Annotated in this window: 30 protein-coding genes and 1 pseudogene; 8 read left to right on the top strand and 23 right to left on the bottom strand. The window is 49.4% G+C overall.

Annotated elements, in window-relative coordinates; all coding sequences use genetic code 11:
• On the bottom strand, nucleotides 1-2555 hold a 2555-nt coding region (locus ACKFKH_RS27350), incomplete at its 3' end, for a PA14 domain-containing protein (protein ID WP_446861514.1).
• A gap of 811 nt (nucleotides 2556-3366) precedes the next feature.
• Here ACKFKH_RS27350 and ACKFKH_RS27345 point away from each other — a divergent pair.
• Together ACKFKH_RS27345 and ACKFKH_RS27340 are read left to right on the top strand one after the other, a co-directional pair.
• Nucleotides 3367-4356 (top strand): glycosyltransferase family 2 protein, encoded by a 990-nt coding sequence (locus ACKFKH_RS27345; RefSeq protein ID WP_446861513.1) that lies wholly within the window; start codon nucleotides 3367-3369, stop codon nucleotides 4354-4356.
• A 149-nt stretch (nucleotides 4357-4505) separates the two neighbouring features.
• Nucleotides 4506-5753 (top strand): glycosyltransferase family 4 protein, encoded by a 1248-nt coding sequence (locus ACKFKH_RS27340; protein ID WP_446861512.1) that lies wholly within the window; start codon nucleotides 4506-4508, stop codon nucleotides 5751-5753.
• A 296-nt stretch (nucleotides 5754-6049) separates the two neighbouring features.
• Here ACKFKH_RS27340 and ACKFKH_RS27335 read toward each other — a convergent pair whose 3' ends face one another.
• The 16 genes from ACKFKH_RS27335 to ACKFKH_RS27260 all read right to left on the bottom strand — a co-directional run bounded on the left by ACKFKH_RS27335 (nucleotide 6050) and on the right by ACKFKH_RS27260 (nucleotide 37145).
• The gene (locus ACKFKH_RS27335) at nucleotides 6050-7087 is read right to left on the bottom strand and encodes a glycosyltransferase family 4 protein (protein WP_446861511.1); all 1038 of its coding nucleotides are present in this window, start codon (nucleotides 7085-7087) and stop codon (nucleotides 6050-6052) included.
• Nucleotides 7088-7289: 202 nt separating this feature from the next.
• Complete coding sequence (locus ACKFKH_RS27330) at nucleotides 7290-7805, bottom strand: serine O-acetyltransferase (protein ID WP_446861510.1); 516 nt, start codon at nucleotides 7803-7805, stop codon at nucleotides 7290-7292.
• A 218-nt stretch (nucleotides 7806-8023) separates the two neighbouring features.
• Nucleotides 8024-9007 carry a glycosyltransferase family 2 protein gene (locus ACKFKH_RS27325; RefSeq protein ID WP_446861509.1) on the bottom strand — a complete coding sequence of 328 codons (984 nt, stop codon included), beginning with the start codon at nucleotides 9005-9007 and terminating at the stop codon, nucleotides 8024-8026.
• Nucleotides 9008-9029: 22 nt separating this feature from the next.
• Nucleotides 9030-10013 carry an exostosin domain-containing protein gene (locus tag ACKFKH_RS27320; protein WP_446861508.1) on the bottom strand — a complete coding sequence of 328 codons (984 nt, stop codon included), beginning with the start codon at nucleotides 10011-10013 and terminating at the stop codon, nucleotides 9030-9032.
• 104 nt (nucleotides 10014-10117) lie between these two features.
• Nucleotides 10118-11542 (bottom strand): O-antigen ligase domain-containing protein, encoded by a 1425-nt coding sequence (locus ACKFKH_RS27315; protein ID WP_446861507.1) that lies wholly within the window; start codon nucleotides 11540-11542, stop codon nucleotides 10118-10120.
• Nucleotides 11543-11569: 27 nt separating this feature from the next.
• A complete protein-coding gene (locus ACKFKH_RS27310) occupies nucleotides 11570-12391 on the bottom strand; it encodes a 2OG-Fe(II) oxygenase (RefSeq protein ID WP_446861506.1) in 822 nt (273 codons plus the stop codon).
• Between the two features lie 65 nt (nucleotides 12392-12456).
• Nucleotides 12457-13449, bottom strand: coding sequence for a class I SAM-dependent methyltransferase (locus ACKFKH_RS27305; RefSeq protein WP_446861505.1), 993 nt, complete (start codon nucleotides 13447-13449; stop codon nucleotides 12457-12459).
• 58 nt (nucleotides 13450-13507) lie between these two features.
• On the bottom strand, nucleotides 13508-14902 hold the full coding sequence (locus ACKFKH_RS27300) for an oligosaccharide flippase family protein (protein ID WP_446861504.1): 1395 nt from the start codon (nucleotides 14900-14902) through the stop codon (nucleotides 13508-13510).
• A complete protein-coding gene (locus ACKFKH_RS27295) occupies nucleotides 14899-16167 on the bottom strand; it encodes a glycosyltransferase (RefSeq protein ID WP_446861503.1) in 1269 nt (422 codons plus the stop codon). Before ACKFKH_RS27295 ends, ACKFKH_RS27300 begins: the two co-directional genes overlap by 4 nt.
• A gap of 36 nt (nucleotides 16168-16203) precedes the next feature.
• On the bottom strand, nucleotides 16204-17400 hold the full coding sequence (locus tag ACKFKH_RS27290) for a glycosyltransferase family 2 protein (RefSeq protein WP_446861502.1): 1197 nt from the start codon (nucleotides 17398-17400) through the stop codon (nucleotides 16204-16206).
• Nucleotides 17401-17523: 123 nt separating this feature from the next.
• A complete protein-coding gene (locus ACKFKH_RS27285; protein ID WP_446861501.1) occupies nucleotides 17524-19866 on the bottom strand; it encodes a GumC family protein in 2343 nt (780 codons plus the stop codon).
• Nucleotides 19867-20000: 134 nt separating this feature from the next.
• Entirely contained in the window at nucleotides 20001-21077 is a 1077-nt protein-coding gene (locus ACKFKH_RS27280; protein WP_446861500.1) for an SLBB domain-containing protein, read from the bottom strand.
• Nucleotides 21078-21267: 190 nt separating this feature from the next.
• Nucleotides 21268-25326, bottom strand: a complete 4059-nt coding sequence (locus ACKFKH_RS27275; protein WP_446861499.1) for a condensation domain-containing protein — start codon at nucleotides 25324-25326, stop codon at nucleotides 21268-21270.
• Nucleotides 25323-28559, bottom strand: a complete 3237-nt coding sequence (locus ACKFKH_RS27270; protein ID WP_446861498.1) for a non-ribosomal peptide synthetase — start codon at nucleotides 28557-28559, stop codon at nucleotides 25323-25325. Before ACKFKH_RS27270 ends, ACKFKH_RS27275 begins: the two co-directional genes overlap by 4 nt.
• Nucleotides 28560-28716: 157 nt before the next feature.
• Nucleotides 28717-29586 (bottom strand): TIGR04325 family methyltransferase, encoded by an 870-nt coding sequence (locus ACKFKH_RS27265; RefSeq protein WP_446861497.1) that lies wholly within the window; start codon nucleotides 29584-29586, stop codon nucleotides 28717-28719.
• A 53-nt stretch (nucleotides 29587-29639) separates the two neighbouring features.
• Nucleotides 29640-37145, bottom strand: coding sequence for an amino acid adenylation domain-containing protein (locus ACKFKH_RS27260; protein ID WP_446861496.1), 7506 nt, complete (start codon nucleotides 37143-37145; stop codon nucleotides 29640-29642).
• Nucleotides 37146-38178: 1033 nt separating this feature from the next.
• Here ACKFKH_RS27260 and ACKFKH_RS27255 point away from each other — a divergent pair.
• Nucleotides 38179-38649, top strand: a complete 471-nt coding sequence (locus ACKFKH_RS27255; RefSeq protein ID WP_446861495.1) for a DUF3574 domain-containing protein — start codon at nucleotides 38179-38181, stop codon at nucleotides 38647-38649.
• A gap of 45 nt (nucleotides 38650-38694) precedes the next feature.
• On the opposite strand, the gene cysE is transcribed toward ACKFKH_RS27255, so the two are convergent.
• A complete protein-coding gene (gene cysE, locus ACKFKH_RS27250; RefSeq protein WP_446861494.1) occupies nucleotides 38695-39507 on the bottom strand; it encodes a serine O-acetyltransferase in 813 nt (270 codons plus the stop codon).
• A gap of 151 nt (nucleotides 39508-39658) precedes the next feature.
• On the opposite strand from cysE, the gene ACKFKH_RS27245 reads away from it, so the two are divergent.
• Both ACKFKH_RS27245 and ACKFKH_RS27240 read left to right on the top strand, forming a co-directional pair.
• The gene (locus tag ACKFKH_RS27245; RefSeq protein WP_446861493.1) at nucleotides 39659-39871 is read left to right on the top strand and encodes a hypothetical protein; all 213 of its coding nucleotides are present in this window, start codon (nucleotides 39659-39661) and stop codon (nucleotides 39869-39871) included.
• Nucleotides 39872-40272: 401 nt separating this feature from the next.
• On the top strand, nucleotides 40273-40530 hold the full coding sequence (locus ACKFKH_RS27240) for an RNA recognition motif domain-containing protein (protein WP_446861492.1): 258 nt from the start codon (nucleotides 40273-40275) through the stop codon (nucleotides 40528-40530).
• Nucleotides 40531-40749: 219 nt separating this feature from the next.
• On the opposite strand, the gene ACKFKH_RS27235 is transcribed toward ACKFKH_RS27240, so the two are convergent.
• Entirely contained in the window at nucleotides 40750-41019 is a 270-nt protein-coding gene (locus tag ACKFKH_RS27235; RefSeq protein WP_446861491.1) for a GlsB/YeaQ/YmgE family stress response membrane protein, read from the bottom strand.
• Nucleotides 41020-41793: 774 nt separating this feature from the next.
• On the opposite strand from ACKFKH_RS27235, the gene ACKFKH_RS27230 reads away from it, so the two are divergent.
• Both ACKFKH_RS27230 and ACKFKH_RS27225 read left to right on the top strand, forming a co-directional pair.
• A complete protein-coding gene (locus ACKFKH_RS27230) occupies nucleotides 41794-43188 on the top strand; it encodes a DUF3084 domain-containing protein (RefSeq protein ID WP_446861490.1) in 1395 nt (464 codons plus the stop codon).
• A gap of 178 nt (nucleotides 43189-43366) precedes the next feature.
• Nucleotides 43367-43801: a resolvase gene (locus tag ACKFKH_RS27225; RefSeq protein WP_446861489.1), complete on the top strand. Its 435-nt coding sequence runs from the start codon at nucleotides 43367-43369 to the stop codon at nucleotides 43799-43801.
• Nucleotides 43802-43857: 56 nt separating this feature from the next.
• Here ACKFKH_RS27225 and ACKFKH_RS27220 read toward each other — a convergent pair whose 3' ends face one another.
• From ACKFKH_RS27220 to ACKFKH_RS27210, 3 genes are read right to left on the bottom strand one after another with little or no spacing between them, the layout of a single operon-like run.
• Nucleotides 43858-44118, bottom strand: a complete 261-nt coding sequence (locus ACKFKH_RS27220) for a DUF3146 family protein (RefSeq protein ID WP_446861488.1) — start codon at nucleotides 44116-44118, stop codon at nucleotides 43858-43860.
• A gap of 6 nt (nucleotides 44119-44124) precedes the next feature.
• Nucleotides 44125-44754: an aminoacyl-tRNA hydrolase gene (gene pth / locus ACKFKH_RS27215; RefSeq protein ID WP_446861487.1), complete on the bottom strand. Its 630-nt coding sequence runs from the start codon at nucleotides 44752-44754 to the stop codon at nucleotides 44125-44127.
• Nucleotides 44755-44773: 19 nt separating this feature from the next.
• Complete coding sequence (locus ACKFKH_RS27210) at nucleotides 44774-45106, bottom strand: TatA/E family twin arginine-targeting protein translocase (RefSeq protein WP_446861486.1); 333 nt, start codon at nucleotides 45104-45106, stop codon at nucleotides 44774-44776.
• Nucleotides 45107-45184: 78 nt separating this feature from the next.
• Between ACKFKH_RS27210 and ACKFKH_RS27205 the strand changes: the two genes are divergently transcribed.
• Nucleotides 45185-45358, top strand: a complete 174-nt coding sequence (locus ACKFKH_RS27205; protein WP_446861485.1) for a hypothetical protein — start codon at nucleotides 45185-45187, stop codon at nucleotides 45356-45358.
• A 39-nt stretch (nucleotides 45359-45397) separates the two neighbouring features.
• Here the strand turns inward: ACKFKH_RS27205 and ACKFKH_RS27200 are convergent.
• Nucleotides 45398-46061, bottom strand: a pseudogene (locus ACKFKH_RS27200) (IS5 family transposase); the annotation flags it as partial.
• Nucleotides 46062-46263: the final 202 nt, after the last annotated feature.

The following is a 46263-nucleotide window of genomic DNA, read 5'->3' as shown; positions in this document are numbered from 1 at the left end:
CCATCTCCATTAAAGTCACCTGGGGTTTGAGTCCAGTCAGCAGGCACGATGTAGGTCAACATGGTTGCAGTCGGCACTTTTGCGCCCTCCATTAGCCAGATGCCCACTTCGCCCGTATCTTTGCGCCAGAAGAGGTCAGTCTTGCCATCTCCATTAAAGTCACCTGGGGTTTGAGTCCAGTCAGCAGGCACGATGTAGGGGAACATGGTCGCAGTCGGCAGTGCGCCATCGAATAGCCAAATGCCCACTTCGCCTGTATCTTTGCGCCAGAAGAGGTCGCTTTTGCCGTCTCCATTCAAGTCGCCGATCGTCGAACTCCAATCAGCAGGCACCAGATAGGGCAGCGTTACTTTCTCGATCGAACTGAACCCATCCAAAAACCAAATCTCAACTTCGCCTGTTTTTTTACGCCACACCAGATCGCTTTTACCATCGCCATTAAAGTCGCCAATCTGTTCGATTGAGGCGTTGTTCGTGCCGACAATTTTAGTTCCGGGCGGTTCTACTCCATTGATCAGCCACAGTTCTACGTTGCGGGTGTCAGGGTTGTACCACAGCACATCGGCTTTACCGTCTCCGTTGAAATCATCACCCGGCAAGCTGACCCGTAGTGTATTCAGAAGGCTCGTGGGTGCAAAATTGCCGCTCAAATCGCTGACCTGATTGGCTTGTAGCGTGATTCTATAGTCTCCCGTGTCGGCTGAATCCCATGCGCCAGTCGCTTCGATTTCATAAGTAGCCAGAACCGTACGATCGCCATCACCTTTAACACTGACTAATTTCGCCAGTTGACTGAAGTTTTTGGGGCCGTTGACGAGAATATCTTGATTGTCGATCGTCGATCGTCCCACGGCAACATCATCTTGATAAGTCACCTCAAAACGGTAGCGGTTACTGCCTCTAATTACAGGAGTTAAGACCGCTAGTTGGGCCGTTGGTGCCACAAAATCGACTTGGAGCGTGCCCAAAACACCAGCGGAGGTGAAGTTGCTATTGAGATCGCTAATCTGGTTTGCTTGAAGTGCGAGGGAGTAAGTGCCAGCATCGGTTGATTTCCAAACACCATCGGGGGCATCAATGCTGTAGGTTGCGATCAGGGGGCGACCTGGTTCGAGCGTGGTGCTAACTAACTTTGCCAGTTGACTAAAGTTCTTAGGGCCGTTGACGAGAATATCTTGATTGTCGATCGTCGATCGGCTCACACCTTTTTCGTCTCGATACACGACACTGAAGGTATAGCGGCTACTTCCCTCAGTGATAGGTGTCGCGCTTAAGGTTGCTGTCGGTGGAGTCAAATCAACCTGAAAGCTGCCTAACACTTCAGCAGGCATAAAATTGCTATTAGCATCGCTGACCTGATTGGGCTGTAGGGTGATGGTGTAAGTGCCCGTATCGGCTGAATCCCAAATGCCGCCTGGTGCGTTGGTGCCATAAAGGACAGTGAGTGAGCGACCATCTCGATCGCTGTTGACGCTATTAAACTGTGCAATCTGACGAAAGTTATTGGGGCCGCTAATCACGATGTTGGGATTGTCGATCGTTCTGCGAGAAACGGCTGTGTCATCACTGTAGACAATGGTAAAACGATAATCAGTTCCACCCACGATCGCAGTCGTCCCCCTAAACGTTGCTGTGGGCGGAGCCAGATCGACCCGAAAAGTGCCCAAAGTCCCTGCTGGGATGAAGTTGTTATCTGTATCGCTGACCTGATTTGCTTGAAGTACAACGGTGTAACTGCCTGTGTCGATCGCATCCCACGCACCCCCCGGAACGTCAATGCTGTAGGTCGCTGTCACCAGACCGCCCCCGCCGCTAACACTGACTAACTGTGCAGGTTGACTAAAGCGATTGGGCCCACTCACTAGAATGTCTTGACGATCAATTGTGGCGAGTTTGATAGCTTGAGTGTCTTTGTAGGTGACCGTAAAGCGGTAGCTCGTCCCGCCACTGTTGAAGACATCTGGTGCAGTTAGGTCGGCGGTGGGCAGGGTCAAATCTGGCTCATAGAGGCGAGCTTGCGGAATGGTTTCTTTGGGCTGATTGGGGCTAGACCAGCTTAGTTTGGAGATGGCTCCCCCAGTGCCCTCGTAGTATTCAAGCCTGATGTCGTACTTTTGACCAGCAATCAGGGTGATAGCGTTGCTGTCCTCAATCGGGGGGTGGTCTGTCCAATTGTTAATAATTTGTTGCCCATTAATCCATAGTCTGACTCCATCATCTGAGAGCGTGTAGAAGGTGTAAGTTTCGGAGTAGGCAGGCTGTATTTTTCCAGTCCAGCGCACTGAGAACTGATCGATCGGAACAGTAGAATCAGGCGATCCGCCTCCCCAGTTAAAATCGATCGCTGCATCAGTGCGGGTTAGTTTGAGACGGTTGAATTTGCTGTCGTAATATTGGCCTAATAGTCCCTTCCCACTAGAGGGCGGCGTGATCGCTGGATCACTGGAGGCGCTGATCCCATTTTCTAATAGCGGCGATTGTAGGGCGGCTACTCCGTTGCTATTCACATTAACCGAACTCAAATCAGTCAGAGAACCAAACTCAGGATTGAACATACCTAACTTTTCTAAATGGAGGATAGTATGAACACTCCGCTAACATTTTTCTTGAGAACAACCATTTAAAATCCGCCCCAAAGCCGTAGATCGAAGTTGCTAAAACAATCTACTCTGAGGTTGAAATTGAGGTTAGAAGAACAGATCTCTGGTAAATAGCTGGATTCTTCGGACAAGAGACACCAGACACAGGACATTAGACAAGAAACTAAACCTGCTTCGCTGTCCAAAGGCTAGAGTCCAAAGTCTCTACAAACTCTGTAGTATTCACAACGTGAATAAGTGTTCAAAGAACGATCGCTTTTACTTGTTTTAGCGACTGCACCATCATCAGTATCCAGGAAATTACAGAGAGAACTCACTGCTTCATATAATCTTCACCAAGAAATAAATTTGAGTTGAGTGCCTTTTTGAGAAGATCAGAGTTTTTGACCCAGTGCACCCCTGTAAGGACTTGAAAAAGACCAAAGCTGTCCTATTGCTATTTTCTTTCTATCATGATTTAACAGTAAAAACACTGGAAAATTAAGTTTGCTAATTATTAAGTTTGCTAATTATTGTGTAGGAGGCGATCGAGCAAAAACACTTTTGAAAGGATGGCAAAGTTAGTGCGATGAGTGGTCGGCAAGCTGTTTTGTTACCATTACCGATGTTATTTGAGGCAGTGAGTTGGGCGACTTCTGCTTAGTTGAATGATGAATAACCGCATCAAGCAAAGTCATTAATCACACAGGTTTCTAGTTAGAATTGTCAGCCTGGTTGATAAGTCAGAACTAGCCTGAGACGGACTTTCTACCTTTAGGTACTCATTTTGAATCAAATTGGATTAGTTGCGATCGGGCGCAATGAAGGTCAGCGATTACACCAATGCTTATTGTCGGCAATTGGTAAGGCAGCTTGGATTGTCTATGTCGATTCGGGATCAACCGATGGCAGTGTAGAACTGGCCCGATCGCTCGGAGTTGCGGTTGTCAACTTGGATCTTTCGATTCCCTTTACGGCAGCGCGCGCTAGAAACGCAGGATTTGAGCATTTGTTGGTGATTGCTCCGACGATCGAGGTTGTGCAATTTGTCGATGGCGACTGTGAAATGGTTGAAGGCTGGCTAGAACTGGCCCAAACAGAATTGTCTACTAATCATCAAGCAGCGATCGTCTGTGGTCGAGTGCGGGAGCGCTTTCCAGACTTATCAATCTATAACCGACTGTGTGACATGGAGTGGGATACGCCCGTTGGCGAGGTAAAAGAATGCGGCGGGATTGCGATGATGCGAGTACAGGCATTTCAACAAGTGGCGGGCTTTAATCCGACGTTGATTGCGGGAGAAGAACCAGAGCTTTGTGTTCGATTGCGTCAAGCGGGGTGGCAGATTTGGCGACTGGATGCCGAAATGACCCTGCACGATGCTCAAATGACCCATCTCAGACAATGGTGGAAGCGAACTCTGCGATCGGGCTATGCTTACGCAGAAGGGGCCTGGCTACATGGGCAGACTTCTGATCGACACTGGCTACGCGAAACTCAAAGTATTGTTTTTTGGGGGTTGGGCTTACCGATAGCTGCCCTTGGGATGGTTGGGGTGACTCAAGGTTTCAGCCTACTTCTGCTAATAGGTTACCTAGTGTTATTTAGTCGAATTTTTGTCCACCAGCGTCAGAAGAATGTCTGTAGTAGACATGCCCTGCTCTATGCTAGTTTCTGTGTGTTGGGCAAGTTTGCACAGGCCGGGGGCGCAATCAAGTTTTTGGGCAGTCGATGGTTGGGCGCTCCAACAAAGCTCATTGAGTACAGGCAGGAATGACGTGTTTGAATCAAAATACCCTGGCGATTAATGTTAGCTTCGCAAGAGCCTTCGGAGGGCATCTATGATTCGTGCAGAAAGTCTAATGTTCGGTGCTTTGAGCTTGTCCCAAAGAAGTTGACCTGGAAGAGCTGTATTAAAAAACGTTTATGAAAGTTGTGATTGTTGCTGAACATGCCTCTGCCAAGTTTGGAGGGGAAGCCTTTTTGCCTCTACACTACTTTCGTCTGCTGCGATCGCGCAATATCGACACCTGGCTAGTTGCTCATTCCCGGACTCAAGCTGAACTGCAAACGTTGCTTCCCGAAGCGGTTGATCACATGCACTTCGTCGCGGATACCTGGATACATCGATCGCTCTATCAGCTAGGAAAACTGTTGCCAGGGCAGATAGCAGGCGCAACGACAGGACTTTTGATGCACCTATACACTCAAATGATTCAGCATCGAATTGTGTGTCAATTAGTGCGAGAACACCAGATCGATGTCGTTCATGAGCCAATTCCCGTATCTCCCAAGCAGCCGTCGCTCATGTTTGCGATCGGAGCGCCTGTCGTCATCGGGCCCATGAATGGAGGAATGGAGTATCCGCCTGCTTTTCGATCGCGCCAAAGTCACTGGGTAGAACGGGCAGTCTCACTGGGGCGATCAGTCTCCAATGGGTGCAATCACCTTTTACCTGGCAAACTGAAGGCACAGACGCTCCTGGTTGCTAATCAGCGTACAAAACAAGCACTCCCAGCCGGGATTCGTGGAACGGTAATCGAACTGGTAGAAAATGGAGTGGATTTGTCTGTGTGGCGATCGTCCACTCCCCAGCCCAAAGATCCCTACGGCTGCGTTCAGTTTGTCTATATTGGTCGTCTGGTCGATTGGAAAGCGGTCGATTTGTTGTTAGATGCTTTTCAGCCTGTTGCGGCTCAGACGGGAGCGATTTTAGAAATCATTGGCGATGGGGTACTGCGGCAACAACTAGAAGCCCAATCTGCCAGCCTCAAGCTGTCTGATCACGTTAAATTTACGGGCTTTCTTTCACAATCAGACTGTGCGAGTAGGCTACAGGCGGCGGATGGATTGGTACTCACCAGCTTACTCGAATGTGGGGGAGCCGTGGTCTTAGAAGCAATGGCAATGGGACTCCCGGTGATTGCGACTAACTGGGGTGGGCCGATGGACTATGTAAATGCAGACTGCGGATTTTTGATCGATCCAACTTCTAGAGAGGCTTTGGTGAAGGGGTTTACGGATGCGATGTTGAAGTTGGCTGAGTCCCCAGCGCTACGATCGCAGATGGGACAAGCCGGACAAGCGCGAGTCGCCCAACACTTTGACTGGGAACGCAAGATTGATCGCATGATTGAAATCTACCAGCAGACGATCGTCCGTTGGCAGCCGTAGAATTTTTTTAACGCCAATTCGACGGAATCTTTCGCTGCGGTCGTCAATCCGGGCAGCCCCCTAGATCCCCCACAAGTGAGGGACTTTGATTTGAAAATCTTGCTCTAACGTCAGTTCGATGAACGCTTCGCTTCGCTTTTAGATCCAGGAACGCCCCCTAAATCCCCCACGAGTGAGGGACTTTGAACCAGAATTCCTCTCTGAAAGTCCGCCAAAATTGGCAGCTTGGGGGGCAGAAGCCGTGAACAACGAAGCAAAAAAACTTCATCGAATGCACATTCTTTAAGATCTTTGTCTCACGTCGGTTGATACAGACCTCGCTCTGCTAAAAGCTGTCGAAAGTCGGACAAAGTAGATTCTTCAGAACAATGCTTTTCGACAAAGCCCAGCGCATTCTGACTCAGACGCTGACACTTTTGGGGGTCATTCCAGAGGGATGCGATCGCATTCGCTAAACCATCCGGATCAAACGGATCGCACAAAATTGCATTGTTCTCATGGTGTGCATAGTCACTCACCCCGTGAGAATCTGTCACAATAAACGTCTTTCCTAAGTGCATCGCAGCAACCAGCGTCACATGACCACAGGGAACCTCAGAGCCTTTGAGCGGCAGCACCATAAAGCGTGAATGCTTCAAAATCGCCATTGCTTTAGGAAAAGGGATATTCACAAAGGCTTTGACGTGAGAAGGCAGTTTTAGCTTCTCCAGATTGTCGGGTCTAACCACCAGTATTGTAGGAATGTTGGGTAACGTTTCTAACGCTTGTATCAGCGTAGGATAGTCCCGTGAGTTGCCGCCAATGGCACAAATATAGTCCTCTCGATCGCCCTCATCAGAGAGAAACTGAGGTTTGCTGGCTCCAAAAAAGACGACTTTGATTCGCTCGATCGCCAGCCCAAAATAGTCTCGATAAAGCGTTTGCTCAAAGGTGGAGTAAACCATAAACTGACTGATGTTAGCAAACGCCCACTTCATACAGTGATACTTAAGTCCGCGTGGCAGGGCAGGAAAGTTAAAAGAATGGGCAATGTGATCAGTGTTGACCTGGAGCAGCGACACAAAGACGGCACACCAAAAAGAAACTCTCGGATCGTGGGTGACTAATAGTTGAACCTGATGTTTTTTTACATAGACGACAGCCTGCCAACAAGCCCGAATCATGGATAAGTTGGGGCGACGAATCGCAGTTTCAATCGCTCCCTGGGGACGATCGTTAAAAAATGTCCAGCGAAACTGCTGTCGATCGAATTCTTCTGAAAACCAGCGCCAGTTTTCTTCAAAAAAGGGAGTACAGCAGACAATCTCGATCGGTCGTGTCCTATTCAGTGTCATAGTCATCAGCAATCACAGCAACAGTTTTCTCTAAAAAACATGGTTAGGGTTAGTGGGAACAATCACGCTCAGAAGACAACGACTAAACGTATCTCGTGTCTACTGTGCTACTGAAGTTACTAAGGCTACACTCGGTTAGTTATGGGAAGCTCTGATCTGGTAACATTCATTGATTAATCTGCTGAATTAGATGTTCTTTTAGCTACTTGGCATCAAGCAGCAGGTCAGAACTTTTATCCCGAATGATTTTTGCTGGAATGCCGACGGCAGTCGCTCCGGGTGGCACATCACACAGCACGACAGCATTTGCCCCAATCTGAGCATGATCCCCAATTTTGACCGCCCGAATAATCTTGGCACCTGCTCCGATGTCTACATGTCCGCCAATTTCTACGCCACCTACGATCGTCACCTGCTGAAGAATCAGACAGTTTGGCCCGATCAACACTGACGGATGAATCACCACGCCATTGGGATGCGGTAAAAGCAATCCGCCTTCAATTTGACAGTTTAAGGGAATGTCAGACCCCGTTACCACACTCCAAAATCGATGTTGAAGAATTGCTAAAGCAGCCAGCGATCGACCAATCATTCCACCGCGCGGCCGCCAATATTGATAGCCTCGGATTGCTTTGATCAACTGACGGCTCGGCTCCCACCAGCCACTACATTTTTCGCGTAACCAATCTGGCTCTGTAGCAGAAACTTGTGATGCCATCGCTAATTCAAAAGTTGCTGGGGGACGGTGAGAGACTGGAAGCGTTGGACATTATAACGTTCGCTCCTAAACTTGCTCTGTCAAAAGCCCTTTGTCCGATCCGCTGTGTGCTTGTCTAAAACGAACATTGCTTTATTAAATCACAATGGTATATTTTGCAATTCCAGTAGAGGACAGTTGTCTAAACGGACAGCTTCAAGTGGCGAATTTTACTTGACTCAGGCTTGTTTGCCTTTAAAGAACACACTGTTTGTCCAAAAATCTTGGAGTAGCCTGGGTGGGGTTTGTTCTGGCTTGCCCTGGAGAAACTGTCTGAACTTGCGTAGAACAAAGGCAACTAGCCAGACAGCATCCGCGATCGCAGCATACCACCAGCCATGATTTTTGAGAAAGTAGTAGCGTCTCGAATCAAACCAGTATTGAGGAAGGCGTTTGATCGTGTTTGTATTCATACCAGAGCTTTGTCCGACCAGGTGAATGACTCGACTCTGGGGCACATACCAGCAAGACCAGCCCGATCGCTGCGTTTGGCGACAAAAATCTAGTTCCTCAAAGTACATAAAATACTGCTCATCCAGTAAGCCTCCTGTCTCAAAGACTTCACGACGCACCATCATACTGGCTCCCGATAGCCAATCCGTTTGACAGACTGCTTTGGAGATTGGCGGAATGACCGCCCACCTGGACAGCAATTTGGACACCAACCCCAAACTCAGGCCAAAATCTAACTCACTAAAAATACTCGGAAACCGAAAGGCTGAATGTTGACAGGTGCCATCCGGATTTTCCAAACGACTACCCACAATTCCCACATCGAAGCGATCGCTGATAAATTCAACCAATGCCTTTAATGCACCGGGATGCACGATCGTATCTGGATTGAGTAACCAAAAGTAGGCAGGCGGATCAGGTGAATCGAGGGCAGTGCGGATGACTGCATTATTGCCAAACGCAAATCCCCCATTGCGATCCAGCGGCATCAGAGACACCCACGCTCCCCAGCCTTCAGTCTCAATTGCTGCTCCAATTTTTTCAACAGAGCCATCTTGAGAATCGTTGTCTGAAACAACAACTTGTGTATTAGGTACAGACTGCACCTCATGGAGTAAGGATCGTAGGCAGTCGATCGTCAAATCGGGAGTACGATAGTTCAAGATCACGACTAGCAGATGTGGTTTGTTTAGTTGACTTAGACCAAGCATGTTAGTTAGGTGCTCCTTTCGCTCAGGTCAGTGCAAAAATTTGTTCGGTAATCTCATGTAGCCAGTTTTTCTCTCTCAACTCCTTCATGAGTGCCAGACTTCTAGATTGCCTTTCGATAAAGGCGGCTTCTGAGGTTGTTTCATAGTCCTTGCGAATTATCGTTTCTAGTTGATCCAGTTTGCTATAAGGAACTCTAATACAGACTTCATCCCAATCGACGTGAGGAGGCAACATCATATCTGTGTCGATTAGCACAGGCACTCTGCCCCATGACAGTGTTTCATAAAATCTGAAGCTATAGTTTTCGACCCCTCTTGGACAAAGCACATAAGTATTGTTGAGTAGATGGTTTCTATAAATCTCAGCATCTTTTGGGTCGGGTACAAAAGCCCCTTTTCTGACAATATCTAGTGGTAGATTCGACGCTTCTAAGTTTCTTAGAGCCTCAATTCTGGCGATGCAGGGAAAGAAGAGAACAGGCAGTCTCATCCCTTTGGGGCCAAGTAGAAATTCGAGATACCTGAGAGGCCATCCCTGGACAAACTTCTCCTTCAAAAATGTGGGGAGGTAGGCGGCTAACTTTGCTCCTCCCGAATGCTCATAAGAGTTGCCCATAAATCCGATAGACAAGGCAGGCTTGTGCTTCCACTGTAAAGCTTCTATGTCTGCGGTGCCTGAGTTAGGAGTCCAAATATGCGGAATGATTTTTAGGCGAGTAGCGTCACACCAGGAGCGATAACCAGAGAACATAATACTCAAGTCCGGCTCTTTCAAATACAACTCGGTGGTGTCAGGGATGAATACTATGACCTCATTTTCCTCTTTTCTAAATGACTGCTTCAGGTGCTTTAAGTTAATTGAATTGCAGCGAGTAATCTCAAATCCCGCTACTTTTTGAATCGTGCAGTCTACTCCTTTTTCAGAGAGCGCTCGTTGAATGTCTTTGTAATAGTCATAGTGAATAAACTCGAAGTCTAAAATAACAAACCTAACTTTCTTTCTCATCTTTACCACTCATTTTCAATGCAGAGGGCTGTCTAACATTTGGCTTTCTGTTGGATTAGGAATAGTCAATTGGGTGGTATGGGCAGTGCAGAAGGTTATGTGAATTACAGCGATCGCCCCCGATCGACTTCTTCTTGAGCAGGTGATAGCTGAAGCTGTTTCACGACCAAACGCTCTGCTAGTGATAGATCAATGCCGTCAACGCCAAGCTGATCAGACTCTAGATGCCGGGCCATCAAACCAGATAGACCCCCAATTCCCAACACAAATACAGGCATTGCCATTGCATTCACTAAGTTGTCTACCATATAAAAGACTAAAACGAGAGAGATAGCAGCAGATGGCGCAACTTTGGGGTGCAACCAGGTTCTGGCTGGGTAATAACCGACAAACATCAACACAGGCAACAAGACGACCGTTGTACCGCAGGCCAGTCCCAAGGCTCCGTTGACACCAAAGGTAATCACCCACCAACTATCCGTCACCGAAGCATCCTGTCCCCATTCATCAACGATGCGCGATCGCCCCCACCCTGCCCAACCGACAATCATCCGTTCACGAGCTTTGACGACCAGCGCTTTCTCCTGGTTTAGCCTAAACTGTAGGGAGTCGGCCCGATCTGGATTGACAGCACTCGAAAAGAATTGGGTAATTTGATCTCCATTAAAGCTTCCGGTCGCCGCCACGTAGAGATAAAACGGAATCACCACAACCAGTAAGACGACTAAAATCGAGGTACGCAGCCACTTGACAGTAGACAGGACGGCGATCGACAGCAACACATAAAGCAGCGCCCCCGTCGATTGGATCAAAACCATCAGACCGAATAACGTCCCCACTAGCCACCCCATTGAGATATTCCAAAAGCGCTTGATCGCCCCCGATTGCCACAGCCAGATCGCAATGATGGTGACGGCTGACATCCAGAGCGCAACGGACAACCCATGAACATTAAATAGATAAGGGCGATAGCCTCCCTTGCGGATGGATTGCACAAATGCATAGCTATTGACATCAATGCCGTACAGCTTTCTGTGGAGTTGGGGACTCATCTTAAACTCAAACAGACAAAGCGGCGCATAGACCAACCCACCTGCAAAAATGCCGACTGCTAACGCTCGCAGACCCACCAAACTATTGAGATAGACCCGCCCAAAAAAGTAAGGGACTCCCCAAACTGCAAACCGCTCAGATGCCGCCCGAAAGCCATCATAGAGACTGAGACCATTGTTCAACGAGGAGGCAACATGGCACAGACACCACAGCGCGATCGGAATATCCACCAAACTAAATCGAAAGGACTTGAAGCGATCGATATCGAAGAAAAGTACCGCAATCACAACGGCGTAACAGGTCGCTGACATCTTGCCATAGGAAGGCAGTCCTGGAATCAGATAGTCATAGACGGGCAGAAACAAGTAGGCCGTAATGAAGCTGATGATCAAAGCTCTCTGAGGCGGCAGATGCTTAAACAAAAAGAGAACGATCGGTATCCAGCCAAACAAAACGAGGGGGATCAAAGCAAACATGGGCTTTTGGCATCCTATTGATGAATCCTACTTGCGTAGCGCGTTTTTTAGGTCAATCAAAATCGGGGGAACTAGCTTTTTGGCCCACGCTTTGGGACTGAGTGGCGGTTGAGAGTGCAGCGACTCTAGACCGGGACGATCGCGAAAAATCGTTGTATGAGCATCCGAAATTTCTGCGGCGGGTCTGCCATTGCTGTAGTAGTAGAGTGCCAACGACTTGCGAGTTTCTCCATCAGGGCAAGTTAGTGGTTCGGGGTGTCCGTGGTAAGAAAAATCAGTGGTGCTGAAGATGACGCAGCGGTTAAAAATCGGCAAAATTTTCTTTTGGCATTGAGTCATATTTTGATCCCAAAGTTCCAGATGTCCGCCGTAGTCTTCTTGCCAATTTTGGTTGAGATAGATTAGTAAATTGAGGCGGCGATCGAGGCGCAGTCTTTCATATTGATTAAAATCGACGTGCATTTTGAGGTAGCCTCCTCTTTCGATCTGGTGCAGCCCACCGCCGACAAAATGAGGATCAGGAATGAGTCCTTCAATGCCTGTGAGTTGTTCTAAAAAGTTGAGGAAGGTCGATGAATTTAATTGGTAAAGCAGAAAACGGGTCATGTCTCCCATCTGTCGTTCGTGGGTGGATGCCAGCTTTTTTTCGGCTGTGTTGTCAAATTTTTTCCACTCGATCGAGCTGACTTTTGGAAACTCATTCAGCACGTCGTTGAGCACAGAGGTTGGCAAAAAATCGTCAATCACGACATGAGGAAAGGGATTCGCTTGAGCGTAGATGTCTCGATATCTGAGAACTAAACTTTCTAAATAATTTGAGTCGAGCCGAAACATCAGTGTGGAATTCATTTGATTGCCTCAAAGGTTATTTTTTGACGTAAATTGACGATTGAAGTGAGAAAGTTTCATCGAATTCACGTTAGGTTAGGTTTGTATAAATAAAAGCCGGCCGCATCCCCTTCGCCTGTTTGATTGAGTGAGATAGACTGAGCCGTAAAGTCTGCCATTTCTTGTTGAGAAAAGATCGATGCTTTGGGATTGACAGCGTGAGACTGGCTTTCTCTAACCGCAATGTCTTTGAGAATTTGTTCGCTTGCCCAAAACTGATAGGCGTGAGAGTCAAAAAACAGTTGCTTTAGCTCAAAACCCGCCTGCTTTGCTAGTTGTTGAATACTTTTTGGGGTGTGGATGTAGAGGTGGCGCGGGGCATCGATCGCGACCCAGTTCACACCATATTTTCGCCAGGCAAAAGAGTCCGCGACGGGGGTTCTGATCAGGGCGTAGCGATCGGGTTTGAGCAGTCGATAAAGCTCTTTTAGGACGGTGAGGGGTTGAGGCATATGTTCAAACGAATGGTTGAGCATCACAAAATCAAAGGTTCCTTCGAGTTCGTGAACCGTCTTTTTGAGCACTTTTACACCATTTTGATAAACGATATCATGGTCAATAAAGGGATCGATTCCTGTCAAATCTGTAAACCCTTCTAGCTGCATGTTTAAGAGCAGATTGCCCGACCCGCAGCCCACGTCCAGAATTTTTGCATCAGCCGATAAGTAGATTCTTTGGAACCAATCGTGATAGTAATACTCAGGAATTTCAATGCCAAATGTTTTTCTCAGAATCTTTGAAAGCAACATGCCTAAAGTTTGGTTGCCCTTTAGCAAAAGTTGCATTCGCTGTCGTCTTAAAAAAGTTTCTATCGGATGTGCTTTTGGCTCTGATAGGGCTTGAAAAGAATAGAAATCTTGGGGATAGTAACGCGCCAGATCGCCGGGAATTTCACTGATTTGTAAACATCCACAAGCGCCACATTCCAGGTATTGAAACTGTTCTCTCAGCCCAAACATCATCTCTGAAACAAGGTGATATTGGTTGTCGATCGCATTCCCACAAATATGACAAGTCATCATTTTCTTCCCAATTTTTGCATCTTTAGCGGTTACTTTAACCATTACTGTGATCGGTTCACGAGGTCAGCAGTCCCTGAATAGGTAGCCCAAAGCCCAGCCCGTAGCGAAGCGCCAAAATTCCAATCAGTAGCCCTACAAACAAACCTGTCATTAACAAGTCTTGCTTGAGACAACTCAACCCTTCTCGCTGAAGCCCAAACGCCATCACGCCATACAGCGGCAGATCATTGAGCGCAACGGCAATAATCACCCCAGCCACGCCCAAAAATGAGAACCCAACTAGAATGCCAACCCCTGTAAAGATGAGTTTGAACAAGTTGCCCCAGGTTTGATAGTTGGGTTTGCCGATCGCAATCAAAATCGGATAGAGCGTCTGAAACAAGATATTGGGCCAGATGCCGATCGCAAGTAACGGCAGCATCCAGGTCGCGTCGCTGTATCGTTTGTCGTACATGATAGTAATTGGAACATCGCCAAAACTAACCAGAATAGCCAGCCCTAGAGCCAATACCGCTAGAACAGGTTTGCGATTGTGCAACAATTTAGCGCGCAGCGTTTCTCTTGGTAGCTCGATCAACTGAGAAACAGCCGGAAAAATCACTTTATCTGAAACCACCGCAATAACGTTACGGGGCATATCAGAAATTGCCAGCGCGACTCCGTAAACGCCCAGAAATTGCCACGATAGCAGCCGACCCGATAGCAGTCGATCGACCTGTCCCGCGAGAAAGGTCAGCATGGTAGACAACAATATCCACTGACCAAACGAGAACATTTCCTTAATTAATTTCCAATCCCAGGCCAGCCGATTGCGGTAGTTGGGGATTAGAAAATGGCTACGAACTACCTGAATCAATTCGGCTAGGAGTGCGCCGATTACCAGCGACCAGATACTTTGATTAAACCAGGCAAGGGCAATCAGGATGGCTGTCGAAAGAACTTGATTTTCTAGTTCAAATCGTGACCATCGCCCCGACTCCATGCGTCGAGTCAGCGTAAAAACACTCGTAGAATGAAAGCCGCCAATGACGCAGCTAATTCCCACGATCGGCAGTAGCCAAATCAGTCTGGGTTCGTTGTAAATCTGAGTGGCGGGCCAGGCTAGAACTAAACAGCCTAACCACAGTAGCACCCCTCGAATCACTTGGATCGTCCAAACATTGTTCAGGAGTTCTGGGTCATCGCCTCGCTCACTGCGGATAATGATTGGAGCCGAGCCAACATCCGAAAAAAGATGCAGTCCGACAATAAAAATAAACACCAGATTCATTAAGCCAAACAGTTCGGGAAAGAGCAGCCGCGTCATGATTAGACTGCTTCCCAGGCGCACGATCGTACTTAATCCATAGACAGAAACACTCCAAAATACGCCGCGCAAGGCCATTTTTTTGAGCGATGATTGTCCTTGAAAGCGCGATCGTAGCTTTGAGATCGAATTCGATACCTTCATCTGGCTCCCTCCGGGTAAGGCTGAACCGATGGACTGACCGACTGTAGAGGAGCCTTCTCTAGACTGGACTGAAAGAGGGCGACGAGTTTGGTGGCTTCGATCGCGACATCATGCTGTTGGGCGACTCGCTGTGAGCCTGCCTGTCCCATTTGTTGTAGCTGGTCTACGGGAGCTTTTAGCACCTCTTGCAGGGCGGCAGTCAACGCTTCGACCGATCCGGCGGGGACAAGCCAACCACACCGCCCTGATTCGACCAGTTCAGGAATGCCCGCAATGTAGGTACTGATCACAGGTCGTCCTAATGCCAGAGACTCCATGATTACCACGGGTAGCCCTTCAGCAAAACTAGGAAGTACCATTGCTCGCGCCGATAAGAGATGTTGACGCACGATCGCGCTACTTGTCCAGCCTGTAATTTCAACATGATTTTGTACCTTTAGCTGTGTGATCAAGGCTTCTAGTTTGGGACGCTGATCTCCATCTCCGACCAGTTGCAGTTTGATCGGAATGCCGTCTGAGACAAGCTGACTGACTGCCTGAACTAACAGCATTTGCCCCTTGGCTTCGCACAGTCGCCCAACACAGACTAAACGAGGCTCTGCTGAAATCTTGGTTGGTAATTGATGGAGGAAGTCGCGATCGAGTCCACACCGCACGACGTGAATTTTTGACCACTGAGCCGGGTCACACCAGCGATAAAGTTGACTGCGACTAAAGGAACTCACCGTCGCCACAAACTTTGCCCGCTTGACTTTTTCGGCTAATCCCAGTCCTTGAGCTTGATCAAACTCATCAGGGCCGTGAACCGTGAAGCTATAAGTCGGGCCGCCCAACGCTTGAGACAAAGCAGCCACAGCGGTCGAATTAGAGCCAAAGTGAGCGTGAACATGGCTGACTTCTGCCTGGGCAAACCATCGGAGTAACACACAAGCCTCGGCGAGATAAGCAAAGTGGCGCAACAGTCCGCGATCGGATCTCCAGCCTAGCTTACAGGTCAGATTCAAAGCGCGTCCAAACTTCACAGGATGGGTCAACGCCACTCGCACCAATGCTTTAACCAGACCTGCTAACCCCACATCTAGAACAATGCGAGTTTTCTTTAGCTCTGCTTTGTCGGCTTCATCGACTAGCTCGGACGCACAAGATCGCACCGAAAATCGGACAACTTTTACGCCACAGGCTTCGACAGCCGCAATTTCACGCCGAATAAAGCTATGACTGACTTTGGGATATTGGTTGATGAGATAAGCGATCGTAAAAGACATGCAGCCTGCCTATTGTATGACTGAAGAACTAAAACCCTACTTCTCTAGTAGGTCAACGACATCGCGCTCTGTCCGCACCCACTGCGTTTGAGGACGAATCAGGAACGCCAAGTAAACGGGAATTTTCCACAAAATGTAGAGCGGCACTGCTAGTAAGGTTTGGATGGGCAAGCGGTCTCGCCCAAATCGCACCCACGCCGATAGAATTGATCCCGCCATCAACAGTCCTGCGATCGCCAGCAGTTTTGCCGGAAACCACGACGTTCCTAAAACACCAGCCAGAGTTGCGATCGCCGTCACACTCCCCCACAGCAGAATCAGCAATGACAAAGGCGGCACACTCAAATGTAAAGACAGCGCCAGGAGATCGACCCGTTTTTGGCGAATGGCTTCTTGAAGTAGGCGAGGCACCTGGGTTAGTAGTGTTTGTAGATGTCCATGTTCCCAACGGGTTCTTTGGCTGCGGGTGGCTTGCTGTTGTTGGGGGAGCTGTCCGGTGATCTGTCCGTCCGGGCAAAACTGAGGGGGATAGCCCAAAATCGCTAAGTCCAGCCCAAACTGCATATCTTCAACCAGGTTGCCATTGTTGAGAGAGGCTTGATTGATCACCGCCCACGGAAAAGCCATTCCAGTGCCCGTTAGCAGACAAGGGAATCCTAAGCGATCGAGTCCTCTAGGACGCACCAGATTTTTGACCAGAAAGGCCAGGGCTGAAATCGCTGCTTTGGGGTGAGGATGGCTCGACTGTTGGAGTAAATAAAGCGCCTGAACGGGTCGCTGAGTCGCTATCGATCGCCGTGAAATCTGATCGATTGTTCCACCCTGCACCCAACAATCAGCATCGACTAAAACCACAACTTGAGGGGGATCTGAGGCAATAAATTCAAGTCCGTGAGCCAGCGCATAGCCTTTTCCGCGTCGATCGACATCCGTTCGCTCAGTCACCTCAGCCCCGATCGTGCGGACGATTTCAGCCGTTTGATCGTCACAATTGTCAGCAATTACAACTAACCGATCGCCCGCTACCAGTTGAGGTAACAAGGTTTCTAACGTTGCAGCAATGCCGATCGCTTCATTATGAGCGGGCACCAAAACACAGATTTGAGGACGAGTTGGCAGCGTTTGTAAGCTGTTTGAGCGAGGCAACAGAGCCGCAAAACATTCAACCCCCAGCACAACAATGGGAACCAGCAGCAGCAGCGCGATCGCCGTCAACAACAGAGTAATCAGCACAATTTATTTTTCCAGCGACACAACATGGTCAACGGCGACTAATCTGTCAACAACAAAGCCAGCAACACCTGAACCAACCGCAGTTCTTTCATTCTTCATTCTTCATTCTTCATTCTTCGTCCCTCATCCTTCATCCCTCATCCCTCCTTTAGCCCCCGCTGGCAACAATCGTCGCGGCTTGAGCAATTGGCTGGGTTGATAATCTGTCTGCCGATAGCCGTAAGAAGCTCCCCCTACTTTTTCGACATGGTTTGTCACCACGCCTAACACAGGCAACTGGAAGTTTTTCAAACTAGTTAGAGACTGCATGATCACAGACCGCTTTGCTTTGCGGATGCCCACAACGAGTAGCAGTCCATCGGTGTAGGCCGTCAAAAAGCTTGTGTCTGCCAACCCCAATAGAGGTGGCGTGTCATAAATGACCAGATCAAACTCAGACTGAAACTGCTCAACCAATTGCTGCATGTGGTTGGTGGCAAGCTGCCGAGGCGAATCAGTCCCCAGGTTGCCTGCTGTCAAGACGAATAGATTGTCCGCGATCGCCGAGGGTTGTACCGATGCCATTGGCTCTAGTTTTTTGTCTAAAATGTCGGCCAGTCCAGTTTGATTAGACAGTCCCAGGCAAGAATGGAGTTGAGGATTACGAAAGTCAGCATCGACCAGCAAAACTTTTTGACCTGTGGCCGCTGCGACTTGCGCGAGATGAAGCGCGATCGTGGTTTTGCCTTCACCGGGGCCAGCCGAGCCGACCACTAGAGAACGAATCGATCGTGAAGATTCTAAAAAGCGCAGACTGGCAAACAACGCACTAAACGCTTCTTGAAATAAGGACGATTCCATTAAGGCGTTTATTTCTGGAAGTAGTCCAACGAGCTTGCCGCTGGGTGTGAGAGTCGCTCGATCGCTGTAGGGAATCACCGACAACACAGGCAGCTTGATGGCATCTTGCACATCTTCGGTACAAAAGAACACGTTGCGTATCTTCTCCAGCAGCACAGCAGCGAGAATCCCTACTAGCAAGCCAGCCACGACTCCAACGGGTAGTTTCTTTTTGATGCCGCGATCGGTGGCGATCGGGTTGCCCTTATCATCCACCGGAACTTTAGGTTCAGACACGAGTTGCCAGGGCACTTCTTTTTGGGCGGCATCCACCCGCAGCGTATCGCGTTGAATCGTGAGTTGATTGAGGGTTTTGGTGGCAATTTCTAGCTGTCGTTGAATCTCAGTGTATTGGCGAATAATTGCTGGAAACTGGCCCACTTGACTGGCGGTTAAGGCTTCGGCTTGGGTGATTGCCTGATTGCGTATCGACAACACCTGAATCTGATTGGCTGCGTCTGCAAGCTGCTTGATCAAATCTAACCGCACCGTGTTCTGAAAGGTCAAAACCTGGGGATTTATGTCTGATGGAATGCTTTGCCCCAAAATGCGGGAAGTTTCTTGCCCCAAAAGCGCCGTTAGATTTTTTTGCTGGTCTATTAGCGCCTGTAGTACCGGACTTTCTTCACTAAATCGCACGCCCTTGACGGCAATTTCACTTTCTACTTTTTTAAGCTGGGTTAGTAGCTCCTGATAGCGAGGATCTTGGCTGAGGACTGAGGCAGCGATCGCTTCATTAGGAGACAGTGCCAGTTGCTTTTGTAGTCCCGCATAAAGAATCTGTTGTTCTTGAATGGCGCGACGAGCCTCTAGTTTCTGGTTCTCGATCGCTTGGGCTTGTTTGACTAACTCTGCCCCTTGGGTGTTGGGGTCGGTGAGATTGTACTGTTGTTGTAGAATTTGTAGCTGTTGCTGCAAGGTTTCGACTCGTTGCAAAAGTTTGGGAAGTTGTCCTTCAATAAACTCAACCCCGCCGCTAATCCGAGACTTGCGTGCGTCTAAACTGTAGTTGAGATACTCTTTTGAGAAGGCCTCTAAAACCGCCTGCACTTTGCCCACATCGCCCGCCGTATAGCTCACATCGATCAGCTTAGTGTTGTCTAGCAAATTGGTGCCGATGCGCTGAATCACCAATCGTTTGAGGGCTAAGTCTGCTAACAGAGAATCACGGGTCACATCGCCATAGCTGGGGTGAACTCGTTTGGCAACTTTGGCTAACATTCCAGGGCTTTGCAAGACTTGCAGCAGCGTCGGATAGTCCACTGTGAAAGATGAAACTTCGCCCCCACGAGAAAGCACGGATGGATCAGTCATCTTGGCTTCACTGGTAATCGGTTCGACTAGCAGCCGAAATCCCCCCGAATAGCTGTAGGGCGTTCTCAAAGAATGTAAGGTGTTGGCAACGGCGATCGTGACTGCCAGACCTGACACTAGCAAAGCATTCCGCCAAACGGTTCTAATTAAGGGCCGCAGGTTGAGTCCTTTTTGCAGCCGCTTAAAGTCGGGCGTAGGATCTAGTTCTGCGGGCGATTCTAGTGGCTCGTCACCTGGATGCAGGGATGCTTGAGCCGTGTTTCCTCGTTTCATGCGCTGACCTCTATCCATCTATTGCAGTTGAATTGAATCGAAGCCGGACTGTCGTTGCCAATGTTTTTCACCAATGTTCTTCGCCAATGTTCTTGACCAATCTTCTTCGCCAATGTTCTTGACCAAACCTCGCGTCAAAATCCCAAAAGCTTCAGCACTCCCAGCGTTCCGGTAATGGGACTAAATAGAACACTTAAAAAGTCTGAAGTTCTAGCCAGGGCAGTGGGCTTGACCACCACAATGTCGTTGTTGCGAAGGGCAGGATTGTTGGCGGCATCTAAGTTTTGAGAAAAATCGACGGAGATATTGCGACGAGTAACGGTGCCGTTGGGATTGAGGCGAATCAGTTCTACATCGCGGCGCGATCGTCCACTCTTAAATCCTCCTGCTGCTAAGACTGCTTGGTTGAGCGACGTATTGGGGGGAATAGAAACCGATCCGGGGGTGACGACTTCTCCAACAATGCCGACTTTGATGATTTCGGGGGAAAAGTTGCTCGTGGCGATTTCGGTGGCTTCTGCGGGGTCAAGATTGGTGGCTTCTGGAATGATAATCGAGTCTCCATCGCGTAGCGCCAGATCTTCACGCTGCTCCCCGGCCTGCAAAAATTTCCAGAGGTCGATGTCAAAGACTTGCTCAGGGCCGCTTCTTTGAGGACGGCGCACCTGAATTTTGCGAACGTTGGCTAGTTGTGTGATGCCTCCAGCAGTTTGGATGGCTTTGGTCACAGTCGGCCATTGGCTCCCGGTATCGACGGTTGATCGTTCACTCAGGTTCGATCGCGAGGTTTCATTTCCGATCGGGCTGATGATATAGGAACCGGGACGATTCACCTGCCCCAAAACAGCAATTTTGAGCGGTCGCGGTGAGATCGAGCTAAGGGTAATCAGCGGCTTGCGAATAAATCGGGCATAGCTTTGTGACAGGGCCTTAGCGGCTTCTTCTAGCGTCAATCCTTGAACAAACACTGTCCCCACCCAGGGCAAATTGAGCGATCCATCGACTAAAACGGTGTACCGGGGTTCTAATTTTAGATCGGGGGCATCAAACATATCTACGCGAACGAGATCGCCCGGCCCAAGCGTGTAGGCATTTTCGGATGGGGCGACCCCTAAAGTTGCAGAACCGAGTTGATGGTAGGGCGTGACCGGAGGAAGGGCCGTCTGACTATCAGCAGGCAGGCAGACCGCCGCCCCAAGTGTCACAGTCACAGTCAAGGCGATAGATGAAAACCTTTTGATGCGGACGATTTGATCAGGCATTGTGACGCTGGATGGCATTAGTGAAGTAAGGAGTGAAGAAAAGCCGTCCCGATATTTTTTGTCTTGAGATATTTATGAGATTAGTCTTACCAGATTATGTTGTTGTCTGGGGGATGACCATGAGACAGTTTGGCAAGCATCACGTTTGACGAAGGCTGCGATCGCCAATCTGCGTGCGATCAATGCAGGTTCTTAAATCTTTTGCCAAAATTTGGACGTTGGGTTCTTGCAAGATTCCCAGGTGGTCGCCGGGAATGTCGTACAGTTCGACTCCATCCAGGGCGATCGCATCCCAGCCAAAGGTCGGGTCGATGGTAATTGATTCAAAGGGGCTGCGCTGCATGGCTCTAAATAGAGTGACCTTGCCGGAGTAAGGCTGTGGAACATAGTGGATGCCAACTTGACGACGAAACTGTGAGCGACGATCGCTCGTCTGGGGTAGATAAGACTTGAGCTTAGGTTTGAGCTTGTGAATGAGATAGCTGGGCCCTTTGTTCAATAGTTCAGAAAAGTGGAGGAACGATCGTTGATACCAGGGCAGTCTCAGGGTGTTGTTGGGCACTTGCGTATCTAATAGAGCGAGTAGAGACACTTGTTCTCCTTGGGCTTGTAGCTGTTGGGCCATTTCATAAGCGACAACTCCTCCAAAGGATTCACCCGCCAGCAAGTAGGGGCCCACGGGCTGAATGGTGCGAATCTTTTCTAAGTACAAGCTGGCAATCTGGGGAACATTCTTGAGCGGTGACGCAGTTTCATCGTTGAGTAAAAGATCGACTTCTTCTTGCAGGTAGACTCCGTAAACAGTTTGGTCACCCAGATGACGCGCCAGAGTGTAGTAGAGCAAGATGCCATAGATGCAGAATAGCGGCGGTGTGTTAGCAGTTCCCTGGTGAAGCGGAACAAGCCACTGTGCGGGTGGTGCAAACCCCTGATCGCGGATGAGTTGGCACTGAGTCTCGATCGTCGGAGCCTGTAGAATCGTTGAGAGTGAAAGCTTTTTGTTGAGAACGTCTTCAATTTTTGCAAACAGGCGAACGGCTAACAAAGAATGTCCCCCCAGTTCAAAAAAGTTATCTCGAATCCCGATCGCTCCCACGCCCAACACATCCTCCCAAATCTTAGTAAGCTGAAGTTCCAGGTCGTCTCGCGAGGTGACAAAGGTGGCTTGGAGGTGTTGAGCAAGTTGGCGATCGTTCACGCTGGGTAGTTGGGAGCGATCGAGCGTACCTCTGTCTGTAAGCGGCAGCGTCGTTAAATACACAAAGGCAGAAGGTAGTCTGTAGGTCGGCAATGTCTGTTTGAGAAAGCGATAAAGTTCGTGGCTAGTGAGTTCTGATACTGAATGAGGCACTACATACGCAACTAAGTGATCGTTTCCAGCCAGATCTTTTTGAGACAACACGGCGACTTCTTGGACTTGGGGATGGGTGTCGATCGCAGCTTCCACCTCATTTAACTGAACTCGAAAGCCTTGAATTGTAGCCAGTGTTCCTATCTGCTCAAGTGTGCCGTCTGGTAAGTAGCAAGCCCATTCCCCCGTTGGATACAGCAGTTGATTTGTGGATGGATGGACAACTTCTGCCATCGAGTCAGAACAATCAGGCAGCAACCCCGCACTGTAGATTTCACCCGGAACGCCGATCACAGGCGGTTGTAAATTGGCATCTAGTAGACATAGGGTGGATGCGATCGGGTGTCCAATCGGTGTGGGAATTGTGGATTTTGTAATCGGATGGTGGGCAGCGATCGGCGAAGATTCAGAAGGTTGATAGACGTTGATCAGTTGACAGGTGGGAAAGCTTTGTTGGAGTTTTTGAAGGTGGAAAGCCGATAAAACATCACCTCCCGTTAACACTTGACGCACCGATGTAAAGGCTTTGATCTGCTGATCGATCAGACGATTTAACAAGCGAGGAGCCAGCCAGAGCGTCGTGATCTGAGACTGCTGAAGGAATTGACCCAATTGGTCTACAAGGTGAGGCGGAGCGATGACAAGCTGTGCGCCATTTAGTAAACAACTCCAGATCTCAAAGGCTGCAATCCCAGAGGTGAGCGGCGCAAATTGCAGGACAACATCCTGACAACTCAAGACGAAGTGGTTGGTAGCCGATTTAACGACCTGTGAATGCGAAATGCCGAATCCCTGAAATCGATCGTCGGCAGCATTCGCAATATAGGCCGCCCGATCGCTCGAATACCCAATTAAGTTTTCTAGACTATGCTGGCTGAGTTTGTCCCAGTCGTCCAGATAGACTGTTGGCGTTTGGTCTGATGTCGATCGCTTTGAGTGATCCGCAGGTTTCTTTGTCAGCAACAATGATAGTTCTGATTGGCTTTGACCAGGAGCCAGAGGCAAATAAGCGCCCCCTGCTTTGAGAATTGCTAACAGTCCTACAATGGTTTCTAGCGATCGATCTGAATCAATGCCGACCCGATCGCCTGATTGTAATCCCCAGCTTTGTAGGTAGTGGGCGAGTTGATTGGCGCGATGGTTGAGTTGTCGATAGGTGAGAGTCTGATGTCCAAACGTCACTGCAACGGCATTGGGAGTTCGGTCTACTTGAGCTTGAAAGACTTCATGAATACAGGGAGGTTGAGTGGTTGTGTCAATGGTTGTGTCAATGGCTACCAAAAACTGCTGTTCTGTCGGAGTCAAAAGCGGCAAGGTTGCAATAGCCTGATCTGGGTTAGCAACAATGCCTTCTAGTAGGATTTGAAACTGGTCGAGCATCCGAGCGATCGTACTTGCGTCAAACAATTCAGCATTGTAGTCAAACACCATGCCAAACCCTTCATCTTGTTCGCGCATGACCAGCATCAAATCGTACTTTGTTTCTCCGTGGTAGATGTAGCCAAACAGAGAGGTCATCGTCAGATCGGGAAGGGTGACAGCAGCCATGCCTCGACCATTTGACCAGGGCGGATTGAGCGTAAACTTCACCTGAAATAGCGGTAGTAGACTTTGTTGCTGTAGTTCATCAATGAGTCTTTCAAAGGGTAAGTCCTGATGAGCATAGGCTGCGATCGAGCCGTCACGCACTCGATTCAGGAGTTCTCGAAACGTGGGATTGCCTGCCAGACTGGTTCTTAGAATCAATGTATTTGAGAAGAATCCTATCAATCGCTCTGTTTCGATCTGTCCTCGTCCAGCGCTGGCAAAACTAACTAGCAAATCTTCCTGGTTAGAGTAGCGGTAAAGCAACACTTCAAATGCAGCCAACAGCGTCATAAAGAGAGTGGTTCCTAACCGTTGGCTCAGTGCATTCAACGCCTCATTGAGCGACTTGGGCAGCATTTTGGCACTACGATCGCCGCGCCCCGTTTGAATGGTGAGAGGACGAGGACGATCGTAAGGTAGTTGGATCAGCGGTAAGTTGCCTTCTAGCTTGCGCTTCCAGTAGTTAACCTGGGTTTCTAATACGTCCCCTTGTAGCCATTGTCTCTGCCAGTGAGCAAAGTCACCATACTGAATCGGTAGATTTTCTAAAGGAGAAGGGTCACCCACCGAGAACGCTGCATAGAGAGCCGTCAGATCTTGATAAAACACATCCGAAGAAGACCCATCACAAATCATGCAGTGCATATTCCACACCAGCAGATGATCTTGGGCACTCAATCGCAGTAGGAGCAAGCGCAAAATTGGCCCATTCAGCAAGTCAAACGGACGGCGGGCTTCCTCTGTTGCAAGTCGATACGCTTCTGCGTCACGCTGGTCTGACGGAAGGTTTTGGAGATCGACGATTGGTAGAGCAATGACAGCATCCGGGCTAATCACTTGAGTCGGTTGTCCTTCTACTTCTGGAAACGTTGTTCTCAGAACTTCATGCCGCCGCACGACTTCTTGAAGGCTTCGCTCTAAAACCACAACATCCAGTCGCCCCGTCAAGCGCACCACCACAGGCATGTTATTGGACGAACTATCAGGCTCAAATTGGTGCAAAAACCAGAAGCGCTGTTGAGCAAAAGAAAGAGGGCGAGGTTGATCTGGATCGAGGGGCACGATCGCCGGGAGTTGAGTGTTCGCAGTGGCTGCCTGACGCAAAAATTCGATGATTTCAGGCTTGTGTGCTTTCATCTGAGCCAGCAAGTCTGGACTTAAGACATCTTTGGCGGCCCGATAGCGAAGCCGATCGCCTTCCATCCACAGGTTGACATCGAGGTGACGGAGTTGAGTGAGCAGGCTGTCGAGTGTTCTCATAGCTCTCCTTCCTCATCGTCGGCTGCTGCGATTTGTGTCCCTTGTCTCGCCCACCGCAGGGCTTCTACTCGCTCTGACAAAGCCGCGATCGTCGGCAACTCAAACAAGCTGGGTAAAGGGATTTCGACTTGCAAAACGGGATGCAGCCGCGAAACAATCTGAATCGCTAACAGCGAGTAGCCGCCCAGTTCAAAAAAGTTGTCGTGAATGCCAATGCGATCGAGCTTGAGAACTTGCTGCCAAATCTCCGCCATCTGCTGCTCAACCTGCGATCGAGGGGCAATGTATTGCTCTAGAAGCGATCGCGCTGTCGAGTCAATTTGAGGAAGGGCCTTGCGATCGATCTTGCCGTTTGGAGTCAGGGGCAGACTTTCCAGCGTCATGAAAGCCGTTGGCAGCATGTGTTCGGGGAGCTTGCTCTTGAGGAACTGTCGCAGGTTGGGAATGAGATCCGCTGACGGGGAACTCACGGGGACAAGATAGCCCACTAGCGTCTTTTCTCCCGAAGCTTCGTTGCGAACTGAGACAACCGCTTCCTGAATGCTGGAATGCTGCAATAGGGTGGCTTCAATTTCACCCAACTCGATGCGAAAGCCCCGAACTTTGACCTGTTGATCAATGCGCCGAAGGTATTCAAGATTGCCGTCTGGGAGATAGCGAACGAGATCGCCTGTTCGATACAGTCTGGCTTGTGGATCAGTGCTAAATGGGTCAGGTAAGAACCGTTCTGCGGTCAAATCAGGACGATCGAGATAGCCTCGAACAACCCCCGCCCCCCCGATGTAAAGCTCACCTGGAACACCAATCGGAACTGGTTGCTGGTAATCATCTAGTAGGTAAAGTTGAGTGTTGGCGATCGGGCGACCAATGAGCGGTTTGGCAGCCTCTTTGATCAGATAGCAAGTAGACCAAATTGTGGTTTCGGTCGGCCCATATAGATTCCAGACTTCCTTAGCGCGACTAACTAGCTCACCTGCCAGATCAGAGGGTAACGCTTCACCCCCACAAAAAATCTTCAGGTTTGGTGTGTTCTTCCAGCCGACCGCTAACAAGAGCCTCCAAGTAGCGGGCGTTGCCTGCATGATGGTTGCGCCTGACTGCTCGATCGCGTTGAGCAAGGCTTCTCCATTCATCGCGACTTGCCGACTCACTAAGCGCAGCGTGGCTCCGATCGTCAACGGCAACAAAAGTTCTAAAACTGCGATATCAAAGGAAAGCGTCGTCACCGAAAGTAGGATGTCTGTCTGAACAATGCCAGGACGCTGCTGCATGGCTGTCAAGAAGTTGACCACGCCTCGATGCGGCACTTCGACTCCTTTGGGCGTACCTGTCGAACCAGACGTATAAATAACGTAGGCTAAGGAATCAGGTGAACTTGCACAAGTCGGCGGATCAGTCGATTGTTGAGCGATCGCAGCCTCTCGATCCAAATAAACAATCTGAGCTTGAGAAGTCGGTAAATCGACGAGATTGCTCTGCGTGATCAGCAGCGGGACTTGAGAATCCTGCAACATCAATGCCAGCCGCTCTTGGGGATAAGTGGGATCTAACGGAACATACGCGCCACCCGCCTTTAACACGCCCAATAGCGCGGTCAGCATTTCTGATGTGCGTTCTAAACTGATGCCAACAAGTGTTTCTAACCCAACGCCCCGTTGTTGTAGATAGTGAGCAAGCTGATTGGCGCGATGGTCTAGTTCTTGATATGTGAGGGAGCGATCGTCCGAGATGAGTGCGATCGCATTAGGAGTCCGGTTAACCTGAGCCTCAAATAGTTGGTGAATGCTTTGGTCTGGAAAGTCAGCCTGAGTTTGATTCCAGTTTTCTAGTAGCTGGCGATCGGTGTCTGGTAATAGCGGAAGATGGCAAATAGGTCGATCGGGATGGGCGACAATGCCCGCTAATAGCGTTTCAAACGCTGCCATGCGCCGACGAATGGTGTTAGCATCAAACAAGTTGCGGTTGTACTGGCATTCTAATGTGAGCGTTCCTTTGAGTTCGGTCGCATTGACAAATAGCTCAAAGTTTTCATAAGCGCGAGGATTAGAGAAGAATTCCACCGCTAACCCATCAAAGGGCAATTGCTCGCCATCCATGCCCTGATCAATGTTGAGCAAAACCGGAACAAGCGGAATCCGACTCGAATCACGGGGAATCTTGAGCTTTTGTACCAGACTGCCGTAAGTGAACTGCTGATGATCGTAGGCATCCAGAATGGTCGATCGCCGCCCTTGTAAGTAGCTACTAAAAGACTGTTGGCTATCAATGTGACCCCGCATTGGCAATAGATTGACACAGTGACCGACGAGGTTATACAGTCCCGTAGCGGCTTGTCCTGCGGCTAACACACCAACTACCACATCAGACTGTCCCGTAAGGCGATGTAACCACACCTCAAACCCTGTCAGCAAGGTAGACATAAAGCTACAGCCAAGTTGAGTGCCGAGTTGTTTGAGACCAGACACCACTTGAGGAGAGAGTTGCCAGTCTGCTCGATCGGACTCAAATGTTCTCAAAGCGGGACGAGGGCGATCGGTCGGCAGATCCAACACGGGCACTGAGTCAGAGAACTGTTTGAGCCAGTAGTTTTGCGATTCAATGACATCGGGACTGTTCGCTTCTGCCTCTAGCGTCAAGGCGTAGTGGCTCAACGAATCGGCAGGGTCTAAATCAGGGGCAATTCCTTGTTTGAGGGCAGAATACAGCTTACCCAGATCAGGCATCAACACCGCCCAAGACCAACCATCGCAAATAATATGATGAGCCGTGACTAAAATTAAATGCTCCTGTGATTGCAGCTTGAGAATCTGTGCCCGAAACAGGGGCCCGTGTTCTAGATCAAAAGGCTGCTCGACACATTGTTTTTGTAGACTTGCGACCTGACAATCGCGCTCCACTACAGAAAGCCCAGACAAATCAAGATAGGGAATTTCAAGGTTCAGATGATCTGTAAGACATAAATTATTACCATCGGGACTCAACGTGGTTCGTAGTGCTTCGTGACGCTGAGTTAATGCTTGGAGAGCATTCCGAAACGCATCAACATCTAGTTCTCCTAGTAGCCGCAGCGATTGAGACTCATTGTAAGCACAGTTTGCCTCATTCCCCATTCGCACAGATGCCCAAATTTCTCGTTGAGCCTCGGTTGCGGGAGCAGTCAGCAACAGTTCCCCATTTGCAAAGGGGTCAAAGTCTACGGCAGTCGGGATAATGTTGGCAGAGGATAGATTCATGGGAGGCAGGTGAACAAAATATGAATAACGAATGGCTCGGACTCTACACCAGATTGTGAGAAAACATAAACGAGGAGCGATTGAACTGTTCCTTAAAGCTTTGCGCTTGCTGGATGTGAGACTGCGATCGAGTTCGTGATAAGTGAGGTGCTGACATTCAAAAACTCCGGTGGGTAGACGCTGGCTGGCGAAAGTAAAACCCATGATAGGCATCGACAAATCGTTCAGGATGAAAAGGGATTGAGCAAGTACGATCGATTGTCCAGTGATCTACTAACTCATAGTTCAGAGCTTCGATCGACGCTACAAACTGCTCATGATTTTGAATCTTATAAGGCGTGTAAGATCCCCAAAGATTTTGCACCGTAATATATGATTCACCCTGATAAAACGGAACGTGATGCACTATCACATGGCGCGGCTTGGCGGATTGTTGGTTGATTAACTCTGCGAGAGAAGGCTCTAAATATTGCAGCGCTCCACAAGTCAGGAGAATGTCAGCCGCTTTCATGTCTTCAAGGTTGGTCGTGTAAGACAATCCTGGACTATCGATTCGCGCTAATAGTTGATTGCCGACATTGACCGCTTCGGGGACATCACAAATGATCCACTGCAAGTTTGTGGGATAAGGAATGTACTTGCGGTAAGCATAGTAGCTATATCCTGTACTGCCCCCCAAATCAAAGACGACTGAATTTTCTGCAAACGCCTCTCTCAACCAAACCAGCACCGGATAGTCGATCGCCTTGAATCTACCAATGTCGGCTTCATTAAGATTGTGTTGTAGAGAAGCATTGTGCAAGTCGGTGTGATTGTAGCCAACAGAGATTGTTTTGGGAACGGATTCAGAGGCTTGAGTAAAGGTTGAAAAGACTCCCCGGTAAAGGTTTGGAGTCCGAGGAAACAATCGATGATAAGCGTAGTAGTCTGACAGAATGGGTGTGTGTTCTAACCCCTGTCTGAGTCTACGTTTCAAAAAGTCAATGGGGAATAAAGTACGAGCGGGCTGAATGGCGTTGGCAGACATATCTCCTCGATTTTGCCTCTGGGCTAAAACACGCTAAAAACATGAGCACCCTGTTATGAAATTGCCTTCACCTGTAAATATTTTCCAGGGCGATCGGGGTCAGCAATAAACCAGGCCGGATTACCTTCTGGATCACGACCGAGACGGGCACCGGGCTGAGGGGGCTGATTGCGGCTGACGTTGCCTAGTAGCGTTGGGCTACCAAGATTTGGGAAGAATCCGATCGCTTGCAGTTCGGCAACACTGTCTTTGAAGGCTTGAATTACAAAATCGATGTCTCGATCGGAGTGGGCCAGTGTAAAGAAACAAGGACGATATTCCCAGATATGAACGCCCTTCTCGCGCAGCAAGTAGAACAACAACCCACCATAGGCATAGTCATGGGAATACGTGACGTAAAAGAATGAGCTAAAGTGATTGATCTTAAGGGGGGCCTGGACTCGCTCAAAGTGTTGATTCAGGTGTGTGACACAGCGATCGACTTTCTCAGCCAGGGCATTTTGTAAGTTGGGGCCGGCTGCTTTTAACCGTTTGAGAACGACTTCGGCTGCTGCCAGAGCGAGCGGATGCCGCACAAAAGTTCCTGCAAAAAAGGTAACTCCGACTTCTGGGAAAGACTCGTCACCAAACTGCCAAAAGCCACCATCTAGCGCATCCAGATATTCTGACTTGCCCGCCACAACCCCGATCGGCAATCCACCCCCAATCACTTTGCCATAGGTTACTAAGTCTGCCTGAATGCCAAAGTAGGCTTGAGCGCCACCCGGATGAACCCGAAACCCAGTCACCACCTCATCGAAAATTAAAGCACTGCCCGATCGCTCAGTCAGTTGACGAATCTCTTGTAAGAAAGCTTTGGGTTGCAACTCAGGGCGACGACTTTGTACAGGCTCAACCATAATGGCGGCTAACTCATCGGCACGATCGCGCAAGATTTCCAGCGATTCAGGTGTGCCATACTCCAAGACTAGAATGTTTTCAAACATAGACGGCATGATGCCCGGAGCGGCAGGCAGCGATCGCAGCTTAGAACCACTCCGCACAATCACTTCGTCAAAAGTGCCATGATAGCCCCCCGCAAAAATCGCGATCGTGCTGCGTCCTGTCACAGTTCTCGCCAATCTCATGGCAGCCATGACCGCCTCAGATCCGGTATTACAAAAGGCAACCCGTTCTACTCCGGTCATCTCGGTGATCATCTGGGCGACTCTGCCTGCTAAGGGCGTTTGAGGGCCAATTTCAACCCCTTTTTCTAACTGTGCTTTGACGGCTTCTGTCACAAAATCAGGCGACCAGCCAAAAAAGTTTAGTCCAAAGCCATTGGTCAGATCGACGTACTCATTGCCATCGACATCCCAGAGCTTAGAGCCAGCAGATCGCTCAATCACGATCGGGTAGATTATTTCTTTGAGCAATGGTGAAAAGCCAGACACTGTGCGCGGATCAGCGAGATAGCGACGATGTTGTTGAGTTTGCTGTTTGGAGGTTGGGGTGCGTTGAATGTATCGAGCAATCAGGCGATCGAGGTCGGCTTGCTGTTTGGCAGTTAGTGTGGTGCTATTAGACTTCTCGATCTTGGCACCTGGGCCAAAAGACTTTGGTTTCGGTTCATTCAGGGCGGCAGGCGGCGCGATCGTGGGTTCTATCGAAGGTTCTGATGGCGCAGTTTGGGGCACAGATGCACTCGTCTGACTCAACAATTGAAGCTGCTGGGTCATGATTTGTAGCTGTTGGGCAACTAATGCCTCGATCGCGCTGGCTTTCTCAGAACTAATCGAAGTAGAAACTGGTTTGTGACCATTCGATCCATTGGTTGAACTGTTCGTCGATCCATTCGTTGAACCGTTTGTTGAACCGTTGGTAGAGGGGGCGATCGCTGGAGAAGTAACTACCGTCGGAGCAGAAAGCACGTCTGCGGGCAGGGAGCGATCCAAAAACTCAGCCAGCGTACTCAGGTTGGAATAGTCCTCCAACAGATTTCGGAAGGTGATTTTGACCTTAAATTGTTTCTTGAGCGCCAACGCAATTTGAGTCAGCGATAGCGAGTCTAAGCCAATTTCTAGAAAGGTCGTCGCCTCATCGACGCTGGTCAGATCTAGTCCAGAGTTCGCTTCGAGAACGTCTTTGAGCAAGGGAATCAAGCGTTGTTTCCGGGAGTCTGTCATAGGGTTGGCAAGTTCTGGATTGGCAAATTTTGAGGGAGAAGTCAGTTCAGATTGAGACGGTGAAACAGTGAGCGAAACAGTGATAGGCTGCAATTCAACCGATGTAGCAGGTAAATCTGGAGAGACAGCCGTAGAAATTGCAGGCTTCGGATCAATCCAGTAGCGCTGCCGCTCAAATGGATAAGTTGGCAAGGGCAACCGATGACGATATTCGTCGCTGTAAAAAGCGCTCCAGTCGATCGCCACTCCTGCTAACCACAACTGCCCGATCGCACTCAGCAGACTCGTCCACTCGGCATCGATTTCGCTGGTGTTGCCCAACGATGAAATAGCGATTTGTCGCTTGGGATCTTTTGCTTGTTGTCTTGCCAATGTCGTCGCAGTGGTGCGCGGGCCAACTTCTAACAACACCCGTTCTGGATGCTGCCATAGTGTCTGGACTCCTTCTGCAAAGCGCACTGTGGCTCGAAGATGATTTGCCCAATAGAGGGGATCTGTTGCTTGAGCATCTGTGATCCAATCCGCTGTCACAGTAGAAACAAACGGAATCTGAGGCACTGACAAAGGAACTGTGCGGACGACTTCGGCAAAAGGTTCGACGATCGGCTCCATCATCGGGGAGTGGAATGCATGAGAGGTGTGTAGCGGGCGACAGCCAATCCCGTCTGCTTCTAAGGCGGTTTGCAGTGCTGATACGGCTTCTGGTTTACCCGATACGACACATAAAGACGGGCCATTGATGGCGGCGATCGCCAGATCTGGAGTCAATCGCTTCTCAATCACCTCAGCGGGCAACAGCACAGAAAGCATCGATCCGGGTGGCAGTTCCCACATCAGTCGTCCCCGTGTCGCCACTAGCTTTAGTGCATCTTCTAACGAGAACACCCCCGCCAGACAAGCCGCCACAAACTCACCAATACTGTGCCCAATCAAGCCGACTAGCCGAATTCCCCAACTAATCCAGAGTTGAGCCAGCGCATATTCAATCACAAACAAAGCAGGCTGCGTGTAGATCGTCTGACGGAGCACGATCGCCGCCTCTTCGCGGTTGCCATTGGGATAGATTACTTCTCGCAAATCTCGACCCAACCAGGGCTGCAAAATCTCAGCACAGCGATCGACCGTCTCTCGAAACACAGATTCTCGTTGATAAAGGCTCAGACCCATGTCGATCGACTGTGACCCCTGCCCCGGAAACATTAAGATCACATCGGGGTTATGAATCTCAGTCTGTGCCTGAATTGGATTGTTTTCTAGAAGGTGGGTTGCTTCCTGAATATCGCGACAAACGACAAAGCGACGATGGTTAAATCCTTTACGTCCGACTTGCAGCGTGTAGGCGACATCTGCCAGGTTGACTTGAGAATTCTGTTGCAGATAAGTCTTCAGATTCACCGTTGCCTGCTCTAATGCGGTGCTATTTTTGGCAGACAGTAGCAACAATTGTTGAGGACGAGACGGACTGGACGGCGGCACAACGGGCGCTTCTTCTAGCACAACGTGGGCATTCGTTCCTCCCACCCCAAACGAACTCACCCCCGCTCGACGCGGACTGGCTTGCCATTCAGTCAGTTGAGTATTGACGTAAAACGGACTGTGGTCAAACTCAATCTGGGGGTTGGGGGACGCAAAATTAAGGCTGGCGGGAAGCTGTTTGTAATAGAGCGATAAAGCCGTTTTGATCAGTCCCGCTACGCCTGCCGCCGCAACTACGTGACCAATGTTGCTCTTGATCGAGCCGATCGCACAATACTGAATCCCTTCTGATCTGACACCCGGCTGGCTCTGAAAGGCTTGGGTCAGCGCTTCGATCTCGATCGGATCACCCAAAGGAGTCGCGGTGCCATGCGTTTCAACATAGGTAATGGTTTCTGGGGCAAATCCGGCTGAAGTGTGGGCCATTGCGATCGCCGCTGCCTGTCCCTGGATGCTGGGGGCGGTGAAGCTGACTTTTTCGGCCCCATCATTGTTGAGTCCAACGCCTTTGATCACGGCATAAATGCGATCGCCTGCTTCTAGCGCATCGGTGAGCCGTTTTAGCACCACAATTCCCGCTCCGCTGTTGAATAAAGTACCCTGAGCATTCGCATCAAACGGGTGACAGCGCCCATCCGGAGAAAGCATCCCGCCCTCTTGATACAGATAGCCCGTATTTTGCGGAGTCGTAATCGAAACCCCACCCGCCAGCGCCAAGTCACACTGATGCGTTAGCAATCCCTGAAACGCCTGAATGACGGCAACTAGAGAAGTCGAACAAGCCGTATTGACGCTGACACTGGGGCCAGTCAAATTGAGCTTATAAGAGGTGCGAGTCGTGAGAAAGTCCTTTTCGTTGGCCAACATCGTTTGAAAGGCACCCAGGCGATCGATGATTTCTGGACGCTGACAAAGGTGTCGCTCAAAGTAGGTGTTTTGCCCGGAGCCTGCATACAGTCCGATTAATCCCTGGTGCTGTGACGTGTAGCCTGCATTCTCTAGCGCCTGATGAGCCAGTTCTAAAAATACGCGAGCCTGGGGATCTAGCACTTCTGCTTCTCTCGGACTGATGCCAAAAAACGCTGCATCAAAGGTTTCGGCTCCTTCAACAATGCCTCTGGCACGCACATAGTTCGGGTCATCGCGCAGAATCGGATCAACGCTGGGATCAATCTCATTCGCTTCAAAAAACGTGGTTGACTCTACCCCGGCACACAGGTTGCGCCACAAGTCCTCGACACTGTTGGCACCCGGAAATCGACCCACCATGCCGACGATCGCCACCCCTTCGTGCGGTTCCGCGATCGCTGGATGCGGTTGAACGGTCTGGACTGTGGTTTCCTGGTGATCCAACTGGTGATCCAAATAGTGAGCGAGAGCACGAATCGTCGGATACTGATAGAGCTTGACGGCTCGAAACTTGACACTCAACTGCTTTTGAATCTGAGAAGCCAGTTGCAATCCCAAGATTGAGGTGCCACCCAGGTCAAAGAAGTTATCGGCAATTCCCACGCGGTCTAGGTGCAAAATTGCCCCCCACATGTCTGCCAGTTCTTTCTCGGTCGGCGTATTGGCTGCCACAAAGTCTGAATTGAGGTCGATCGCAGGTTTGGGAAGTGCTTTACGATCGGCTTTTCCATTGGGCGTTAAAGGCAGGTTGGCGAGGACGACGATCGCACTGGGAACCATGTAAGCCACCAATCGCTGGCTAAGATAGGCTCGAATCTGACGCAGACTGGGCGACGCTTGACCAGACGCTTGATCAGGGGTGATGTAAGCAACCAGACGGGGATCACCTGGCAGATCTTCTCGAACCATCACAACCGCTTCTCGAACGGCATCATGTTGACTCAGCACCGTTTCAATTTCGCTCAACTCGATCCGATAGCCGCGAATCTTGACTTGACTATCTTTGCGCCCGATAAATTCTACGTTGCCATCGGGCAGATAGCGCACCCAATCGCCTGTTTTGTAAAGTCGAGTCTCAGGGTCAAACGGGTTAGAGATAAAGCGTTCTTGCGTCAAATCGGGACGACCTAGATATTCACGGGCCAGCCCATCTCCTCCAATATAGAGTTCTCCAGGAACCCCGATCGCGACAGGCTGAAGGTGCTGATCCAGAATGTAAATCTGGGTGTTGGCGATCGGTCTTCCAATAGGAATCGTAGTCACCTCGTGCTCCAACAGCGCTGGAATGTGATAACAGCAGGTAAATGTGGTGCCTTCGGTCGGGCCATATCCATTGATAAGCTGAGTATTGGGCAACCGTTGTTGAGCCTGTCGAATATGAAAGACAGACAGCGCCTCGCCCCCCGTCAATAGCTCTTTGACTCCGCTGAGAGCCTCTGGATGGTTGGTGACAATGGTGTTAAACAGAGCCGCCGTTAGCCATAAAGTTGTGACTTGGTAGCGATGCAAAATGGTGCCTAAATCCTGGGGATCGGGGAGACCATTTTCGGGAAACAACACACAGCGTCCCCCGTGCAGCAAAGATCCCCAAATCTCAAACGTGGCAGCATCAAACGAAATCGGGGCAAGCTGCAATAGGGTTTGATGGGCATCCAGGCGCGCATAGCGGGTGCCCAACACCAATCGCAAAACCGCCCGATGAGGAATCGTCACACCCTTGGGGCGACCTGTCGAACCCGATGTGTAGTTGAGATAAGCCAGATTGTCAGCATTCAGAGAGCAACCCGGCGCGACGGAATGAGAAGGAGCCTCTGATCCCCAGTCAGCATCCAGACAAACCAATTGCGCTTGATGCGTCGGGAGGCGATCGACCAGATGCGATTGCGTCAAAAGAACAGGCACCTTGGCATCGTCCAACATGAAGGCGAGTCGCTCCTGGGGATAAGCGGGATCAAGCGGAACGTAAACGCCACCAGCTTTAAGAATGCCTAGCATCGCGACGATCGTTTCGACCGATCGCTCCATCACAATCGCCACAAAGGTTTCGGCTCGGACTCCCAGATCTTGAAGACGGTGAGCTAGATAATTGGCGCGATCGTTGAGTTGTCGGTAGGTCAGTTGCTTTTCAGGATGAGCGTTGAAGGCGGGAAAAATGAGCGCGATCGCATCGGGAGTTTGCTCGACCTGTGCCTCAAAAACTTGATGAATGCATTGATTAGGATAGTCTGCCTGAGTATGATTCCACTCGACTAAAAGCTGGTGGCGCTCGGCAGGCGTTAGATAGGGAATATCTTGGAGCCGTCTGTCTTGGAGCCGTTGGAGGTTGGTCGCCATTCCATTGAGAAGGGTTTGCAGGTGCCCCAATAGGCGAATCACGCTGTCCTCGTCAAAGCGGTGGCGATCGTATCGAAGGCGTAAGCTCAGAGTCGAAATGTCTGCAAACAGAATGAGCGGACAGATTATTTCAGGCGGGTCGAGGTCGATCGAACCATCAGACAGCACCAGTAGACTCTCAAACAGTGAGGTATCCGTTGAAACTTGTACTTCAAACTGCTTGTTCTGAGTATTGTTTTGAGTCTGTGAAGTAGCCTGCTGTGTTTGAAGTTGCGTAAGCCAGGGCAACAAGGCAGCTTGAGAAGGAACCTCGACAGCGACCCAATCAGCAGGTCGATCAAAGAATGCTTGAGAAGTCAGTAGAGCCTTAACCCTGAAGGCTACTTTTGCTTGACCACTATCTTGACCACTATATCGACTCAACAGGAGTGCCCAACTTCCCTGGATCAGGGTGCTAGTACTCAAATCGTTTCGAGGTTGAGGTTCAAAAGCAGAGGTACAAATCGCGACTTGTCGATACTCTGGAGCTTCTTTCAAACTCTTTTTCTCAATGGGGAGAGGCGTAAAGACAGGTGATTTTGTTTGTAAATCTTGGCTTGCTGGCGATCGCTTTAACAGACTCTTTTCTATCGGATCACCTATGTGACCTGAGCCGTCCTCGTTCTTTGTTTCCATATCAGATTGCTCTTAAAAGTTTAAGTCTAAATAAAGATTTGAAGTTCAAGATTGTGCTTCATCTTTTAAATCGAATCTGTTTAAAGGACATCATTTTCCTCCTCAGTTGTGAGCAAGAAAAAACGCTTAAACCCGCTGAAAAACTGTTGCTCAAGCAAAACTTGCAGAACAGTCTCGATCGGCTCAGTTAAGAAGAAAGTCTCATGCAGGTAACTGCTGAACCCTAGCCCTTCAACCTTAAAGGTAAAAAAAGTTTACACAAGGTTACTGATTTTGCTAAGAGTAGAAACCCCAGAAGAAACCTAGTCCAGACCTTTTGAAAAGTCGTTGAAACCATTTTACTTTCTTCAAGAGATAGGCGTTACTTCTTAGGAATAATATCAATGTTGGCTCTAAATTACAGTGGACAATTAAAAGCTTCATAAAATCTTTAACCGCTACATTTTGTTTCCTCAGTGAGTCTCGGCACTTCTCTTACCGAAGGATAGGTAGTGATTTTTTTGACTAAGCTAGTGCGGTTGACTTCCACAATTTTCAAGGTTCTATTGATGAGAAAGGCCCGCAAATATTAAGAATTAAAAAATATACTTGCCTTGTTTCAAGATGGACTGCTTGGAGCCAAAAAAGTATCGGATTCTCAAAGTCCCTCATTCTGGGGGATTTAGGGGGCGAAGAATCTGTAGCATTAACAAATTGATTTGGTATAAGCGAAATAACTAGTACTTACAAACAGTTAAAACGCAATTTATTGAGATCGACCTAACCCGATCGTCCTTAGTTTTGTCACCCAAATAAGACAGATTCTTAACAGTCTGTTGGAAGTGGTCTTTGTTGAAAATCAGCGAGTAAGTGTTCTTAATATACTCAAAGAACCAACGGCTAACGGAAACAATTAACCGTTGCAATCAAGACCCTACGATCCCAATCTGCAACTCAAATGAAGAGAGTTATCGAATTCACCCCAGAAAAGGGGCACTGCATAAAGTAAGGCGCTGTGACGTGAAAGACGCTGAACCCAAATTAAAGAAGATTGATGAGCATTAAAATCCGTCCGATCGCCATCGGCATTTCATTTGTGACTGGACTTGCTTTAAACAGTGCACTCGTTGCAACCGTCTCTGCTCAACAAGTAAGCGGCGAGTCTTACAGTAAGTCCAGCGTTTGTAAAAATCAGCCTGGCGGCGAACCGTTTGCCAGAACTGAACTGTTTTTTGGTTTATCAAAACCTGACAACTCGCAGGTGACCAATGAAGAGTTTCAGAGCTTTGTAAGCAGAGTTGTTACGCCGCGTTTTCCAGATGGATTGACGCTGGTGACAGCCAGGGGGCAATTTAGAAATGCAAGTGGACAGATCATCCAGGAGCGATCGCGCCTCTTGATTTTGCTTTACCCGTTCGATCGCGACCGTTCTCAAAAGGTTGAACAAATTCGCGAAGCTTACAAGCGTGCTTTTCAACAAGAGTCTGTGCTGCGAGTTGATGAGCAGTCCTGTGTCTCGTTTTGATGAAGCTATCTAGAAAGGGTAAGGCTTTGAAATCGGCGCGTTTCGCTAAATTCCTGCGCCATCGAGAAACTCGTCAATCACTCGATCGCGTAGCCGACAGCTTGGAGTATGCTTAACTGGCTCTGAAGCCGCCTCAGACGGCAAGTTTTCTGGAAGCTGACCTGACTCATCTTGAGGAGAAACGGCCGCCAGCGCGTAACAAGCCGCGATCGATTGGCGAGTTTGTAATCCTTGAATCTGCTGTTCTAAAGTCTCAATGCGATCAACCAGTGCTCGAATCACCTGCGCCTCAGAGTCTGGAAGTCTGCCATGCTCTAATGGCTCAACCCGTTCTCCTGAGCGATAGACAATCCGACCGGGAATGCCCACCACAGTACAGTCAGAAGGGACATCGCGCAAAACAACCGATCCTGCGCCAATTCGGACATTGTTGCCGATTTGAATATTGCCTAACACTTTGGCTCCTGCCCCAACGACGACATTTTCGCCGATCGTCGGATGTCGTTTGCCGCATTCTTTCCCCGTTCCGCCCAGCGTTACGCCCTGGTAGATCAGCGCATAATCCCCAATGATTGCCGTCTCGCCCACGACCACACCCATGCCGTGATCGATGAAGACCCCTTTACCGATCGTCGCCCCAGGGTGAATCTCAATCCCAGTCAAAAATCGAGCAATATGAGAAATAAATCGGGGGACAAAGGGCAGACCGATCGCGCCAAGCCAGTGAGCAAAGCGATGGAAGATCAACGCCTGGAGACCAGGGTAACAAAACAAAACCTCTAACCAATTTCGGGCGGCGGGGTCGCGATCGAAGATAATTTTGAAGTCAGTAATCAGGGTATTTAGCACAAGTGGCACCCGTTGCGGCTTGATAGACCAATCACCATCTTAGCTTGAGAGGGCATCGGCGTGAGGCAGAGAGTCAAGCGCTAATTTGAGCCAACGCCCACCTTGCTTGTCCATTCTTGCTACCATCCAAAAAGACCCACCGCGCAAAGGAATTTTCTCCATGTTTCTTGACGAACTCTCGCCCATCTTTAAAGAAGTTACTCAACAGCCTGTGGCCTTTTTTGGCGGACTCTTTTCGGGGTTGCTGCGGTTGAGTCTTGCGGATGACCCGGTTAAAAGCTGGCTCGACCAAAACGCTGGCACCTCTTACACAACTGCTACTAGAAGTCAAAACGGCAACGGCAGTGGGCCGCAGTCCATCTCGATCGACTAACTTGCCAGAAGTTTACGGTTCCAGACGCTAATTTTTAACATCGCGGCATCCGTAATTTTAGGCTTTGCCTGATCCCTGACTATTAGTTGGGGATCTGAATAGTTTTCAGGTTCGTTCTGATTCAGCATCTTATGCGAAGCCTTTAACCTAACGAGTCCTTTAACTTGAATTAGCCTGCTTATTCCACTCAATGATTGAGCAAATCACTGGGAATAGAGAGAGCTAAATAGTAGAGATTGAAATTTTTTGAGTATTAAAAGTGCAGTTTGTAATCTAGATGTTCTTTTAGAACAAAAATAGGGTCTACGATGTGAGCAGTATGATATGTGGATGCTTTCGCGAACTAGATTGTAGTCGCCAAAACGTCCCAGCCTTTAGCTCTACGTTCGGATGACTATCTCATGACAATCTACATCGGAAACCTGTCCTATCAAGCTACAGCAGATGACCTCAAAGCGGTTTTTGCTGAGTATGGCGAGGTCAAGCGTGTCGTATTACCCACCGATCGCGAGACAGGTAGAATGCGAGGCTTTGCGTTTGTCGAAATGACAGAAGATGCTCAAGAAGATGCCGCGATCACGGAATTAGACGGGGCAGAGTGGATGGGCAGACAGCTACGAGTCAACAAAGCCAAGCCTAAAGAAGAGGGGCGAGGGTAGATTTACTGCAAAATTTTTGACGGTTCTAGCAGACGACTAAAGGGTTTGGGAATGTCTTCCAACTCTATTTCTGACGCGATCGCCAGCACCAAATCGACACTGAAAAGGTTCCTCCCAGACGTAAGTTTTTAGCTTGAGAGGAACCTAGATTATCAACCTCATTTTTTGCAGCTTATCACCCTGTTTGCACAGTTTCGTAGCAATCGTTCGCAACGTTAGTTAGACTGCGCGACGAGTCAGCAAGCCCCACAGGAAGATCGCGATGATTGCGCCCAAGACAGCTACAAAAACACCAGGAATGCTTAAACCTGCTGCCGTAAGCTGAAGACTTCCAGTTTGCAGTAGGGTAAACAAGCTGCCGCCCAGAAATGCACCGACGATGCCCAAAATCATTGTTCCAAGAATACCGCCGCCTTGATCACCGGGATAGATTGCTTTTGCGATCGCGCCTGCAATCAGTCCTAAAATAATCCAAGCAATAATGTTCATATCCGTTTCTCCTAAATTATTTGGCTCACAAGTAGAGAATATCAATTCACTGAAATGAAGCCCATCTGTCGAAGGAGATAAACCAAAACATCATGCGGAATAGGAAATTTTGTCAGACTGCTTTCTGCGAACAATTCACCACAAATCACCCTCACAATCAACTTCTAGAAGGCAGTGCCAAGCAGTTTGTGCAAGGTTGATTTTTACTCTGAGATCGAGAATCAAATAACCTGCATGTTTGTGGATACTTGTACCCGTTAAATTGGCGCTGCTGATTGAAGGAATGAATCTGTGAGAAATGTCAATCTTTTCGCCCCTAAATCCCCCATTCTGGCGGACTTTGACAGAGGAAAGATTTCCAAAGTTCAAAGCCATGACGGCTGCTCACAGTCCCCCAGAATGGGGGATTTAGGGGGCTGAAGCCGCCTGAAACGGAGCGACAACGACTTGTGTGTACACCTAGCTTTTGAAGGGGGATTAAGGGGAATCTCTAGACTGTGCCTTCAACGGTACGATCCCCCAACCCCCTTCAAAAGGGGGCTAAGAAAAACTTGCACATCGCCTACATAACTAATTAGATGAAATAAGACGGTGGAAAATAGAAGATTTGCGCTTTTCCTCTTATCTATTTTCCGCAGGAACAGTCCAAAGTGCATAATATAGGCTGAATCTGAACGATGTGTCTGTCCGCAATTTCCTAAAAAGATTAGGAACGACCTGGCATGACAGCGATCGCAGATTTAAGTTGCAGCGCAGAGGCTTTGTAAAGACTCAATGTCCAGTGGGATCATCCTGATTTTGGCAGTACTAATTCTGGGTGGGGTGATTGCTACGGTAGGCGATCGCATCGGTACCCGTGTGGGCAAAGCTCGTCTCAGTCTGTTTAATTTGCGGCCCAAAAAGACGGCGGTTTTGGTGACGATTTTAACCGGGGGCTTGATTTCTGCGACGACGATGGCCTTGCTGTTAGTCACGAATGAGCGGCTGCGGGTGGGAATTTTTCAACTGGGGCAAATTGAGCGCAAACTGTCAGGCACCCGTGACACCCTCAAACGAACGCTCAATGACCTGCAAAATACGATGACTCAAAAAACGCAGGTCGAGCAAGAATTGAGTCGAACCAAGACCGAACAGGCGCGAGTGCAGACCCGACTCGATCGGATTAATCTATCGCTCAAAGACGCGATCGCCAAACAGTCTCAAGCAGAAACCCAGCGCAAACGAGCAGAATCTCAGCGAGATGTCATTCGCAATCAACTGAGTACTGTTTCAGAACAGGCCCTAAAACTGCGATCGGAGATTAGCCAACTCCAATCTGAGCAGCAAATTTTGATCACCCAGCGCGATCAGGTCAAACAGCAAATTTCTCAACGCGACGCAGAAATCGCCCAACGCAACGCCGTTATTGAGCAGCGCGATCGTGACATTGCCGAGCGAGACCTCGTAATCGCCCAGCGCGAATCTCGACTCAAAGAGCTAGAAGCCCAGCAAACCTATCTGGCGCAAAAAGTTCAGTTATCTGAGCAAGAAGCGGACTTGATTCGTCGGGGCATTTTGCGAATCCAACGCAATCAGGTGTTGGCCTCCGCCGTTGTGCGAATCACCGATCCCAATGCAGCTAATCAGGCGGTCGATCAACTGTTGCGTAAAGCGAATCAAGTGGCGTTGCGGGCGGTGCAACCGGGAGTTACCGAAGAGGAGCAAATCGTGCAAATTACCAATCCTGAAGTCGAGCAGCTTGTCGCTCAGATTAATGATGGTCAAGACTATGTGGTGAGAATTATTGCGGCAGCAAACTATGTGCAGGGTGAAAAAACGCCTGTTGCGGTGTTTGCGGATGCGGTGCGTAATCAAGTGTTGTTTTTGGCGGGGGATGTGGTCGCGTCTAAGTCGATCGAGCCATCCCAACTCTCAACCGAAGAGTTAAATCAAAGCATCAGTCAACTGGTCGCCGCTTCTAACTTTCGGGCGCGTCGGGCTGGCGTTTTGACCGATGGAGTGCAAATCGATCGCCTCCAAACCTGGTCAAGCTTTGTGGATCAACTGCGCCAGTACAACTCGTCGATCGAGATTCGGGTGGTGGCGGCTGAGGTGACCTATACGGCGGGCCCGCTCAAAATAGAATTGGTGGCTGTGCAAAATGGACAGGTGATCTTGAGAACTTCTTGAGGAAGGGATGAGGGAGAACTTCGATGATCTGTTCCCCCTTTGGGGGTAATCCGCTTTGCGAGGAGGGATGAAGGATAAGGGATGAGGCGGCGTTGTCTTTCGTGCGATGGGCACCAGAAAGCGGCAAACGAAGTGACAATGATATTTGGTCGCAGTGGTACGAGAGATGGGGCAGACGATGGCAGATGAGATTTTTCCTGATCAGCCTGTGATTTTGGGATTCGATCCGGGTCGTCAAAAGTGTGGATTGGCCGTGATGGGAGTCGATCGTCGGCTCTATTATCATCAAGTGGTTGCCGCAGAAAAAGCGATCGCGACGGTGCAAACCCTGCGTCAACAGTTCCCGATTTCTCTTTTGGTGATCGGCGACCAAACCTCTTCTAAAGCTTGGAAACAAAAGATCTCAGACGATTTGCCCGACCCCTTGAGAGTAATCACCGTAGACGAACGAAATAGCAGCTTGGAGGCGCGCGATCGCTACTGGCAAATGTATCCCCCAAAAGGTCTAACTCGCTTGCTCCCCCAGGGAATGCGAACCCCTCCGCGCGAAGTCGACGATATCGTAGCCATTCTGCTAATCGAGCGATATTTAGAACGATTGGTCAGCGATTAGGTTTCAAGTCTGTACAACTTCTCACACCTCACACCTCACACCTCACTTCTTCACCTCTACAACTCCGCTCGAATCGTGAATGAATAATCGCCGCCAGGTTCTAATTGGTAATCTCGCTGCTCCAAAAAGCGGCCCAAAGGTTCTTTGATCAAGGCTCGACCTAGAGAAGGCTCAACCAAAAGCCGCCCCTGACGAAAATGCCAGAGAAAATGCCACTCAAACTGATTAGCGCGGACTTCGCCTTCGATGCTACCTTGCTGCCAACTTTGGCGGGTGATGCGGACGTGGGCGGTCGTTTCGGGGAGACGTTTTGACACAATACTTTAGACAGTCGGTTGCTCAACACTACGATTGTTGTAGAGACTCATCGCTTTTTCAACCCCTTGCTTGAGACTGAGGTCGATCGCGTCCACGGTCAGCTTTAGGACTTCATCGATCAACTTGGCATCAGTGCCCGAAAATTTGCCCAGGACGTGAGAAACTGCGTCTTTGTCTCCAGGAGCGGCTTTGGGGCTGCCAATTCCAATTCTCAACCGGGGAAAATCTTGAGTTCCTAGATGACTAATGGTTGACTTCATGCCGTTTTGACCTCCGGCCGACCCCGACAACCGAATTCTCAACCGACCAACGGGCAAATCCATATCGTCGTAAACCACCAGCACCGATTGAGGCGAAAGTTTGTACCAGTCTACAACTGCCCGAATTGCCTGCCCAGAGTTATTCATATAAGTGGTAGGCTTGAGCAGATAAATTTTGCTCCCTAAACTGCTGCCTTCCCCAAACCAGCCCTGAAACTTTTTGTGTTCGGCGAGTTTGATTTGCCACGATCGAGCTAGGGTATCGATCGCCATGAATCCAACGTTGTGACGAGTCTTTTCGTACTTTGCCCCCGGATTGCCAAGCCCAACAATAAGTTGCGGAATGATCAGCTTGGGAGGAGTTGCTTCGGTCATGGTAGGGGCGGCGAGGTCTTTAGGTGGGGTTGATGGGTTCGGTGCCAGCGGCGATCGCTTCTTCAGTGACAGGTTCAGAAGATTCGGCGACGGGTTCGCTCACAGATTCAGCGGGTGCGAGGGTGGGCTGAGAAGGCTCTAGAGTGGCAGTCATCGGCTCGTTAACCGTTTTTTGAATCTGTTCGGCTTCTCGCTTAAACTCGGCTTCAAAATCCTTAGAGGCATCCTGGAAACTCCGGAGGGCTTTTCCCACGCTGCGTCCAATTTCGGGAAGTTTTTTGGGGCCAAAGACCAGCAGAGCAATCACCAGGATTAGCACCATTTCTGGCAAGCCAATTCCAAAAACATTCATACCTTTGCCTCCAGCTTTCTCACCGATGTCTCATTTATTGTAGTGGCCGTCTGTCAGTTTTGAATTGAGGACTTGAGAGTGAATGAGGCAGAAGTGATCTCTGATCCATCCTTTTTTGACGAAGCGCTAAACCAATTTAATGACTTCTTTGAGCGAGAGGTAGATGCCCAGTCCGCAACTGATGCAGAGGGCAATGGTGCCATCCCAATCGAGGTCGGCTTGCAGTTTTTCCTGAGTAAGCAGTTTGATTAAAACTTTGATTAGGGCGATCGCACTACCTAGGGTGTGTCATCAATTGAGCCAGATGACGGAAGCTGCAAGATGAATCGCTCCCAAAAAGTTCACCGCTCGTTTGTCGTACCGGGTCGCAATCGCCCGATACTGCTTGAGTTTGGCAAAGAAGTTTTCGATCAAATGGCGGGCTTTGTACAACTCTTTGTCATACTCCCGCTGTTGCTTGCGGTTGCGTTTCGGTGCAATCACAGCAGTCTTGCCTTGTGCTTCGAGCGGCCGAATCACTCGCTCATCTGCATCATACGCCTTGTCCGCCAGTACAGTATCTGCGACTAAATCCGGCAGCAACTTGTCGGCTCCATCCAGGTCACAGGCTTGTCCAGGCGTGAGATGACAGCTCAACGGATTGCCTAACGCATCCACTGTGGCATGAATCTTGGGACTCAATCCGCCCTTGCTGCGACCCATCGCTTCTGATTCTGGCTCCCCCCTTTGCACCCGCACTGTGTTGGTGGGCGCGGACAATCGTCGCATCAATCAGCGTGTATTCGTTATCGGCATCTTCCGCTAAATGCTGAAAGACTCGTTCCCACACGCCGGTTTTTGACCAACTGCTAAAGCGCGTATGCACCACCCGAAAGTCACCAAACCGCCCCGGTAGGTCGCGCCACGGCATCCCCGATCGGTAGCGATACAGCACAGCTTCGATAAAACGTGAATTCGATGGAGTTTTCTCGCTTCGTTATTCAGCACTTCTGCCCCCCAACCCCCCAATTTTGGGGGACTTTGAGACAATATTTCTCGTTCAAAGTCCCTCACTTGTGGGGGATTTAGGGGGCTGAAGCCGATTGAAACGAAGCGAGTCACTCTCATCGAACAATGGTTCGGACAGTTTTTAGTTGAGGGGATGGACAAGAAAGCTA

This window comes from Phormidesmis sp. 146-20 (assembly GCF_052939475.1).
This window is presented reverse-complemented; position numbering and strand designations above follow the sequence as displayed.

Bases quoted from the DNA above. Each gene is read 5' to 3' on its own strand.
- ACKFKH_RS27340 (WP_446861512.1), top strand. From the start codon at position 4,506: ATGAAAGTTGTGATTGTTGCTGAACATGCCTCTGCCAAGTTTGGAGGG.
- ACKFKH_RS27335 (WP_446861511.1), bottom strand. From the start codon at position 7,087: ATGACACTGAATAGGACACGACCGATCGAGATTGTCTGCTGTACTCCC.
- ACKFKH_RS27330 (WP_446861510.1), bottom strand. From the start codon at position 7,805: ATGGCATCACAAGTTTCTGCTACAGAGCCAGATTGGTTACGCGAAAAA.
- ACKFKH_RS27325 (WP_446861509.1), bottom strand. From the start codon at position 9,007: ATGCTTGGTCTAAGTCAACTAAACAAACCACATCTGCTAGTCGTGATC.
- ACKFKH_RS27320 (WP_446861508.1), bottom strand. From the start codon at position 10,013: ATGAGAAAGAAAGTTAGGTTTGTTATTTTAGACTTCGAGTTTATTCAC.
- ACKFKH_RS27315 (WP_446861507.1), bottom strand. From the start codon at position 11,542: ATGTTTGCTTTGATCCCCCTCGTTTTGTTTGGCTGGATACCGATCGTT.
- ACKFKH_RS27310 (WP_446861506.1), bottom strand. From the start codon at position 12,391: ATGAATTCCACACTGATGTTTCGGCTCGACTCAAATTATTTAGAAAGT.
- ACKFKH_RS27305 (WP_446861505.1), bottom strand. From the start codon at position 13,449: ATGACTTGTCATATTTGTGGGAATGCGATCGACAACCAATATCACCTT.
- ACKFKH_RS27300 (WP_446861504.1), bottom strand. From the start codon at position 14,902: ATGAAGGTATCGAATTCGATCTCAAAGCTACGATCGCGCTTTCAAGGA.
- ACKFKH_RS27295 (WP_446861503.1), bottom strand. From the start codon at position 16,167: ATGTCTTTTACGATCGCTTATCTCATCAACCAATATCCCAAAGTCAGT.
- ACKFKH_RS27285 (WP_446861501.1), bottom strand. From the start codon at position 19,866: ATGAAACGAGGAAACACGGCTCAAGCATCCCTGCATCCAGGTGACGAG.
- ACKFKH_RS27275 (WP_446861499.1), bottom strand. From the start codon at position 25,326: ATGAGAACACTCGACAGCCTGCTCACTCAACTCCGTCACCTCGATGTC.
- ACKFKH_RS27270 (WP_446861498.1), bottom strand. From the start codon at position 28,559: ATGAATCTATCCTCTGCCAACATTATCCCGACTGCCGTAGACTTTGAC.
- ACKFKH_RS27265 (WP_446861497.1), bottom strand. From the start codon at position 29,586: ATGTCTGCCAACGCCATTCAGCCCGCTCGTACTTTATTCCCCATTGAC.
- ACKFKH_RS27260 (WP_446861496.1), bottom strand. From the start codon at position 37,145: ATGGAAACAAAGAACGAGGACGGCTCAGGTCACATAGGTGATCCGATA.
- ACKFKH_RS27255 (WP_446861495.1), top strand. From the start codon at position 38,179: ATGAGCATTAAAATCCGTCCGATCGCCATCGGCATTTCATTTGTGACT.
- ACKFKH_RS27245 (WP_446861493.1), top strand. From the start codon at position 39,659: ATGTTTCTTGACGAACTCTCGCCCATCTTTAAAGAAGTTACTCAACAG.
- ACKFKH_RS27240 (WP_446861492.1), top strand. From the start codon at position 40,273: ATGACAATCTACATCGGAAACCTGTCCTATCAAGCTACAGCAGATGAC.
- ACKFKH_RS27235 (WP_446861491.1), bottom strand. From the start codon at position 41,019: ATGAACATTATTGCTTGGATTATTTTAGGACTGATTGCAGGCGCGATC.
- ACKFKH_RS27230 (WP_446861490.1), top strand. From the start codon at position 41,794: ATGTCCAGTGGGATCATCCTGATTTTGGCAGTACTAATTCTGGGTGGG.
- ACKFKH_RS27225 (WP_446861489.1), top strand. From the start codon at position 43,367: ATGGCAGATGAGATTTTTCCTGATCAGCCTGTGATTTTGGGATTCGAT.
- pth (WP_446861487.1), bottom strand. From the start codon at position 44,754: ATGACCGAAGCAACTCCTCCCAAGCTGATCATTCCGCAACTTATTGTT.
- ACKFKH_RS27210 (WP_446861486.1), bottom strand. From the start codon at position 45,106: ATGAATGTTTTTGGAATTGGCTTGCCAGAAATGGTGCTAATCCTGGTG.